Raw genomic sequence first — 48,298 nt, forward strand, 5'->3', positions numbered from 1 at the left:
AAATGGTGCGCTCGGCGGGACTCGAACCCACGCCACAGGCTTCGGAGACCTGTACTCTATCCAGTTGAGCTACGAACGCTTATTGGCATTGAAAAAAAGCAGTGGGCTATTTTAGCAAACTTTTCGTGCAATAAGCAAATCATCAAAATTCCTGCCAAAAACTGCTCGGCAAAGTTGATAGCACATATCAAATAAGCATAGCTTTTTCAGATAATTTCCCCTTATAATAGTATGGAAAATAAATCTATGTAACATTTATCGCATCAATATTGCATCAACGGATACAATCGAGCAATCTAATGGCTCATATTGTCCGTTTTAAAAGTATTACGATAATTTAATTCACCTGTTTGAGAGAACGTGACGAATGAAAAAAGTAGTGATGTTATCAGCGATTACTATGCTAAGTCTTGCGGGTATCGCTGTCAGCCAAGCTGAGGATAAAGCCAGTGCCCCCGCAGCGGCATCAGCTACCGCTAGCGCTTCAAGTACCGCGACAGCCTCAAGTACTGCAACTGCTTCAGCCCCTGCATCCTCTGCCGCTCCGCAAAAAAGGAAGCAGAAAAAGCACCTGAAGACCCACCTCAAGTTGCAAAATTGGTTGCATTATATCCAAATCTAATCGCACGTATTGCCCCCCAAGGTAAAGTTTGTTTTGAAGGTAAAGAGTGTGATATCACTATTGCCGCTGCATTGGGCGCCGCGGATCCTAACAACCCACGTGAAGGCAAAGTGATTTATGAAGGTGTTTGCCATACTTGTCACGCAGCAGGTCTGTTAGGTGCACCAAAATTTGGTGACAAAGGCGCTTGGGGTCCCCGTATCGCTAAAGGTACCGCTACCCTTCACCAACACGCGCTACAAGGCTTTAACGCCATGCCAGCCAAAGGTGGTAACGCTGATTTGCTAGATGTAGAAGTGACCAACGCGGTTGATTATATGGTGTCTCAAGCCAAATAGTCATTTTTAGCCCAGATGAAGCCTATCAACTGATAGGCTTTTTTAATTGTATCATTGATATAATTTAACTTAACTTAGTTCATTCAAATCTTTAAACTGTCCAACCCATCCCCATTAAGGTCTCACCTTTAACCAGAACCTGCATTGCTATGGCAAACTTTGACACTACCATCCCTGCTCTAAAAATCACCCAGCTTACCAAAACCTACCCAAATGGTTTTGCCGCACTCAAAGGCATTGATTTGACTGTACCCCAAGGTGGATTTTTTGCCCTACTCGGTCCCAATGGTGCGGGTAAATCCACCACCATTGGTATTATCAGCTCGCTATTTAAACCCAGCTCAGGCTCGGTAGAAATTTTTGGGGTAGATTTGCTTAAACAGCCTGCCAAAGCCAAGCAGTTTTTAGGCGTGGTGCCGCAAGAATTTAACTTTATGCAGTTTGAAAAAATCGAAGATATTTTGATTGCCCAAGCGGGCTATTTTGGTATACCCGCCAAGGAATCTCGCCCGCGTGCCGAAAAACTCCTTAAAGCATTGGGGCTTTGGGAAAAACGCGACGACAAAGCGCGTATGCTCTCTGGCGGCATGAAACGCCGTTTGATGATTGCGCGTGCTTTAATGCACCGTCCCAAACTGCTGATTTTGGATGAGCCGACTGCAGGGGTGGATATTGAACTGCGCCGCTCGATGTGGGATTTTATGCAGCAAATTAACACGGAAGAAGGTACGACCATTATTTTAACCACCCATTATTTAGAAGAAGCTGAGCAGCTGTGTAAAAACATTGCTATCCTTGACCAGGGTGAAATTCGTATCAATACCGATATGAAAAGTTTGCTTACCAGCCTTGATGTGGAAAGCTTTGTGTTTGATTTGGCGCAACCTTATCTGTCATCAATTGCTTTAACCAATGTGGTAAAAACCAAGCAGCCAGACCCGTTGACCCTTGAAGTCACGCTCAAAAAAGGCGACAGTTTAAATGATGTATTTGCCCAGTTAAATGCTCAAAATATTCAGGTAGCGAGTATGCGTAACAAAGCCAATCGCCTTGAAGAGTTGTTTTTGGGGATTGTTGAAAATAATTTGACTGAAAAATTGGAGAATTAACATGGATTTTCAGCACCAGTTGGTTGCATTTAACACCTTGTTAGTCAAAGAAATCCGCCGAATTCTTCGCATTTGGCCACAGACGCTGTTGCCTCCTGCCATCACCATGAGTTTGTATTTTATCATCTTTGGTAAAATGATTGGCGCTCGGGTTGGCGATATGGGCGGTGTTTCCTACATGCAGTTTATCGTGCCTGGCTTGATTATGATGTCGGTGATTACCAATAGCTACTCCAATGTGGTATCGAGTTTTTTTGCCACCAAGTTTCATGGTAATATCGAAGAGATGCTGGTCAGTCCGATTTCTAAACATACCATTTTACTGGGTTTTATCGCGGGCGGTTTGTTTCGGGGGTTGACCATTGGCGCGATTGTGACGGTACTTGCGTTGTTTTTTACTCAGTTATCACTGGTGCATGCGTTTGTCACGATTTTTACTGTGGTGATGACCTCGGCATTATTTTCGTTGGGCGGTATGATTAATGCGGTATTTGCGCGCTCGTTTGATGATATTTCCATCGTACCCAGTTTTGTGTTGACACCCTTGACATATTTGGGCGGTGTGTTTTATTCACTTAAAGATTTATCGGGATTTTGGCAAAATATATCGCTACTAAACCCCATTGTTTATATGGTCAATGCTTTTCGCTATGGTATTTTGGGTCATTCAGATGTCAATGTATGGTCATCTTTGGTGGCGATTGGGATTTTTACCGCGATATTTTATGGCATTGCGTATTATCTTTTAGCAGATGGCTCACGCGTTCGTTTATAACTTAGTTAAATTAAAAGTTAAATTAAAAAAATATGAAACCACTTGAAACTCACGGTATTTTGGGTCAATCCACCAGCTACCCAAAAACCTACGCCCCCGATATGCTCTACCCTATTCCCCGCGCATTAGGACGAGCAAACCTAGCGCTGCCTGCTGACGCCTTAAGTATCGGCATGGACTGGTGGCAGGTTTTTGAGATGTCTTGGCTGAATTCGCACGGTATTTCACAGGTGGCAATGGCGCGCCTTGCCATCCCTGCCACATCAGACTACATTGTCGAATCAAAATCGCTCAAACTTTATTTTAATAGCCTAAATTTCACTGAATTTGACAATCAACAAGCCGTTAAAGCAACGGTGGAAAAAGACTTATCGGCTTGTCTAAAAACCGATGTGACGATTGAGATTTTTGGGGTGAACATCGCAAATAGCTTACCCATCAGCGCGCCACAGGGTGATTGCATTGATAACGCGTTGGATAGTAGCGATAAAAAAATCGCCATTGTCAGTGATGTCGATCCTTCAAGCTTGACCGTTGCCAATCACGGCGCCTCTAATAGCCAGTTACAAATCTTGCACTCGCATCTACTGCGCTCAAACTGCCCTGTCACCAATCAGCCAGATTGGGGAACACTGGAGATTCAGATAGATAGCCAACCGATTGATCGAGCAGGACTGCTTGAGTATATTTTGAGCTTTCGTCAGCATAATGGCTTTCATGAACAATGCGTTGAGCAGATTTTTAGTGATTTAACCCAAGCTTTTGCGCCAAAAACGCTCATGGTACGCGCATGGTACACACGCCGCGGCGGCATTGATATCAATCCTTGTCGGGTGAGTGATATCAGTTTGTTGCCGCCACCGTCACGGCTCAACCGTCAGTAATAATCGCCAGTAAGCTAGTCGCATTTTTATCAAAAAAAGCGTATGCTATGTTTTTTCAAAATTTTTCTGCCTAAAACTAAGTTTACCTAACAGTTGGCGGCAAGCAATACCCAGAAGGATTACCGCATGCAAGCAGTCGGTCAACTCATGCTCGATATTGAAGGCACAGCGCTTAGCCCAGCAGATGAAGCACTGCTACGCCAACCTGAAGTTGGCGGCGTGATTTTGTTTGGGCGCAATGTAGAAAGCCCTGAGCAAATACGCGAACTGACCGATAGTATGCGTGCCATCAAACCCAATATTTTAATTGCGGTTGACCAAGAAGGTGGACGTGTCGCACGCTTACGCGCCGGTTTTTCGCCGCTACCTGCGATGGGTAAACTCGGTGAAAGGTTTGAGCATGACCCTATCACTGCGCTTGATCTTGCTTATTGCGCGGGCTATTTGATGGCAAGCGAAGTCCTATCGGTTGGGATTGATTTTAGTTTTGCGCCTGTACTTGATATCAATGGGGTGAGCCGCGTGATTGGTGATCGCGCGTTTCACGTACATCCCATCGCAATCACCGCCTTATCTGCTGAATTCATGCGTGGCATGAAGCTTGCCGGCATGGCAACCACGGGCAAGCATTTTCCTGGTCATGGCTCAGTTGCCCCGGATTCTCATGTGGATGATGCCACCGATGAGCGCAGTTATGATGAGATTCGCCAATACGATATGCAGCCATTTATTCGCAATAAGCCGCTACTAGATGCGCTCATGCCCGCTCATGTGGTATTTAGCACAGTTGATAACAAACCTGCGGGGTTTTCATCGATTTGGCTACAACAGATTATTCGTGGCAAACTAGGATTTAATGGGGTATTGTTCTCCGATGACCTATCGATGAAAGCGGCACATGTTGCAGGTGATGCAGGTGACCGTATTGCGGCTGCCTTAACGGCAGGCTGCGATATGGGATTATTGTGTAATGACCGCCCTGCTGCCTTAGTTGCGCTTGAGCGTTTGCAAAAAGAGCCGACACTACTCAATACCGCCAGCCAGCATCGGTTATCTACCATGAAAGGTAATATTAAAGGCTGGCGGGGCTCACTGGCCGACTCTGCCAAAGACTGGTCACATTGGCAAAGCAGTCAGCGTAAAGTGCTAGAAAATTTCTTTGCATGAATTTGCTTAAAACAAGAAAATTTGAAACGAGCAACTTTAAAAAAACAAATTCGAAAAAAAGTACCTTTCAAAAAAAAGCAACGCGGCAACGTTGCTTTTTTTATGGCTACTTTTTCATAGCTATTTTTTTAGCTATATTTTGATTCATCAATTGACATAGCGTAGTTGACCTATCATTTTTTGCAGATGCTCACTACTTAACTGACTCCAGATGTTATAAAAACAGCCATTGTCAAGCACGAGGTAAGCCAGCATTTTACCCTGTGGGTTATTGCCCTCTCGCCCAAGCGTCACATAACTGCCATCGGCATAGTTTTTACGATATGCCCAGCCCTGATACAAGTCACGCTTAGACGTCGTACCGGCATTGGCTACGCCATAAGCACTGCGCAAAGGCCTGCCTTTATAGTTCTTTAAATCATACGCCACCGCAAAGCCACCTGAAAAATTGGCAGCGCGTGATTGCGCAGTTTTGATATTCACTGATGAATGATTAGCAATGGCTAAAATTGGGCAATATTTATAATCGGATTGTCGCCATTGCTGGTGGTAAATTGGGCTAACTTGGCTACTTTTGAGTGATGCATGCGATTGCCAAGGGGATTTTGGCAGCGTTGTAGCGGCTTGAACTGGATTTACAAAACATAAAGCACTGACAGCACAACTAGTGATAGCAAATTGATGACACAGAGATTTGCTTTGGGTAATATTCATTATCTGACTCCGTTTCATTCTATGAGTTGTGAATAGTCAATTCTAGCGCTTGAGACTGGAATATTATGATAATAACCCTAGTATATAAAATAGATAATGGTTCACCATAAAAAGATGTGGCAAAACCGTTGGGTTTTGATAACAAATTTGCAAATAATGAAAATTAAACTGACATAAAAAAAGCCCTTAATTTAATTAATTAAGGACTTTTTTAGAATATGGGGCGAATGATGGGACTCGAACCCACGACAACCGAGATCACAACCCGGGGCTCTACCAACTGAGCTACATCCGCCATAAGGTAGGTTTTACAGACTAGCAAAATGCGCGCCTGACAGGATTCGAACCTGTGACCACCCACTTAGAAGGCGGGTGCTCTATCCAACTGAGCTACAGGCGCATAAAAAAAGCCTGCTCGGCTCTTGATTCATCTTTTCAACTTGGGTAAGTTTAAAGAATGAATGGTCGGAGTGAAAGGATTCGAACCTTCGACCCCCTGGTCCCAAACCAGGTGCACTACCAAGCTGTGCTACACTCCGATTGCCTAACTAGGCTTTAATTGTTACTTCAATATCTTAGCAATAGTGAGCTTAAAGGCTATCATCGCTAAGTGGTGCGTATATTAAAGCAAGTTAGTTAGGCTGTCAACGACTTTTTTCAATATTTTAAAAACAGGTTATGATTGTTAATGCCTATCTTTTGAGTGTGGCGCCAAACGCGAGCATTCGATCTAGGGGTTTTTTAGCTTGTTCGATTAGCTGCGCATCAACAAAAATCTCATGCGGTACGGCGTCAGGCGTGCCTACTTTCTCCAGTGCATGGATGATTTGGTCTAAATCATTCATCGCCATCCACGGGCAGTGCGCACATGAACGACAGGTTGCACCTTCGCCACGCGTCGGCGCTTCGATAAACACCTTATCTGGCGCCGCTTGCTGCATTTTATAAAAAATACCGCGATCCGTGGCGACGATGAACATCTTGTGCGGTAGGGTTTGCGCCGCTTTAATCAGCTGACTGGTGCTACCCACGGCATCTGCCATTTGGGTCATCTCAATCGGTGATTCTGGGTGCACTAGCACCGCCGCATCGGGGTACATCTCTTTCATGGTTTTTAGGCTACGGCTACGGAACTCTTCATGCACGATACAAGCACCATCCCACAGTAGCATATCTGCGCCCACTTTTTGCTGAATATAACGTCCCAAATGCTGGTCAGGTGCCCAAATGATTTTTTCACCTTGGCTGTCTAGATGGTCAATGAGCTCAACCGCGATACTCGATGTCACCACCCAATCTGCCCGCGCTTTAACAGCCGCTGAGGTATTGGCATACACCACCACAGTACGGTCAGGGTGTTGGTCACAAAACGCGCTAAAGTCTTCAATCGGACAACCCAAATCTAGTGAGCAAGTGGCTTCTAGCGTTGGCATTAATACGGTTTTTGCGGGGCTTAGAATTTTAGCAGTCTCGCCCATGAATTTAACGCCTGCAACAATCAGCACATCGGCATCACTATCACGCCCAAACCTTGCCATCTCTAAACTATCCGACACGATACCGCCTGTGGCTTCGGCAATTGCTTGGATTTTTGGGTCAGTGTAATAGTGAGCAATCAACGTGGCATTATGCTGTTGTAACAAATCAGCAATGCGCTGTTTTTTTTCTGCAAATTCGGCATCGTCAATCTGAATATCTTGGGGTATACCGAGCTTATCGAGATGTTGTTTGACAATATCTTTGGCAGACACTGCTACCAATTGCTCATTATTCGCTAATAGAGGATTGGCTAGCTGGGTAGTTGCTTGTGGCGTACTTGATTGTTGCATGAAAAACTCCTTCTCATGAGATGATTTACCCATGTCTATCACAGGTAAGTAGCAATTCATTGATTCTCCTGCTGTTACTATAGCAAACTTTTTTGCGCAAGGTGAATCAATTGCGACTAGTAAATGATATAAGGGTAATTTGGCTAAATTAAATACTGAGACCCATTAAAATCTTATTAAGGCTCAATCATGACGCTTTTGCTTTTACCAAACGTTTTAACAACGCGCGCTCGCTATAGCCGATTAAGCCAATATAGACCAGTAATAAGGTATTGGATAACCAAAAATTCATTTGAAAAGCACTGACGATTATCACGCTAAACAGCATCAGCGTACCCAAAAAGAAAACGATTTTTTTGGTTTGGTAAGGTATCGGATAAAAATGCTGTCCAAGTGCGTACGATACTATCATCATGAGGAAATAAACAAAAAGCGTCACCCACGCCGACACCATAAAGCCATACTGCTTTAAAAACAGCATATGTAGCAAAATAGTCAGTCCCGCCCCAAACCACGAGATGGCTGAGCCAATCCCAGTACGGTCAGTTACCTTATACCAAGTTGATAGGTTGTAATAAATCCCAAAACATAGGTTCGCAATGACGATAATCGGCACGATATTAATCGCTGTCCAATAACTGGGATCGGTGATAAATAACCGTTTGAGCCATGAAATATTGGCAATAATTCCAAGCGCCACCACCGATGCAAATAAAGCAAAGTACTCTGTCATCATGGCATAAGTATGTTTGGCATTGGCATGGTGCATTTGTTTGAATAAAAACGGCTCAATCCCCATCCGATACGCGGTCACAAACAAAGTCATTAACACCGCCAATTTGTAGCAGCCACCGTATGCCCCCGCATCGCCTTTATCAATCATATAATATTGAATGATTTTATCGAAGTTTTCATTCACCATAAATGCCAACCCTGCCAGCATGACCGGATAAGAATAACGAATCATACGTTTGAACAAGGCTTTATCAAAATGTAAGCGTACTTTTTTGATAATCGGAAACAGCATCATAAAAGTAGCGAGACTGGCAACTAAATTGGCAAAAAACGGATACGCCACTTGCTCGGTCAAACCGAAACTTTTGGCAGCCTCAATAGGCACAAAGCGAAATAGCGCAATAACCACCACAGTTTGTATCAAAATCGACACTACCCGCACCACCGAATATTTCACAGGCTGGTTGTGATAACGTAGCCAAGCAAACGGAATGGTACAAATCGCATCAAAAAACGCAATCCAAGCAAACCAGCGCAAAAATTCAGGATGACTGCCATAATCCATCAGAATTGATAACGGATTGCTAAATAGCAACACCATGACCAAAAAACCGCCTGCCAACATGGCAATAAACCAAAACGCCGTGCTAAACACATTTTTTTCGGCGGCGCCTGTTTTATCTTCTCCTGAAAAGCGAAAATAAGATGTTTCAAAACCAAAAGTGAGCACAATATTGATAAAAGCAATCCAGGCATATAGGCTGGTAAAGATAGCAAAGGCTTCTTTATCGATGTAATTGATATACAACGGATTGAGTAAAAAGGTAATGACACGGGGTAAAATCGCACCGATACCATAGATAATGGTTTCACCTAACAGTCGTTTGATATTCACAGGCTATCCAGAGTTAATGTCGCTTGATGAGTTTTAAGGTTGGCTAATAATAGGCTTTTGGCGTTGTAGCGCTAACAAAGCGTGTTGCACTTCTTGCACTTTTTTCTCGGTCAATAAATTGCTGATATTAATCCAAATCCAGTGAAAGCCATACCCGCCGTCCTGCATTTCTATTTTGGCATGTTCAATCGTCCAGTTTTGTACCAAAATGCGATACATAGCAACGGTAATACCCGTGCGATCTGAGCCATGATAACAATGCACGAGCACCTTGTCACCACAAGCTTGGTGCCACAAAATATCATACAAAATTTCAGCAAGTTGCTGCGGCTTGATCGCCCAAGTCATCAATGGGTGATTGATAAAGGTTAGCGGTAAGTTGGCTAAATTTTCTTCGTTATCATCGCGATCAAAAAATCGTAAATTGATAATGGTATTGATGCCGTAGTGCTGGATAATACCGATATCATCGGGCGTCAGCTGCTCACTACGAAACAGCTGCTCATCGATTTGATAAAGATTGGCATGTTGACATCGTAATATTGCCCAAGTAGCGGGACGAAAATGCTGCGCAAATGGCATGTCATTGACCTAGTAGTATGATGAATTTATGCGACATAATAGCCCAAAGTGGACAAAAACGCACCGAAATTTACCTGTAAAAAAACCCAATCAATATTGGGTTTTTTTGGCGTAATTAACAGCAATTCTTAGCTAAAGAAGGTTCACGCTTAAACATCTAGGTAATCTAGGATACCTTTAGCGGCCTCACGACCTTCCCAAATCGCGGTTACCACCAAGTCTGAACCACGTACCATATCGCCACCTGCGAAGATTTTTGGATTCTTAGTTTGGTACTTATAGGTTTGTAATTCAGGCGCAATCACCCGTCCGCTATTATCCATCTCAATGCCTTGGGTGGTAAACCAATCAGCAGGGCTAGTACGGAAACCAAATGCCATAATCACCGCATCGGCTGGCAAGATTTCTTCTGAATTAGGAATAGGCTCTGGGCTACGGCGACCACGGTTATCAGGTTCGCCAAGTTTAGTGGTCACTACTTTAACGCCGGTTACTTTACCGTTTAAACCGATAATTTCAATCGGCTGACGGTTAAATAAAAACTGTACGCCTTCTTCACGCGCGTTACGCACTTCACGGCGTGAGCCTGGCATATTCTCTTCATCACGGCGGTAGGCACAAGTTACAGAAGTTGCACCTTGGCGGATACTGGTACGGTTACAGTCCATCGCGGTATCACCACCGCCAAGGACGACCACTTTTTTACCTTGTAAGTCGATGTACTCTTGTGGGTTCGTTTCCCAACCTTGGCAGCGGTTGACGTTTGCGATTAAAAAATCAAGCGCATCATACACGCCAGATAACTCTTCACCGGCATAACCGCCACGCATATAGGTATAGGTACCCATACCCATAAACACCGCGTCATACTCAGAGAGTAACTCATCAATGGTGACATCTCTACCGATCTCGGTATTTAAACGAAATTCAATGCCCATGCTTTCGAAGACTTCGCGGCGACGACGCATGACATTTTTTTCCATTTTAAATTCTGGAATACCAAAGGTCAGTAGTCCACCAATTTCAGGGCGTTTGTCAAATACCACAGGTTTGACGCCATTACGTACTAATATGTCAGCACAGCCAAGACCCGCAGGACCTGCGCCAATCACCGCGACCTTTTTATCCGTCCAAGTCACACCGCTCATATCTGGACGCCAGCCTAGCGCAAACGCAGTATCGGTGATGTATTTTTCCACATTCCCAATGGTGACCGCCCCAAAGCCGTCATTAAGGGTACAAGCCCCTTCACACAGACGGTCTTGAGGGCATACTCGCCCACAGACTTCTGGCAACGTGTTGGTTTGGTGGCATAAATCTGCCGCTTGGAAAATATGACCTTCGGTAGCCAGTTTTAACCAGTTTGGAATGTAGTTATGAACGGGACATTTCCATTCACAGTAAGGGTTACCACATTCAAGACAGCGGTGCGCTTGGTCAGTCACCTTGTCTTGCTCAAATGGATAGTAAATCTCAACAAACTCGTGAGTACGGGTATTAATGTCTTTTTTTGAAGGGTCGACACGTGCGACGTCTAAAAACTGAAAATCGTTGTGTAATCGTTTTGCCATGCCCCAATGCTCCTAAAGCAATGCTCCTAAGTGAGTGGTATCCAGCGATTCACTGTATACCGACCTGCTTGACAGCGAACTTTTAAAATTTAAGTTAAAGGTAGAGCGCTTGTCACGCGCTACCTTTAGCAATCCAATATCATCAAATTATGCTACACAATCGCTTATTGTGGGTCTGCCATGGTCGTTTTTAGTAGCGAAGTAATGTTCGCGGCTTTTGGTTTGACCAAATAGAACTTACGAACATAATGCTCAAAGTCGTCAAGGATGGTTTGACCCCATTGGCTACCTGTTTTTGCCACGTGTGTTTTGATAATCGACATCAAGTTGATACGGTGATTCTCTGTTTGCTCACTTGAGATACGATGCATATCGATAAGCTCATGGTTACAACGGTCAAAGAAATCGCCATCTAAGTCAAGCACATAAGCAAAACCGCCTGTCATACCAGCACCGAAGTTTAGCCCTGTTTTACCCAAAACCGTCACCACACCACCTGTCATGTATTCACAGCAGTGGTCGCCGGTACCTTCAACCACCGCAAAACAACCTGAATTACGAACCGCAAAACGTTCACCTGCAGTACCTGCCGCATACAGATGACCGCTTGTGGCACCATACAAGCAGGTGTTACCGATGATAGCAGTTTGCTGGCTAGCAAAAGTCGAACCTTTTGGTGGGTAAATCACGATTTCACCCCCTGCCATGCCTTTACCTACGTAGTCGTTGGCATCCCCTTCAAGCTTAATGTTTAAGCCGCCTGCATTCCACACACCTAAACTTTGACCCGCAGTGCCGGTTAAGTGTAAGTTAATTGGCGCGCTTGCCATACCATTATTGCCATGCAGCGCAGCAATCTCCCCTGAGATACGCGCACCGATAGAACGGTCACAGTTGCCAATACGATAGCTAAAGTCACCGCCTTTGGCTGATTTGATGGTATCCATCATATCGATAACCATTTGCTCAGCGAGCAAGCCTTTGTCAAATGGCTCATTGCGCTCAACTTGGCAGGTTTGTGGTCTGCCATCGCCTTTGCTATGGGTAAATAATAAAGGCGCTAAGTTTAGGTGTTGTTGCTTGTTGGTGGTGCCTGACATGACTGATAGTAAGTCGGTGCGACCCACAAGCTCTTCCATTGAACGCACGCCCAATGCCGCCAACCATTCACGGGTTTCTTGTGCCACAAATCTAAAGAAATTAATCAGCATTTCGGCTTCACCGATGAAATGCTCATCGCGCAGTTCTGATTTTTGCGTTGCCACACCCGTTGGGCAGTTGTTTAGGTGACAGATACGCAGGTATTTACAGCCCACCGCAATCATCGGCGTGGTACCAAAACCAAAGCTTTCCGCTCCCAGTATTGCTGCTTTTACTACGTCTAAACCCGTTTTTAAACCACCATCTGTTTGCACGCGTACTTTATGACGTAACCCGTTGACACGAAGCGATTGGTGCGCTTCAGATAAGCCCAATTCCCAAGGCGAACCTGCATAGTGAATTGATGACAAAGGAGACGCTGCGGTACCACCATCATACCCTGAAATGGTAATCAAGTCGGCATACGCTTTTGCCACACCCGTTGCAATGGTACCTACGCCTGGGCGCGACACCAATTTGACTGACACAAGCGCGTTTGGATTGACTTGTTTTAAGTCAAAAATTAGCTGCGCCAAGTCTTCAATCGAATAAATATCATGATGTGGCGGTGGTGAAATCAAGGTCACACCTGGCACTGAGTAACGCAAACGCGCAATTAAGCTATTTACTTTACCACCGGGTAACTGACCGCCTTCACCGGGTTTTGCCCCCTGCGCGATTTTAATCTGCATGACTTCGGCAGAACGCAAGTAAGCCGGTGTGACCCCGAAACGACCTGAGGCGACTTGTTTGATTTTTGAGTTACGAATCGTGCCATAACGCGTGGGATCTTCACCGCCCTCACCCGAGTTTGAACGTCCGCCAATGGTGTTCATCGCGGTTGCAATCGCCTCGTGTGCCTCTGGTGACAAGGCGCCTAATGACATACCTGCTGAGTCAAAGCGTTTTAGGATTTGTTCAATAGGCTCAACGTCATCAACACTGATGGATTTACTGGTATCTAACTGCAACAAATCACGTAACGTCGCTACAGGACGGCTGTTGACAATCGACGCATATTCTTTGTAGTTATCGTAGTCGCCCGTGCGTACCGCTTTATGTAGCGCTTGAATCACATCGGGGTTGAAGGCGTGGTATTCTTTATTAAAGACGAATTTTAACAAGCCGCCTTGGTCAAGCGGTACACGTTTGGTAAAGGCATTTTTTGCCAAGATTTGTTGGTCGATCGCCAAATCTTCAAACGTAGCACCTGAGATACGGCTTTCAACCCCAGTAAAGCAAAGCTCAACCACTTCTTCTGATAAACCCACGGCTTCAAACAATTGCGCGCCGCGGTAAGAAGAAACGGTAGAAATACCCATTTTTGATAGGATTTTTAATAAGCCTTTATCCAAGCTTTTGCGGAAGTTATTTTTGGCGTAAAGCGGATCACCAAGCAAGTCGCCTTTGTCGACCAAGTCTGCAATCACATTGTAAGCCAAGTAGGGATAAACCGCGGTAGCACCAAACCCTAACAAGACCGCTAATTGGTGCGAATCACGTACCAAACCTGTTTCGATGATTAAGTTGGCATCTGCGCGTAAACCCACATTAATCAAGTGATGATGCACCGCACCTGTCACCATAATGGCATTGGCAGGTACTTTACCTTTTTCAATATTGCGGTCAGATAATACAATCAGTACTTTACCTGCACGTACCGCTTGGGCAGCTTGCTCACAGATATGTTTGATGGCATCGTCTAACGCCATTGATTCATCATAATTTAAATCAATGGTTTCAATTTCAAAACCTGGTTTTGTGACGCTGCGTAGTTGCATCATTTTGCTCGATGACAACACAGGCGATGACAACACGATACGGTTGGCATGGTCTGGCGTGGGTTCAAAAATATTTTTTTCGCTACCCAAACAAGTTTCCAATGACATCACAATCGCTTCGCGCAGAGGATCGATTGGTGGATTGGTAACCTGGGCAAATTGTTGACGGAAGAAATCAGCCACGTGACGAACTTGTTTTGACAGTACCGCCATCGGAGTGTCATCGCCCATTGAACCAACGGCTTCTTGACCGTTTTCGGCTGAAGGACGAATGATTTCTGTGCGTTCTTCATTGGTGATATGAAACATTTTTTGCAGCGCTAATAGATTCTCGCCTGTTTCACGTTGCTCGTAAGCTTTTTCTTCTAGCTGTTCATCATCCCGTAGACGTACCGCATTTTCCCGTAACCATAGCCGATATGGGTGGGCTTTTTTCAGCTGGCGACCCACTGCTTTGGTGTCCATGATGTTACCAGTTTCGGTGTCAATCACTAGCATTTGACCGGGTCCGACACGACCTTTAGCAATCACGTCTTCAGGCTGATAATCCCAAGTACCGATTTCTGAAGCCACGGTAATATAGCCATTTTTGGTAGTCACCCACCGTGATGGACGTAAACCATTGCGGTCTAGCATACAAACCGCATAGCGACCATCTTGGATGACTAGACCGGCTGGGCCATCCCACGCTTCCATGTGCTGCGAATAAAACTCATAAAACGCGCGTAAATCCATGTCCATCGTGTCAACATTTTGCCATGCTGGCGGCACAAGGATAGAAAGCGCACGGAATAAATCCATACCCCCTGACACCAGTACCTCAAGCATATTGTCTAAGCTTGATGAGTCAGAGCCCACACGGTTGACGAGTGGCTGTAATTGTTGCAGCTCTGGAATCAAATCGGTGACAAATTTTGGCGTACGAGCGACCGCCCAGTCACGGTTACCATCAATCGTGTTTAATTCACCATTGTGGGCAAGATAGCGAAAAGGCTGGGCTAGTGGCCATCTTGGCAGGGTATTGGTTGAGAAACGTTGGTGGAATACCACAATGTGTGACGCCAAACGTTCGTCTTGTAAATCCAAGAAGAACGCGGGTAAATCGGCAGGCATGACCAAGCCTTTATAGATAACCACTTGTGAGGTCAATGACGTCACATAAAATAATGGGTCATCTTTCAGTTCGATTTCTGCTTTGCGGCGTGCAACGAATAATTTACGGTTAAAGGTTGCCTCGTCCATATTGATTGGGCAATTAACTAAAATTTGTTTAAAGCCTGGGAGTGATTCACGGGCAATGTCACCGACGATACTTAAATCAACCGGCACATCACGCCAGCCAGCGACTAGCAAACCTTGTGCTTCAATCGCTTGGCTTAGTGTATCTTGGCTATGCTGTGCTAATGCTTTATCAAGGTTAACAAATACCGTACCGACGGCAAAAATTTCGTTTAGAGTAAAGCCGTTGTCTGATGCGATTTTTTTAAAGAATACCTTGGGCGTCGCAATCAATAGACCACAACCATCGCCTGTCTTACCATCGGCTGCCACGCCACCGCGGTGGGTCATACAGCTTAAACTATGAATCGCTGTTTGCACTAAGTCATGACTAGCTTCACCATGGGTATGCGCAATCAAACCAAACCCACAGTTGTCTTTGAACACATCGGGTTGGTAAAGATTATGCTGATCTGAATACTGATTTGAAGACATAAGCGTGTTCCCTTAACAAGCTGGTAGCAAAGAAATGGGCATACTATAAATATGTGCAATGTTTGCTATTGAATCATAAAAGATTGGAATAGATAACCGTCATGTTCGTTATCTATATATACCATAAGAAATCAAAATGATACCCTTCGTTATATTAACGAAAAAGGGTAAAAAAATCCACTGTTATTTGAATTCCAAAACTAACCAACCCGTCTAACCTCACTAGTTAGCTTGGGACTTCTGCTTGATTAACTCGCCCATGCTATCCTTTGAGGCATCTTTGGATTTTGGCTTTTCTTCAGCCGGCTTGCTATGGGTTTGTTTGGGTTTAACATCAGCATTATCATTCTTGCTATTGATAACTTTTGGTTCTAAACGGGTGGTATTTGAGTCGTTACTGTTGCTTTCAGCAATCACTTTACCTTCTTGGATAGAAAGGGTCTCTTGCGGATTGACTGACTTTTCAATGCTGGTTTTTGGTGCTACGCGTTTGGGTTCTGCTGCTGTGGGGGTCGCAGCTTGTGGTTGTCGTTCAACTTTGGCTTTTGGCGCAGGCAATAATTTTGGTGTGGCGTTTAGTTTGACTTCCCGCGCAGCTGTCTTACCGACATCACGAAGGGGCGGCGCGACTTCATACTCATCCATTTGTGGGGCATACATTTTAAATTCTTCAGGAAATGCTTTGACCTCTTTTGGTAAATTAAAATTCACTACTTTAGCCGCGCCAACCGCTTCTTGTACTGAGTTAAATACGCCATAGGTGACAACAAAGCGTTTTTGGTTATGGGCATCGACGATACGAAAATAATTAAATTTATCACGATCGTCACGGCTATTTAGGTAATCGGTGACCACTTCGTGCTCCACCACGTTCATGACTTGAACTGTCCATTTACCATTATTGGCCTTGATAAAGCGACTATCCTTAAATTCTTTGGGATAGTTGCGCATATCACGAATGACCGCATCAAATTTGATGGGTCTCACTTCTTTATTGAGCTCTTCAGGTGGTTTTGCCAATAGTAGCGCGGTGGGATCTTGATTTTGATTGGCATTGCTCGCCGCTTTCACCGCACTTTTGGCAGGCTTTACCGCAGAGGCAATCCACACCATGACCGTCAAGCCGCCTGCAATCGCCGCTAAAATCAGCCAAGTGGTCACTTTAAATGCCCATGAACGATACAGCGTAGATAAAGAATGCACCATAAAACAACCTTCTGTCTGAGGTAAGGTTAATGCCCGATATGACGCTTTAACCCATCTATAAAATTTATATCAATTAGCTTTTTCAGTCAAAGCCAGCACGTCTGTCAGTAACGCTGGATCATACGCTGACGTCAATACCGCTTGTCCCAATTTTTCTAGTAATACTAGACGAATTTTGCCGGATTTGACTTTTTTATCATGCCCCATCAAATCCAGTGCCGTATTGACCTCAATGACTGGTGGATGGGTGGGTAAATCAGCACGAGCGATTAAAGAGCTAGCTCTGTCAACATCATCCGCGCTAAGCCAACCTTGTTTTTGTGACAACTGCATCGCTTGAATCATACCTACCGCGACTGCTTCACCATGCAGCCAATTGCCATAACCTTCATGCGTTTCAATCACATGCCCAAAGGTATGACCAAAATTAAGTAGCGCGCGTGTATTGGCTTCAAACTCATCTTGCGCCACAATATCTGCTTTATGCTGGCAAGAAATCAGTACAGCTTGGGCTAACAAATTCAAATCGAGCGCGCGTAACGACGTTATATGGGTTTCAAGCCAAGCCAAAAACGCCACATCGCCGATTAACGCGTATTTGATAATTTCTGCTAACCCTGCTGATAATTCACGCGGTGGCAAGGTTTTTAAGGTGGTCATATCTGCCAAAACAAGACGCGGCTGCCAAAACGCGCCAATCATATTTTTGCCCAAGCGATGATTGATGCCTGTTTTGCCGCCGACGCTAGAATCCACTTGCGATAACAACGTTGTGGGAATTTGGATAAAATTCACACCGCGCATAAAACTTGCTGCCGCAAAACCCACCATATCACCAATGACGCCACCACCAAGGGCAATCAGCGTACAGTCACGGTTAAAGTGATTTTCCATCAACTGATCATAAATACGATCAATGCTTTGCTGGGTTTTATACTGCTCACCATCAGGTAAAATACAAGTCTTAATGAGTTTATCGGCAGGCAAACGTGCGACGAGTTTATCAAGATATAGGGGTGCAACTGTCTCATTGGTGACAACCAATATTTGTTTGCCACCAATATAGTCAGCAAAATCAAAGGTTTCGATGAGATTTTCCCCAATAAAAATGGGATAGTCGTGTGAACGTGTATGGACAATTAACTCACGGCGCATGGCAGTACTCATATCAATGTTATTTTTTGGCATCTAGCAGGTTGTCATCAATTAGTTTGTCATATCGAGAGTGCTACATTTAGACGGTTATATTGGCGTCTTGCAATTGCAGCAAAATGTCATGCACCATTTTTTTTGGGGAACTGTGACCCGTAACAATGGTGATGTCGGCAAGCTGCTGATAAATTGGGTCACGTTTACAAAAAAGTTCGGTTAACTTTTGCTTAGGATTGTCTATTTGTAATAACGGACGGTTGCGGTCACGACAAGTGCGTTCATACTGAATGTCAACTTCTGCTCGCAAATAGATAATTATACCACGTTTTAAAAAATGGTGATTTTCAGCGATAGTAACTGCCCCACCGCCTGTGGCTAGTACGATATGATCGAGCTGGGTTAGTTTATCAAGCACACGTGTTTCGCGTTGACGAAACCCTACTTCACCCTCTTTTTCAAAAATCCAGCTAATACTGGCACCTGAGACGCGTTCTATTTCCTGATCACTGTCATAAAACGTAAACCCAAGTTGCTGCGCCAACAATTTACCAATTGTGGTCTTACCCGCACCCATCGGACCAATCAAAATAATTAACGGCTTAGGTTGATTACACTCCATAAAAAAACCACAAATCACTCTATAATATATTGAAAACATTATACTGTGATTTGTGGCAATGCGCTATAAGACTATTTTGTTATACAACAGCTCTATTAGGGAGTAAATTAATTAACACGGCCCGTGTCATTCACCAATTTTGGGGTCACAAAAATCAATAATTCTTGCTTGTTGTTGGTTTTTGAGGTGCGTTTAAAGAAGCGATCAACATAAGGTAAATCGCCTAAGAAAGGGATTTTAGTCACATCGTTACCTAAGGTATTTTTAAACACGCCACCGAGCACAACCGTTTGACCATCATCGACGACCACATTGGTTTTAATCGAATCTTTAGAAACCGCTGTCGCACCATTGACGATAGTTGGTGAACCATTTTCAATACTCAAATCCATGCCAATACGACCTTCAGGGGTGATATTAGGGGTCACTTCAAGACTCAATGCCGCTTCGATAAAGCTCGTTGAGGTCGCCCCACTGGCAGAGGCTTCTTGATAAGGAATTTGTGTGCCTGACATGATTTTGGCGGTTTGTTTGTCGGCGGTTAGCACTTTTGGACTGGAGATGACTTCACCCTTATTATCCGCTTGCATGGCTGACAATTCTAAATCTAATAGTAAATCTGAAATGCTCAGCAGGCCAAACGCAATTTGTCCTGCAGGGTTAGCTGCACCTAGATTAACACTAAGGTTATCAGGTCGTGTAATAGTGTATGAAGGATAATCAACAGTTTGCCCATTTACGGTCATTGATTGCATACTATATTTCTTAAGATCCCATATGGTCTGCTCAGAACCACCCACTAATAAATTACGATTACTGTGCACGCCTTGCGATAAAATACCCCATTTTACCCCAAGTTCTTTGCTAAAGGTGTCTGTCGCACTCACAATGCGGGCTTCAATCATTACTTGTTTGACAGCGATATCGATTTTACTAATCAAATCACGGATGTTGCTGATGGTTTCAGCGGTGTCTTTAACAATCAAGGTGTTAGTTCGGGTATCGATTGTGACTGTACCTCTGTCTGTTAACAGTGAGGTATTGCCACTAGAGCGATCGGATGTTGCTCTACCTGCTTCAATCAGTGTTCGTACATTTTCTGCTTTGGCATAGTTGAGTCGGATATATTCGGTACGCAGTGGATCTAATACTTTTTTCTCTTGTTGCGCTTTTAACTCATCGGCTTCTTGTTTGGCAAGTTCTGCCGCGGGTGCCACCCAAATTACATTACCATTAACCCGTTTATCCAAATTTTTACTTTTTAGGATAATATCTAAGGCTTGATCCCAAGGCACGTTAATCAGACGCAAGGTAATATTACCACTGACGCTGTCACTGGCAACAATATTGGTATTGGTATGTTGTGCCAACACTTCTAAAATCGTCCGCACGCTGACATCTTGAAACTCTAGTGATAAAGGTGCCCCACTATAGGTACGTTCTTCAATGGTCGGCTCGCGCATACGTTTGGGGGGATCGATATTGATATTTAGCTGATTGCCTGTTTGAAAGGCTTTATAGTCATAATCGCCTGTCATGGCAACGCGAATCACGCCATTGCGTCCTTGGTTGGTTGCGATAACATCACGCACCAAGCCATTACCTACGGTCATTTGTTTTTGCAGGCGACTGGGAATGGTAGCGCCTGTCAGACGAATGACTAACTCATCACCCATGCGCTGCACATCCACAGGGATGCTGTCATTCACCAAATTAATGCTAACATTACCGCCGCCGTTCGAGGTGCCATTAAAATTAATCGCCGCTAGGCCATCATAGTTGTATTGTTGAACAACGGCGGCAGCAGGATTTAATAAAGGATTGACTTTGACTACCATGGTATTGGCGGGTGGGGCGACTTTTGGTGTTTGGGTCACGACGGCAACAGGTGGCGGCGTTTGCACGACCACAGGTGGCGGTGTAGCAATCACAGGCGCAGCTTCAGTCACTACGGCAGCAGGCGTTACCACCGCGGGCTGACTCACAACGGCCGCTGTAGTCACCACAGGTGTAACGATAGCTGGATTGGTAGCTGCTGTGGTTTTCGGCTGCATTGATACTACCAGGCGATTATTAATCACACGTGTACTAAAGGTCGCTTGATTTGACAACTCAATAATCATACGTGTCATACTGTCATTGGTCAGCGTTGTGACATTGTTGACATAGCCTTTGTTATAAGTTTGCATCCGTGATGAAATTTGATTATTCACATTGGGAAAATCCAACACCAGTCGTGTGGGTGAGGCAAGTTCATAAGCCGTCGGCGTCACAGCACTGTTAGCGAAGTCGATATTGAGTTCTGTTAGCACAGCGCTCGGCGTGGTAACCGAGATATTTCTAATGGTATCAGCTGCAAACACACTGCTAGATACTAACATCGCACTCATCGCTACCGCAAGCTTAGACGTTGAAGTTCGAAATGGATAGGCATTAAAATTCATTGAATTATCCCTTTGTTTTATTGACTAACTGCGGCAACAATTGAGTTTGCTTTTTCGACATAGCCGACACGACTGTCTGGTATGATTTCAATTAAGTTAATTTGGGTTGGCGTAATCTCTGCAATACGCCCCTCATTTTTACCCATATAATTACCCACTTTGACACTGGCAATCCCCCCATCTGGGCGTTGCACAAGACCATACACCTCGCCAGATGATGACACCATCGTACCTTTATAGGTAAGCTCATTCAACTCAAATTGTTCAAGTGGCTCTTTGAGTCGGGTCACATCGGGTCTGACCCCTTTCATTTGCTGTACTTGATTGGCTTGCAGCATTAAACTGGGTGGCATAAATGGACTACGCAGCGGTGAAGCGCTGTAATTAAACTCCTGTACCACTTCGGGTGTCGGCGGTGGCTTTACCGGTTGCGCAGGCTGGTTACGGATGTCCTGCATTTGTTGCTCTGCCAAACCAACACGGTCGGTACAGCCAGATAACAGGGCTAATAGGGCTAAGCAAATAGAGAGCGGTTTTTTATTAATTGCCATTATTCGCTTCCTTATTGTCAGGTCCCGCTGAATTTTTTTGATTATCTTTTTGTGCCTTCTTTAATTCTTCTTCAGTTAACTCTTTTGAACGATAAGTTTTAACGTTCAAAACAAGATTGGTTTCTGGTAGCTTGTCTAGGCTAGGACTAGGGTTGGTGACCTCAAAGTCATGCAGGGTAATAATGCGAGGTAATTTAGCTAGACCACTAATGAATGACCCAAATTGGTGATAGTCTCCTAAAGCGGCAATACGAATTGGCTGCTCAATAAAGAATTCTTGGGAGACTTCGGGTTCAACTTTGATATCCTGAAATTTAATGTTACTGCCCACACCAACCATATTTATCCCATCCACTAGGTCAGAAATACGGGTGTCTTTGGGTAATTGATTGAGCAGTTCTTTAAAATCAGACTGCATTTTTGATACTTGCGCCTGATATTCTTTTAGATGACGTGCTTTGGATTCTTTTTGGCGATATTGATCGAGCAAGGTTTGCTGCTCAGCTTCCGCAGCGGCAATCTCATCACGTTTGGTACTAATCGGCAAAAACCAAGTTAAAAAGGCGATAACAGCAACCATAAATAGCAAGACAGTAACCTTAACAGGCACAGGCCAGCTACCATAATTATTTTGGTCTAGGGATTTAAAGCTTTCGGTAAAGGCTTTAACATCAAACGATTTTTTTGCGGTAATGTGAACGGGTTTTTTGACGAGCTTCGGTCTTTTTAGCGGATTGGTTAATTTCACCGTTATTTCTCCTTACTCGCACTTGCCGCAACGCCACTTGCAGCGGTGGCACTGGCGATGTCGGTTTGCTTAACCATGGTTGTTACCACAAAAGTCACGTAATTGGCTTCTGGTAATGTTGCGCTGGTACTGCTAGCACTGATGTTACCAGCAGCAGGTGCGGGTTTGGGTGCTTGATAAGCCACCGCATTGGGCTGCTGTATACTGACCACAGCCGATTTTTCTAACCACTGCGTCCCATCAAGACTGCGCATAAATGTTGAAATCACATTCGGGTTGTCGGCTTGACCGGTAAAGGTGATGGTATCAGCTTCACGCTTCATACTGGTTAAATACATTTGTGCGGGGATAATTCTGGCAATATCTTCCCAAATACGGACAGGGACAGGGCGACGGCCTTGCAAGTCTTGAATCACTTTCATACGCGCAATGATATCATCACGCTGCTGCTCAAGGGTTTGGATTTCTTTTAACGCCTTGTCTAAATTAGCGTTTTCTTGTTTGATGCGTTCATTAGCAAGCTGCTGGTTTTCTAGGGTATTTTTATAGTAACTCCATGCCGCAAAGGCACCAAGTAGTGATAATAATAATACCGCAACCACTAAAGTCATAAACTCACGGTTTCTTTGTTCACGAAGTTCCTGACGCCAAGGAAGTAAGTTAATCTTTGCCATTAATCAAAACTCCGTAACGCCAAGCCACAAGCCGCCATCAAGCTTGGCGCGTCCATAATCAGTAATTCAGTGTTGATATGGTTATTAATCGTCATATTTGAAAATGCATTGGCAATACCTGTGCGAGTACCAAGTTTTTGTTCAACCATGCTCGCTAGACCCGCAATGCTGGCACTACCACCGCCCAACAAAATATACTCTACTTGGCTATTTTGGCTGGATGAAAAATAAAACTGCAGCGAGCGGGTAATTTGCTGCACAATGGCATCTAAAAATGGCAGTAACACATCCGTATAGTAATCATCTGGCAATGACAGGGTGCGCTTATTAATCATCGCCTCCTCGAACGTCAAACCATAACGATTTTGAATACTTTCAGTTAACTGGGCACCGCCAAAAAGCTGTTCACGGCTGTATACAAACTCCCCGTCCTTTGCAATATAAAGCGTGGTTTGGCTGTGCCCGATATCAATAAGGGCTATATGCTGAGGTTGACCTGGCAAGCTATCGACCATCAATTGAAAGGCGCGTTCAACTGCGTAAGACTCCACATCCACAATTTTAGTATCCAGCCCCGCCAAAGCACCCGCGTCGACACGTTGGTCAACGTTTTCAGTGCGAGAGGCAACTAATAATACCTTACACATATCAGGCGTAGCTGAAGGGCCAATCACTTCAAAATCTAAATTAACTTCTGATAAAGGATAGGGAATATATTGGTCAGCATCTAGACGTATAAGGGATTCTCGTTCAAGCTCTGTGAGATCCGCTTCCATCTCAATGATTTTGCTAATAACCGAAGAGCCTGCTACGGCTGTCGCAATATTTTTGCTGGAAAAACCTCTGCTACGAGATAATCTTGCGAGGGCGTCACTGACCGCTTCAATATCTACAATATTTTTATCAACAACAGCACCGCGGGGTAACGGTTCAATGCCGTAATTTCTTAAATGAAATAGACCTTGCTGCCGTGTTATTTCAACCATTTTGATCGCAGTGGTGGTGATATCTACCCCAACGACTAGCTTGTTGTTTTTTGTAAATAACCTCACAAGTTTGTTCCTTGTATACTAAGTTCAGTAACGTGATTTTTACTACGCTACAATACTTTAGAAATTTATTTGATTCAACCTTTAGTTATGACTAATTTATTGGGTGGTTTAAAAACAAGCGAAAAGCAAAATAGATTTTTCACAGAACTCAAATTTTTTTAGGTATAATGGGGCTTTATTTTGCTTTGAGCTAATGACTTTATGACCCAGTCGACTGCTGCTACCTTTACTTGGATGAAATTTTTACTCAATCTCTTGGTTGCAATTTTAGCGTTTCTTTTTATTTTGGTATTAGCTTTCCCCATCGGTTTTTACGGTATGGCGATGTATATATCACCTAGCCTGCCAAGCTTAGATGACCTTAAAAAAGCCAAGCTGTCAATGCCACTACAAATCTATACCGAGGACAACCAATTAATTGGTCAATACGGTAATGATATGTCTTTGCCAGTGAGTTATGAGCAAATTCCCAAAAATATGGTGAATGCTTTTTTAGCGGCCGAAGATTCGTCATTTTTTCAGCACAGTGGTATCAGTATTAAGGGCATTGGGCGCGCACTGACCGAAGCGGTTAGCGACGACGATAGCCAAACAGGTGGGTCGACGATTACCCAACAGGTTGCCAAAAATTATTTTTTATCCTCCGAACGTACCCTTAATCGTAAATTAACGGAGTTATTTTTAGCCCGCAAAATTGAAGAAAAACTGTCCAAACAAGACATCATGACCTTATATGTTAATAAAATCTATTTGGGTCAAGGTGCGTATGGGATTAAAGCTGCCGCTAAGCAATATTATAGTAAATCATTGAATAACCTAACCATTGCAGAAATGGCAATGATTGCCGGTCTGCCAAAAGCGCCATCAAAATACAATCCTGTTGCCAACCCTGAGCGCGCGTTAGAGCGGCGCAACTGGATTTTGGGTCAGATGCTTAAAAATGGCGCAATTAGCCAAGCGCAACACGACGAAGCGGTTGCCGCACCCATTGGACTGCGCCTATACCAAGCTAAACTTGATAAAAACTTACCGTATTTGGCGGAAATGACCCGTGCCTCATTGGTGGAACAATATGGCGAAGCTGTCATCAATTCGGGCTGGCGCGTGAAGCTTACCATTAATAGCGAAGCACAAGAAATTGCAGAAAACGCCATTAAACGCGGTTTATTTGCGTATGATCGCCGCCACGGTTGGCGTGGCGCCCCTGCTAATACAAAAGATAAAGAAAAACCTGGCAAGCTTGCCAATTTCCCGGTTATCCATTCTTTTTATCCGGTTGAAGTCACCAAAGTCTATCCTGGCAATGGCTTTGATGCGGTCATGAAAGACGGTACTCAGATTAAAGTGCCTTGGTCAAACATGCGCTGGGCGACACTGCACTACCGTAATCCAAACTCAGCATTTATCTCCAACAATATCGTCAACCTGCATGATATTGTGTATGTCACATCAAATGCTGACAACAGCAGTTGGAGTTTGGTGCAAATTCCAGCCGTTGAAGGTAGCCTAGTATCGGTCAATCCAGAAACTGGCGCGTTACTTGCGGTCGTTGGTGGCTTTGATTTTAATAAGAGTAAATTTAACCGCGCCATTCAAGGCTATCGTCAGCCAGGATCAACCATCAAGCCATTAGTTTACGCCACTGCCCTAGAAAAAGGCTTTAGCCCAGATACCATGATATCTGATGATCCATTGACCGTCGGTTCCTGGAAACCCAAGAACTCAGATGGGCGCAATTTGGGGATGATTCCACTGCGTAAAGGTTTATACCTATCGCGCAACCTAGTATCGATTCGAGTGCTACGTTCAGCGGGTATCTCTGATACACGTGAGCTACTCAATGAATTTGGGTTGGAAAAAGAACGCATGCCAAACACCTTATCATTGGCACTCGGTTCTGGTGAAGCGACCCCATTACAGATGGCTACGGGCTATGCGACCTTTGCCAACGGCGGTCACCGTATTCAACCTTATTTTATTCAGCAAATTTTTGACTACAACGGTAAGCTGCAATACCAAGCCAACCCAAAACAAGCCTGTGCGGTATGTTTTAACAATGATTTACAGCAAACCAATGAAGATAACTTAACAGCATTCCAAGAACAACAAACTGCTTTGTTAAGTGGTCAAAGTAAAGACATGCAAGCAGGCGATAAAGCGACTGAAAAATCTGATTTATTCAACGCCAACCCACTGGCTAAAACCAACGAAAAAGACAGTTTAAACAAACAAGATAAGAAAAAACTTAGCAAAGAAGAAGCGGCATTAGAAGCCAGCACTCAGCAAATGCTAGCACGCCAAGCGTCCCTTGAAGCGCAACTATATGATGCCGGCCCCGACACTGATAAGCTAAAACCCATGCCTATTCAGTATATTCCAGCGCAGCAAGCGCCCCGTATTCTTTCTTCTAATGTGGCATTCCAAATGGCCAATATCTTACGTGATGTCATCCAGCGCGGTACCGCGGTTAAGGCGCGGGCGTTAGGTCGCTCAGATTTGGGTGGCAAGACAGGTACTACCAATGATGCCAAAGATGCGTGGTTTGCCGGTATCAACCCTAGAATGGTGACGACAGTTTGGGTCGGTTTTGACCAACCCATCGGTATGGGTAAAAAAGAATTTGGTGGCGTGGCGGCGCTACCTATTTGGATGGATTTCACCTCTAAAATGCTCAAAGGTCAACCTGTGGAATGGGTATCAGTGAATAATCGCGCCAAATCCAAAAAACAAGAGCAGGAAACCATTGAGCTTACTGACAATGGTACTAGACGCGTCGATAGCAAGGGCAATGAAATCACCCGTGATGACAGTAAACCCCCGCAAGCGGTTACCCAAAAACGCCCTGAGGAACAAGCATCCGTACCGATGCCAGCGACGGGTAACAATATCAATTACGCTCAATTAAATAACAATAAACCACTGAACCAATGAGTCGTTAATGAACCTTAATAGAAAAGCTCGATCATGAATCGAGCTTTTTTATGATCTTTGATAAGTATTAAGGGGATAAGCACCAAGTTGATAAATAATAATTTTGATTAAACGATTAAAACTCAATCATCCCTTCTCGCAAACTATCAATGGTATCCACCAAATCGCCACGCCATTGGCGAATCATATCGACTGAAATATTGGTACTTGATGGACTTGCCATAACATCAATCACCGGTAATTTGGCATTTTTATTGCTTTCATCACTCTCATTTCCAAGATTCTGTGGCACAGGTTTATAGATAATTTGCTGCCATGCTTTTTCGATGTCGCCCAAATAATCATTAGCTAATAGTTGCTTTAACCGCATGACTTCAGGTGATACTTGGGTTTTGGTTTCCAAGGCATCACTAATTGATTGCAGACTCGGGTTTGGCATAGTTAAATTATAATAGCGCGCTACTTCTTGTAAAAATGCCAAATAGCCGCCGTACAAATGCATGAGCGCACTTTCAATATGTGCTTCCTGTAATTGCCCTTTTGGCGTCTGTTCAGCTTGCTGACAATAAATTCGGCAAAAATACATTTTTTGATTGGTTCTATCTGCTTGATAACGTGCAACACGACCTGCCATATTGTTTCCTTAGACATTTGATACGGATATTTTGATGAAAAAAAAGGCCAGTTGCAAGCACCGGCCTTTTTATGACTGATTAACGATTATTTTGCATCTTGGCTATTAAACTCTTCAGCAAATTTGTCTTCAAATGACATTGACGCAGGCTCCATGTTTTCGGCAAACAAGGTGTCTAATGCTTCTAGCTGCTGATTTTCAGTAGCTTCTGTGGCGGTAGTTTTACCGCTCTCTAGACGCTGGGCATGGTAAGCTAAACCAGTACCTGATGGTACCAAGCGACCGACAACCACGTTTTCTTTTAGACCGCGTAAGTCATCAATCTTGCCAGTAACTGCTGCCGCCGTCAATACGCGCGTTGTTTCTTGGAATGACGCCGCAGAAATAAAGCTTTCAGTTGCCAATGAGGCTTTAGTGATACCGAGCAATAAACGGTCAAACTTGACTGGGAACTTGTTCTCTTCGTCGAGTTTTTTGTTCATGGCGACAATATCAGCGTATTCAGCTTGGTCACCTTTGAAGTAGCTTGAGTCACCGCCATCGGTAACTTCAACTTTACGTAGCATCTGACGAATAATCACTTCAATATGCTTGTCGTTGATTTTTACCCCTTGTAAGCGGTAAACGTCTTGTACTTCATTGACGATGTAATTGGCAAGCTCAGTTTCACCTTTTAAGCGTAAAATATCGTGTGGGTTTTGTGGACCATCGGCAATCACCTCGCCACGCTCAACACGTTCACCCTCAAACACGTTGATTTGACGCCATTTTGGAATCAACTCTTCATGCACTTCGCCATCATCATTGGTAATGATAAAGCGGTTTTTACCTTTGGTATCTTTACCAAAGCTTACTGTACCACTCATTTCCGCCATAATCGCATGATCTTTTGGACGACGCGCTTCAAATAAGTCAGCAACACGCGGTAGACCACCGGTAATATCTTTGGTACCTGATGATTCTTGTGGTACACGACCTAAAATCGAACCTGTTGTTACCTCATCGCCTTCACGCACACGAATAATGGTTTGCTGTGGTAAGAAATACACCACTTCTTTACCCTCTTTGGTATCAAGGATAATCGCAGGACGTAAATCTTTACCTGAGCTTGGGCGGTCTTTGGTCGCCAAGATTTCGTATGAGCTCATGCCCGTTGCTTCATCGATTTTCATGGTGGCGGTTAAGCCATCGGTGATTTCGCTAAAGCGTGCGGTACCTGATACCTCGGTAATAATTGGATGGGTATGCGGATCCCATTTACCAATGGTTTGACCTGGGGTAACCTCAGTGCCATCAGCCACTAAAATTGACGAACCATACGGTGCTTTATAGCGCTCACGCTCACGGCCTAATTCATCGGTAATACTAATTTCTGCAGAGCGAGATACCACTACCAAATGACCATCGGCATGGCTTACAGATTTCAAGTTTTGGAAGCGAACCGTACCGCCTTTATTAACCTGAATACTGTTTTCCACGGCTGCGGCGCTCGCGGCACCCCCCACGTGGAAGGTACGCATGGTTAGCTGAGTACCCGGCTCACCGATTGATTGCGCCGCCATAACACCCACAGACTCACCAATATTGACGCGGTGACCACGTGCTAAGTCACGACCATAACATTGTGAACAGACACCATGTGGCACTTCACAAGTAATCACAGAACGTACCCAAACTTCGTCAATACCATGTTCATCAAGTACTTTTACCCAATGCTCATCCAGCAAGGTACCCGATGGGATGGCTAGTTCGCCTGTTTTATTTGACATCACATCTTTGGCGGTAACTCGGCCCAGCACGCGGTCAGCCAATTGTTCAATGATTTCACCACCCTCAATGTGTGGCTTCATCAAGATACCTTTATCGGTACCACAATCAGGCTGGGTGATAACCAAATCTTGCGCAACGTCAACCAAGCGACGGGTTAAGTAACCTGAGTTTGCAGTTTTTAGTGCCGTATCAGCTAGACCTTTACGGGCACCGTGCGTCGAGATAAAGTACTGTAAAACGCTTAAGCCTTCACGGAAGTTAGCTTTAATTGGGGTTTCAATAATCGAGCCGTCTGGTTTTGCCATCAGACCACGCATACCTGCCAACTGACGAATCTGTGCGGCACTACCACGCGCACCTGAATCCGACATGATATAAATCGAGTTAAACGATTTTTCTTTTTCCGCTTCACCTTGGCTATTGATAACGGTATCTTGTGATAGGTTATCCATCATCGCTTTGGCGATTTGGTCATTGGTACGTGACCAAATATCAATGACTTTGTTATAACGTTCACCCGCGGTCACGAAACCTTGTTCAAACTGGCTTTCAATCTCACGAACTTCCGCATCCGCCGCTTCGATGATTTTGTTTTTGGTAGGTGGAATCAGCATATCTTCCATACCAATGGATACGCCTGACAACGTTGCTTGGGCAAAACCCAAATACATCAATTGGTCAGCAAACATGACGCTGTCTTTCACGCCCATTTTGCGGTAGCAAGAATTGATAAGGCGAGCGATGTTTTTCTTAGTCATCTCTTTATTGACTTCGTCAAAGCTCATACCTTTTGGGGTGATATTCCAAATCAAACAGCGACCGGCAACGGTGTCAACCATTTTGGTAACGCTATTGGCATTACCTTCTTCGTCATACGTGGTTTCTTCAATACGTACTTTAATTTTGGCATTGACGCTTAAATCACCGGTACCTAGCGCGCGATACACTTCTTTCACGTTTGAGAAAGTCATGTTTTCGCCTTTGGCATTGATATGCGAACGGCTGATGTAATATAGCCCCAATACAACGTCTTGTGATGGCGTGATGATTGGCTCACCATTGGCAGGTGACAAGATGTTGTTGGTTGACATCATCAAGGCACGGGCTTCAAGCTGGGCCTCCAAAGTTAACGGTACGTGTACCGCCATTTGGTCACCATCGAAGTCGGCGTTGAACGCGCTACAAACTAGCGGATGTAGCTGAATTGCTTTACCTTCAATCAGTACAGGCTCAAATGCTTGTAAACCCAAACGATGGAGGGTCGGTGCACGGTTTAGTAGCACTGGGTGTTCACGAATCACGCTGGCAAGCATATCCCACACTGCCGGTTCTTCACGCTCAACCATTTTCTTAGCGGCTTTGATAGTGGTCGCAATGCCATTTTGCAAAAGTTTGGCATAAGTAAATGGTTTGAACAGTTCAAGTGCCATTTTTTTTGGCAACCCACATTGGTGTAGACGCAGGTATGGACCCACGGTAATAACCGAACGCCCTGAATAGTCAACACGTTTACCCAGTAAGTTTTGACGGAAACGACCTTGTTTACCTTTAATCATGTCAGCTAAAGATTTCAATGGACGTTTGTTGCTACCCGTAATCGCACGACCGCGGCGACCATTGTCAAGCAGCGCATCCACTGACTCTTGCAGCATACGTTTTTCGTTACGCACGATGATGTCAGGCGCATTGAGCTCCAACAAGCGTTTTAAGCGGTTGTTACGGTTAATGACGCGGCGATATAAGTCATTTAAGTCTGAAGTGGCAAAACGACCCCCTTCAAGCGGTACCAATGGACGCAAATCAGGTGGCAATACAGGTAATACGGTCATTACCATCCATTCTGGCTTGTTGTTTGAATCACGGAATGACTCAAGCAATTTTAGGCGCTTTGACATTTTTTTAAGTTTGGTTTCTGAACCCGTGTTAGGAATTTCTTCACGTAACTGGTCGATTTCCAAATCCACGTCAATATCGCGCAGCAAGTCTTGAACCGCTTCAGCACCCATTTTCGCGGTGAATTCATCACCAAACTCTTCAAGTGCTTTGAAGTAATCTTCATCATCGAGCAACTGGTATTTTTCAAGGCTAGTTAAACCTGGGTCAGTCACTACATAGCTTTCAAAATACAGTACGCGCTCGATATCACGCAAAGTCATATCAAGTAATAGACCAATACGGCTTGGTAATGATTTTAAGAACCAAATATGCGCGACTGGGCTTGCCAGCTCAATGTGACCCATACGCTCGCGGCGTACTTTGGCAGCGGTCACTTCAACACCACATTTTTCACAGATCACGCCTTGGAATTTACGGCGTTTGTATTTACCACACAAGCATTCGTAGTCTTTAACAGGTCCAAAAATTTTGGCACAAAAAAGACCATCACGTTCTGGTTTGAAAGTACGATAGTTGATGGTTTCAGGCTTTTTAACTTCCCCATGCGACCAAGATTTGATGGTGTCAGGTGAGGCAAGAGAAATTTGAATGCTGTCGAACTCTTGGTTACCAGAGTCGGCAGGGCTTTTCATGATGTCTAATAAGTCTTTCAAACTGCTTCTCCATCGATTAAATTGAAGGTCGCTACAGATTGACTTTCAATTTAAGGTTAATTTTTATTCGTTTGTCATTAAAAAGGTAAACTATTGAGCTTGAGTATGGCGACGTTTAAAGCCACCACACTCCGAATCATGACTTAGTTTTTACTTTTGCTATGATCTTTTAACTCAATATTGATACCCAATGACTTAATCTCTTTGGTCAATACGTTGAACGATTCTGGCATACCAGCTGACATGTTCTGTTCACCATCGACGATGTTTTTGTACATGCGGGTACGACCTTCGACGTCATCGGATTTCACCGTCAACATCTCTTGCAATGTATAAGCAGCACCGTAAGCTTCAAGCGCCCACACTTCCATCTCACCGAAGCGCTGACCACCAAACTGGGCTTTACCACCCAATGGCTGCTGGGTAACCAGTGAGTAAGAACCCGTTGAACGTGCGTGCATTTTGTCGTCAACCAAGTGGTTGAGTTTGAGCATGTACATGTAACCTACGGTCACCGGACGATCAAACTGTTGACCGGTACGACCATCAAACAATACTTGCTGACCCGAGGTTGGCATACCCGCTAATTCTAGCAAGCCTTTGATTTGCTGTTCTTTAGCACCATCAAATACTGCGGTACCCATTGGTACGCCCGCACGTAGATTTTTTGACATCGCAATGATTTCGTCATCACTGATGCTGCCTAAGTCCACTTGCTCGCCGCCAATTTGGTTATAGATTTTGTCTAAGAAATCACGTAACTCAGAAACTGCCGCTTGTTGTTTGATCATCTCGTCAATTTTGATACCCAAACCACGTGCTGCGCCGCCTAAGTGAGTTTCTAGAATCTGACCGACGTTCATACGCGATGGTACGCCTAGTGGGTTTAGTACCACATCCACTGGGTTGCCGTTTTCATCGTATGGCATATCTTCAATCGGCATGATACGTGATACCACCCCTTTGTTACCATGACGACCCGCCATTTTGTCACCAGGTTGAATACGACGTTTTACTGCTAAGTACACTTTGACGATTTTTTGCACGCCATGGGTTAAGTCATCACCAGCCGTTAATTTGCGTTTTTTCTCAGTGAATTTTTCATCGATTTCTTTTTGTTTATCGGTTAAAAAGTCACCAATTTGTGATAAACGCTCTGCGGTATCTTCTTGGGTTGGCTGAATATCAAGCAATGTTTCAAGCGACATGTCTTGCATTGACGCTTCACTCAACACTGTACCTGATTTTAAGCCCGCGCCACCACTCACAGTTTGACCGTCAAGCAATGAAATAATGCGACCGCGTGCGGCGTTTTCAAAGATACGCAATTCTTCTTTTAAGTCTTTACGATAGCTATCAAGCTGGGCTTTTTCGATAGCTTGCGCACGGCTGTCTTTTTCTACGCCATCACGGGTAAAGACTTGGACGTCAATCACCGTACCTTTGGTAGAAGAAGGCACTCGCAACGACGTATCTTTAACGTCCGCAGCTTTTTCACCAAAAATTGCACGAAGTAGTTTTTCTTCAGGGGTGAGCTGGGTTTCACCTTTTGGTGTCACTTTACCCACTAAGATATCGCCACCTTGCACTTCCGCACCAATGTAGACGATACCTGCTTCATCTAGATTAGCTAGGGCTGCTTCACCCACGTTTGGAATATCGCCAGTGATTTCTTCTGTACCCAATTTGGTATCACGCGCCACACAGGTTAATTCTTGGATGTGAATGGTGGTAAAACGATCTTCTTTAACCACACGCTCAGATAACAAAATCGAGTCTTCGAAGTTGTAACCGTTCCAAGGCATGAACGCCACACGCATGTTTTGACCCAATGCCAACTCACCCAAATCGGTTGATGGGCCATCTGCCAAGATATCCCCACGCGCAATGACATCACCTTGGTTGACGATAATGCGTTGGTTAATACAGGTGTTTTGGTTTGAACGGGTGTATTTGATTAAGTTGTAGATATCAATGCCCGCTTCGCCCGCTTGCATTTCATCTTCATTCACTTTTACAACGACACGGCTCGCATCCACGTCCATAATGACGCCGCCACGTTTGGCAGTCACACACACACCGGAGTCACGGGCAACGTGACGCTCCATACCTGTACCAACCAGTGGTTTGTCAGAACGTAAAGTGGGTACCGCTTGGCGCTGCATGTTTGAACCCATCAAAGCACGGTTGGCATCGTCATGTTCCAAGAATGGAATCAAACTTGCTGCCACAGACACAACCTGACGCGGTGATACGTCCATGTGGGTCACTTTCTCTGGTGCCATACGCACAAATTCACCATAGTTACGCACAGAGACATAATCTTCTGTCAACTGACCGCTTTCATCAATCGGCGAATCCGCTTGTGCAATCACAGTGCCTACTTCTTCAATCGCTGATAAGTACTCGATTTCATCCGTCACTTTACCGTCAACTACTTTACGATACGGAGTCTCTAAGAAACCAAATTCATTGGTTTTAGCATAGACGGCTAGTGAGTTAATCAGACCGATGTTTGGACCCTCAGGGGTTTCAATCGGACACACACGACCATAATGGGTTTGGTGTACGTCACGGACTTCAAAGCCTGCACGCTCACGTGTTAAACCACCTGGACCTAAGGCAGAAACACGGCGCTTATGGGTGATTTCTGACAATGGGTTATTTTGGTCCATAAACTGTGACAATTGTGATGAACCAAAGAACTCTTTAATGGCGGCTGCCACAGGTTTTGAGTTAATCAAATCTTGTGGTGATAAGTTATCTGTTTCAGCTGAGCTTAAACGCTCTTTAACAGCACGCTCGACACGGACTAAACCGACGCGAAATTGATTTTCTGTCATCTCACCGACTGAACGGACACGGCGGTTACCTAAATGGTCAATATCGTCCACTACCCCACGACCATCACGAATTTCAATCAACATTTTTAATACGTCAATAATATCTTCGTTGGTCAATACACTGCGTTCACGCTGCACATCAGGGTCATTGGTTGGCTCATAGACTCGGCCCAAACGACGGTTGAACTTCATGCGACCGACGTTTGATAAATCATAGCGATCCGCGTTAAAGAACATCGATTCAAACAGTTTTTCAGCCGTATCGAGTGTTGGTGGCTCACCTGGACGCATCACTTTGTAGATTTCAATCAACGCTTCTTCACGGCTCATCGCGGTATCTGCGCGCAGTGTATCGGCGATGTATGAACCATGATCGATATCGTTAGTGAATAAAATATCAAATTCTTTAATACCGTTATTGCTGATTTTGACCAAAGTCTCGTGATCGAGCAATTGGTTAGCGCGTGCAATAACTTCATCATCCACGACGATATCTTGTGCCAAAATACGCTCATACAAGTATTCATCAGGCACAGGTAATTTAGTCATACCGGCTTGTTCGATTTTACGAATCGCGCGCGCGTTGATACGTTTGCCCTGTTCGACAATCACGTCGCCATCCGGTGAAACGATTTCAAACTGCGCCATTTCACCGCGCAAACGGTCAGTGACAAGGTCAATTTCAAACTGCTCATCACCCTTATACACATGGGTTTTTTCATAAAACGCATCTAAAATTTGTTGCGTATTCATGCCAATGGCATGCAAAATCACTGTTGCCAATAATTTACGGCGGCGGTCAATACGAGCAAATACCAAGTCTTTGGCATCAAATTCAAAGTCTAACCATGAACCACGGTAAGGAATAATACGGGCGTTATACAGCACTTTACCACTTGAATGTGATTTGCCTTTGTCATGGTCAAAGAATACGCCTGGTGAACGGTGTAATTGCGATACGATGACACGCTCAGTACCATTAATCACAAAAGTACCGTTTTCAGTCATCAATGGGATTTCACCCATATAGACGCTTTGCTCACGGATATCTTTAATTGCCGCTTTCGCATCTTTATCTTTGACATCTTTGTCTTTGATGACCAAACGGATTTTGACACGTAACGGCGCTGCATAGGTTGAACCACGTAAAATACATTCGCGCACATCAAATTCTGGTGTACCTAGATAGTATTCGACAAATTGTAGCTCGGCATTGCCAGTATGGCTCTCAATAGGGAAAATAGAATTAAAAGCGGCTTGTAAACCAATGTTTTCCCGACCTTTTGGCTTTTTATTTTCTTGCAAAAATTGCTCATACGAGTCAACTTGGATAGCCAATAAGTATGGCACGTCCATGACGGTGGGCAACTTTGCAAAACTTTTACGAATGCGTTTTTTTTCAGTATACGAGTATGCCATTAAAAGTCCTTAAACATTCAAAGCGTTAATGCCTACCCATCTATCAATACTTCAGTGCACTGATACTGCTGTGCACTGATAAAGCCGCAAATCACCACATTTCCTGTTAGGAAATTAAATTTTTTGCGCATTTATTAACGATGGAATCTATTTCTAAAAGATTTGATGACCCAATCCTTACAGTCTTAAGTCACCAACTTACAATCCAACTTCCTAACGGAAATCTTAAAACCTTGCTAAATCAGCGAATAAGTTAATCATCACAGGATGCATAACCTAATCGGCGATATAATATAAAATCGATACAAACAAAAACTGTAGAGACGACAAAAAGCCAAACACCTTTGGGGTATTTAGCTAAAGTTTTTTACGCATTACCAGACTTTCTAACTTGCATGGAACAATTCTGTCCTTGGTGCGTGTGCCATCTTATATTCAATCAGACACGAAAGGTCAAGAGAATGATTATAATAAAAAAAAGCCATTATTGCAAGTGCAATAATGGCTTTTTGAAGGTTAGAGAACTTAAGTGCGAGAATTATTTCAATTCTACTGATGCGCCTGCTTCTTCTAATTTTTTCTTCAATTCTTCAGCTTCAGCTTTCGCTACGCCTTCTTTAACTGTTTGTGGTGCGCCTTCAACTAGGTCTTTAGCTTCTTTTAAGCCCAAGCCAGTAATTTCGCGAACTGCTTTAATAACAGCTACTTTCTTGTCGCCAGCGCCAGTTAATACAACAGTGAAGTCGTCTTTTTCTTCTGCTGCAGGCGCGTCACCGGCAGCTGCAGGTGCTGCTGCTAATGCAGCGGCTGATACGCCAAATTTTTCTTCCATTGCAGAGATAAGATCTACAATTTCCATTACTGATTTTTCAGCGATTGCATCAAGAATTTCTTGGTTAGTTAATGCCATGATGTGTGTTCCTAAATAAGTGAATTTTGTTTAAAAAATGCTAAGCGTAGTTAAGTTTACTTAAATAAATTAAGCGGCTTCGCCTTCGCCTTGCATTTTGTCGCGTAATGCTGCCAAAGTACGAACAAATTTGCCTGCAGCGGCTTCTTTCATCGTACCCATTAAGCGCGCAATCGCTTCGTCGTAAGTTGGTAAGCTTGCTAAACGATCGATATCTTTAGCAGCGATAAACTCGCCTTCAAAAGCTGCACCTTTAATTTCAAACTTATCGTTTGTTTTAGCAAATTCTTTGAACAAACGTGCCGCAGCACCTGGATGTTCAGTTGAGAATGCGATAAGTGTTGGACCTACAAATACGTCATTTAACACAGAGTAGTTAGTGTCTTCTAACGCACGACGTAATAAAGTATTACGCACGATACGCATATCAACACCCGCTGCACGAGCTTCTTTACGCAGTTGGGTCATTTTACCTACTGTTACGCCACGAGCATCGGCAACAACAGCAGAAAGGGCACCTTTGGCAGATTCACTTACTTCAGCAACAATCGCTTGTTTGTCTTGAAGATTTAATGCCATGGGTTGTCTCCATATTATCAGTTTCCTAGTTATGATTAACTTAGGGCACCAATAAACCTAGTTAATATAATAAGTTAAAGTACAACTTATTATCACTCCGATACGGTGGCAGTCAATGGTAAATTAAACTGCCATCCCGTCTGCGTAGGCTGTGAAAAACTTTCACAATTAAACTATTTACGATTTAATTATGATTAAACCAATAGAACCTACGGTCTTAGACAGCACAACCCGTTTGTGCTGAACTAAATTTAAAATATATTAAAAATCTACCATCAAGCGTGATAGCTTAAGCATTACGATAAGGTACTGGATCTAAGTTGATACCAGGGCCCATCGTGCTTGATAGAGTGATTTTCTTGATATAGATACCTTTTGAGGTCGCAGGTTTTGCTTTTTTCAAATCAGCGATTAATGCAGATGCATTTTGCTCGATTTGTTCAGCACTAAAACCTACTTGACCAATCGTGGTATGGATAATACCCGCTTTATCAACACGGTAAGTTGCCTGACCCGCTTTGGTATTTTTAACCGCTTCAGCAACGTTAGGGGTAACTGTACCTACTTTAGGGTTTGGCATTAAGCCACGTGGACCTAAAATTGTACCTAATTGACCAACAACGCGCATTGCATCAGGCGACGCAATCACAACATCAAAGTCCATGTTACCCGCTTTGATGCTTTCTGCTAGGTCTTCAAAACCTACGATATCAGCACCCGCTTCTTTTGCTGCATCAGCTGCTGCACCTTGTGCAAACACGGCAACGCGTTTGGTTTTACCGGTACCTGCAGGCAGGTTGGTAGCACCACGAACCACTTGGTCAGATTTACGTGGGTCAACGCCTAGATTGATAGCAATATCGATTGACTCTTTGAATTTTGCTGGTGGCAATTTATTTAGGATTTCCACAGCTTCAGTCAATGTGTATTGTTTGTTCGCATCATAGCTTTCAGCGATTGCTTTTTGACGTTTAGTTAATTTAGCCATTTACACACCCTCCACGTCAATACCCATTGAGCGAGCCGTACCCGCCAATGTGCGAACCGCAGATTCTAAGTCAGCAGCAGTTAAGTCAGCGTTTTTGGTGTTAGCAATTTCTTCTAACTGTGCGCGGTTGACTTTACCCACTTTAGTTTTGTTCGGTACGCCTGAACCTTTGGCAGCACCTGCAGCTTTGCGAATTAAGAACGCCGCTGGTGGTGACTTCATGATGAAGGTGAACGATTTGTCGTTGTAAACAGTGATTTCAACGGGAACGGGTAGACCTGGTTCCATGCTAGAAGTAGCTGCGTTGAACTCTTTACAGAATGCCATGATGTTCACACCTTTTTGACCCAATGCTGGACCGATAGGTGGTGATGGATTAGCTTTACCAGCTGGCACTTGTAGTTTGATGTAACCATCAATCTTTTTAGCCATGATAGACTCCTGTTATGGGTAATAGCGCTAGATACCCACTCATCGAATGGCTATCTGGCTCCCCGGGTGATATTGTCAATCTTGCAGACAACAGAAAAAATAAAGTGCCATATTATAAGCGAATTTTTACTTAGGTAAAGCAAAAATTGCTAAATTTGGCACTTAGTTACAATTTTAGGGCCAAAAACCCATAAATAAGAAAAGCTAGCAAAAATTAGTTAATTTTTTCTACTTGTTTAAACTCTAGCTCAACCGGGGTTGGACGGTTAAAGACATTGACGGTCAACTGTAAGCGCGATTTTTCGTAATCCACTTTTTCTACCAAGCCTCTAAACTCGGTAAACGGACCATCGATGACCAACACTTCTTCACCTGGCTCAAATAAGGTTTTTGGACGCGGTTTGTTTTCGTTGGTATTTAAACGATTTAAAATGGTATCGGCTTCTTTTGGGGTAATCGGCGCAGGATTTTCTGGCGTACCGCCAATAAAGCCCATCACACGTGGACAGTCTTTAACTAAGTGCCATGTATTGTCGTTCATATCCATTTCAATCAATACGTAACCTGGGAAGAATTTACGCTCAGATTTGCGTTTTTTGCCATCCCGCATTTCGATAACTTCTTCGGTCGGGACGAGTACTTGACCAAACGATTCTTTGTATTCGCTGCGATTGATACGTTCAATCAATGAACGCTGCACTTGTTTTTCAAAGCCTGAAAATGCTTGTACGATATACCAACGCATGGATAATCTTCCTCTAATTCATTGCTAAACACATCGCCTACTATACCAAATATGAGCAATGCAGGTAAAATATTGATATTGCTAGATAGATAAAAACCCACAGATGTGGGTCAAATAAAAGGGTTTGGCTAAATTTTTGCTATTGACCAATGACGTATTGAATCAATTGGCTAAATACGGTATCTAATAACCACACGATAAAGGCTAATATCCCAGCCACTACTGCAACTTGCCAAGTGTATTCAAGGGTTTCTTGTTTGGTCGGCCAAGTCACACGGCGCAATTCAACGCGAGAATCTTGCAACAGTTTTTTAAAAGCACTGCCTTGGTTGGTCAATGCCAGTGCCAATAATGCAGCAATGATTAGTCCAGCAATAACAGCCACTCGCGTCCATAAATTGCTAGCGGGTTGCCAATATGCGGGTAAATATTGATTGACTAAAGTTGCACTGATTAATGCAACAAAAGCAAAAATCCACAGGGCAAAATCTTTAGGGGAGTGTCGTTTGGCAATCTCAATAGCGGCAGGTTGGTGGACAACCACTTTTTCACCAGACATCCTTTTGCCATTGAGCTCTGCTAGTTTGTTCTCTAGCATTTGTTTCATAAGGCTGCCCTGTCTATCATTAAAACGTATTTTATTATTAGAATACAGCGTACACGCTAACCTAACTAAAATGTGGCAGGCGATGAGGGACTCGAACCCCCAACATTCGGTTTTGGAGACCGACGCTCTACCAATTGAACTAATCGCCTATGTTGAGTTTGAGTATTATAGCGAGTTTTTTTTTGAATGCAACACTTTCTATAGTTTTTTGCGATTTTAATATTACCCTATCACTGCTAAGATTTTACGGCGTAAAAGCGCAGCATCCGGCATGGCTTCGCCATCGATTCGTAATATCGAAATGCCTGCACTCAACAGCGCTTTGTCTTTTTTTTCATCTTGCTGCTGACGGCGGCGAGTATTGTGCGTCCAGTCGTCTAATTCAATTGCCAATAGTACGGTTTGCTTGTCTTGATCGACCAGCACATAGTCAACACTCATACGGCAAATACGATTAAACCAAAAGCCTTGGTCAGTATCGTCATCGTCATTTGGCATGATAATACGTGATAGCTGTACTTGCCCAAAAATAATCAGCTCAGGCACGGCTTGCTGCAAGCGATTAAAAAATATCACTTCGGTCGGTGTCATAATCGGCATCGGCTCAAACGGCCATACCGCTAATTCATCTCCCCGAACTGGCTTAATAACCTCTTCACGGCTACTACCACTACTACGAAATGCAAATACTAACAGGATAAACACCACAAACGCTAACACTAAAAAAATTGTCACACTAACCACACACTCATATCTATAGGATAATTACCACAAGGGAGCATTATTCCTCTATTGGGTGATTTTCACAAGCACATAGACAAACAATGCGACACAAAATGTCGCATTGTTTGGGTTGTTTGGCCTTGTTTGCCTAGTTTGGCTTTAAAAGGTTAAATAGGCTTACCAGTAAAGCACCCAGCCACTATTGACATCGACGCGGCTATCGTTATTGAGCTTGTCTTTGAGCGCCAAGGCAGCGACTTTGCCTTTTTCTGGACCTACGACGATACGTACACCTTTGCTAGTTTGGGTGGTTTTGACTTTGTAGCCTGCCGCTTGTAATTTTTGGGTAATTTCACTGGCTTTTTTTTGGTCGGTTGCCAATGCAACTTGTACCCCAAACGTACCTTTGGCATCGGTTTCTTTTACCGTCTGACGCGCCTGCCTTAAATTATCTTGTGCCGCTTGGAATGCTTGTTTTTTCTGGGCTTGTTGTTGAGCTTCTAATTTTTTTTGGGCGATTTCTTGTTGACGTTTTTGCTCTTTTAACTGCTCTTTTAACTGCGCTTCTTGCTTTTTGCGGGCGATTTCTTGCTGTTTTTGCTGCTCTTTTTGCGCGGCTTCTTGTTTTTTACGGGCGACTTCTTGCTGCTGCTGCAGTAGCGCCTGCTGCTTTTTTTGTTCAGCTTCTTGCTTTTTGCGAGCAATCTCATTTTGACGTTGTTGCTCTCGCGCTTGGGCTTGCTGGGTGATACGGTTGACTTGTGCCGCAGTCGGGATGTTAATAGTTTGCCCGACACGTAAGCTGCTGGTGGTATTGAGATTATTGACGCTTGCCAATACGTCGACTGGCACATTGTAGCGACGTGACAACCCTATCAACCCCTCGCCTGCCTTAACCTGATAGGTACCAGGCTTACTAGGGGTTGTTTTTGCCGCGGGCTGCGGCTGTGCGATGACGGGTGCTGTCACTGTGGGCTTTGGCGTAGCTACTTGTTCTTTAGTTTTTGCAGCGCTTTGGCTCTGTGCGGTATTTTGTACGCTATTGGGTACTGCAGCTTGCGTTTGTGGTGGCGCGGCGACCGTGTCAACGGGTCGGGGCTTTACCACAGGTTGGGTAATCGCAGTTACTGAGCTGGCAACCACCGAATTGGTATTGGCGGCATTTTTGTTGGCATACAGTTGATTTTCAGCACGGCTACGCGCTAAAGCTTCCGCTTCAATCCGCTGTTGCTCGGTCATGTATTGTTGGGCTTGTTGTTCTTGCGCAGCGACCCGTTGCTCCCGTTCTTTTTGTTTTTGTGCCAGTAAATTTTTTTCGGTTGCGACATCGGCGGTGAGTGGCTCGTTGCTGATTGCTGTTTGTTTATCTGTCGTGGGTTTAGCGATAACTTGTTGGCTATTGGATGCAGGTTTGGCAGGCGCATTCAAGACTTGGTGCATAGTGGCATATAACAACACGCTACCGCCTAACAATACCGTTGTACCCAATAATGCTTGCTTAGAAAATTTCATGCCAATTACCCTAATTTATGTGTCTTGATAAATGATTTTTTCGACCTATAAAAATCAACGAATTTTGACTAATCATAGCAAAATTCGCGTTAGCAGTTTTCACCATTATTGAGATATTAACTGAAAATTTTGAAAAGTAAAATCATTTGACGCACAAATTCGTTATTCACTGAGTGATTGGCTGGTCAGTACACCGCTGATGGTATAAAAAGAACCACAAACCAAAATTAGGTCATTCTCTTGGCTGTGGTCAATGACCGATTGGGTTGCCAAATTCAAATCCTCAAAAACACATACAGAATTAAAATAGCGTGGTAACAGCTCAGTCAAGCGCTCTTGGCTACTGGCTCTAGGGTGAGATATAACGCCGCTGTGAACACTGTCAATCGGCATCACCGTCTGGGAGAATTGCTGTAGCTGCGCGAGTACACGCTCGATGTCTTTATCAGCGAGCATGGATATCACCAAATGCAATTTGGCGGTTGGATACTGACGTTGGTAAGCATGCACATACGGCGTCAACTGCTTGAGCAAAAACTGCATCCCATGCTCATTATGGGCAACATCAAACACCCATTGGCGATCTGACATCCGTCTGCTGTCAAAACGCCCAGCCAATTTTACCTTCGGTAACGCAGCTTGGATGTGGTTTTGGGTTATGGTTAATGGGCTGGCTAAGAGGGCGGTGATAGCCGTTGCGGTATTGTGCAAAGACAGATTGGGGATGGGCAACGATAAAGTCACCGCGCTATTGCTATATTGCCATGTCACTGCACCGTCAGTATGGCGGTAACCATAATCTTTGCCATACTGCAGCAAATGGGCATGGTGCTGTGCAATCAAGGGCGAGATGGTCGATGGCATATCGGTTTCGCCATACACCAATGTGAGGTTATCACGCAAAATACCGGCTTTTTCTACCGCGATTTTTTCACGGGTGTCGCCGAGCCATTCGACATGGTCGATACCCACATTGGTAATCACCGCAAGGTTTGGCTCGATGACATTGACGACATCGAGGCGACCGCCTAACCCCACCTCCAATACCCAGACATCACAGTGGTTTTGGGCAAAAATCAAAAACGCGGCAAGCGTCGTCATTTCAAAAAATGACAGCGTCAAACCACAATCCACCCTCGCCTGCTCGATTTTGGCAAACGCATCAATCAAAGTTTGGTCATCGACCATTTCTCCATTGATTCTGACACGCTCGTTAAACACCAGTAAATGCGGCGATTGATATAAAGCGGTTTTATAGCCTGCTTGTTGGCAGATCTCGGCAATAGTGGCGGTGGTTGAGCCTTTGCCATTGGTGCCTGCCACAGTAAACACAAAAGCATCGGTTTGCTTTATACCCAATGCTTGAAATACGGGTATCACCCGCTCAAGCCCCATATCAATCGCGGACACATGGATGCCTTGCATGTAGTTTAACCACTCGGTTAACGAGCTTGAAACGCTAGGCGGCAATGGGGATGGTGAGAGTGCGGCGGGTAAGCTTGACTGTTGCATGGATAAAACCGTGATAATAATGAATTAGTGAGCCTGACGAAAATAGGTCATTTTTTTAAGTAAGCGATGAATCGTTTCTTTCATTTGTAAACGATGGACGACTTGATCGACCACACCATGCTCTACCAAAAACTCAGCGCGCTGGAAGGGCTCGCCCAGTACCTCGCGAACGGTTTGTTCAATCACCCGTTTGCCCGCAAAACCAATCATGGCTTTGGGCTCCGCCAAATGGATATCGCCTAACATCGCAAGCGATGCGGTTACACCGCCATACACAGGATTGGTCAGCACCACAATATAAGGAATATTGGCGTGTTTGAGTTTCTCAATCGCTGCGGCAGTACGCGCCATCTGCATGAGGGATAACAAGCCCTCTTGCATACGGGCGCCACCCGATGCAGCAAAACATACCAGCGGGATTTGTTCTTTGAGCGCCGTCTCGGCAGCGAGCACAAATCGATCGCCTACCACAGAGCCCATGGAGCCACCCATAAAAGCAAAATCAAACGCACAGGCAACCACGGGTAGGCGCTGAAGTTTGCCTTTCATGACGATAAGCACTTCGGTTTCGCCCGTCTTGGCTTGCGCTTCGCTCATCCGTGTTGGGTAAGGTTTGCTATCGACAAAGTCTAAGGGATTGCCTGCTTGGTACTGCTGACCCAGCTCGTCATCGACTTGGTCAAAAAACCAGTTCAGACGCGTGCGCGCGGTCATGCTAAGATGTTCATCACACGATGGGCAGACGTAATTATTAAAAATCAGCGCCGTATTGGTGATAATTGAATTACAGTTGGGACATTGAGTCGATGGTTCGGTCTCAACCGCCGTCAGTATTTGCTTGGCACGCGGCTTGATGGTGGGTAATGGGCGTTTTAACCAAGTTTCTTCCAGTGTCTGTCCCATCGGTTGAGGCTTCATATCAGTGCTCATAATAAGTCCCTATTAACAGTGCAATTTAAGAGTGCCATTGAATAGTAGTTGTTTGAGTGTACAAGTACAAACTCATTTTATAATGCGTATGCTAACTGATTTTAGCAATAAATGAAATGATTAACCTCAAATACCTCAAACCATTCTATCACTCAAGACTGTCAATCGCTTCTCTTAGCTCATCCATTTTATCCAAGATGGCTTTTTTGGCATGGGCGATTTTTTGTTCATCGTTGCCCACATCAGCAAAGTTTTTCACCAGCTCACTACCGACAATCACGCCATCCGCATATTGTCCGACTGCTTTAGCCGATGCACCATCACGAATACCAAAGCCAACACACACAGGCAAAGCAGTTTGTGCTTTAATCGCTTGGACGTGTTCGCCCACATCTTGGGCATCCAATGCTTTTGAGCCTGTCACGCCTTTGACCGATACATAATAGATAAAACCACCGCCATGTTTTAGCACTTGTTCACGGCGTTCTGGCAAGGTGGTTGGCGCAAGTAAAAAAATTTCGTTCATACTCGATGCGGCGAGTTTTTGGGTAAAATCGCCCGCTTCTTGCGGCGGTAAATCGACCATCAAAACACCGTCAATCCCTGCATCTTGACATAGGCTGATAAACTTGTCATAACCGATGATTTCAATCGGATTTAGATAGCCCATTACTAGCACTGGCGTGGTGGTATTGGTTTTGCGAAACGCTTTTACCATCTCTATCGCTTGGCGGGTACTGGTGCCACCAGCCAATGCTCGCTCGCCTGCGAGTGCGATGGTCTCACCGTCTGCCATGGGGTCTGAGAATGGCAAGCCGACTTCGATGACGTCTGCTCCGTGGTCAACAAGTTCATGCAGTAAGCTGACGGTAACACTTGGGTTTGGGTCGCCTGCCATCACATAAGGAATTAAAGCTTTCTTGTTTTGCTCTCGCAATGTGTTAAAGGTGGTTTCAATTCGGGTCATAGGTTTTCCTAATATTAGCGTAAATTTATTGGGAAGTTTAAATAGCTTTCCATTTCATTAAAATCTCAGCTTTCGGCTTATAGAATATTTTCAAAGGATTGTCTTTTGCCATTTGCTGTTTATTGTTTATCTGTTGATAAGTGCCACTATTGATTCTCACTTTATATTGATATTTGCACTTTTGTATATGACTATCGCAAGAGTTTGGATTTTCTTTATCATCAAAAAACAAATAATACTGTTTCGTCCCACGATAGTCTTTTATTTGGGTTGTGTATTCATCAGCCATCGCTGTTTTGGTGGGCTCAAAAACAGCATAAAAGCTTTGTTTAAATTCAAATGAACCAAGAAATAATATAATTGCCAAAAATATGATGACCAGAATACCACTTCTAATATCGGCTAAAACACTATCATTCCCTCGTCGAATTTTTTGAAATATAAAATAGGTAGCTACTATTATTGAAAGAAAAACCATACTAGAACTAAGTTGGTATAAAATCTCCCAAATACCTTCGTGAAAATTGGCATAAATACCGATTAAAAAGTAAAAAGCAAAAGCCATATACAAATAATAAATTATTTTGTAGCTATTAGATGGCTGTGTCGTTTCGGTATTATTTATCATCATCCACATTAATTCGTTAAACTTTATCTCTCACAACCCTAAATGTAAAACATAGTGAATTTAAGCCATTCCAATTGGGCAGATTATCAATCAAATCTCAATCCCATCACGTTTCATGACCGTGTGCAAATCCTTATCCCCACGACCCGACAGATTGACAATAATCGACTGGTCTTTGCTCATGGTTTTGGCAAGTTTCAACGCATACGCAATGGCGTGCGAGCTTTCTAGTGCAGGAATAATGCCTTCTTTTTGGGTACATTCACGAAAACCAACCATCGCTTCTTCATCGGTACAAGGTACATACTGCACACGGTCGATATCTTTTAAGAAACTATGTTCAGGACCCACGCCAGGGTAATCAAGCCCTGCTGAAATCGAATGGGTGCCCAAAATCTGCCCATCATCATCCGCCATCAAATACGTGCGGTTGCCGTGTAATACGCCCACTCGACCGACGGTAAGTGGTGCAGCATGGTTGCCTGTCTCGACTCCATCGCCGCCGGCTTCGATACCATACATTTTGACGTCTTTATCATTTAAAAAGTCATAAAACAGTCCGATGGCATTACTACCGCCACCGACACAAGCGACCAACGCATCGGGCAGTTTGCCTGTTTTTTGGTAGTGTTGTAGTTTGGCTTCTTTGCCGATAATGGCTTGAAAGTCACGCACCAGCATGGGGTATGGGTGCGGACCTGCGACAGTGCCAATGACATAATAAGTGCTATCGACATTGGTGACCCAGTCGCGCATGGCTTCATTCATGGCGTCTTTGAGCGTGCGAGTACCCGAGGTGACAGGTACGACTGTCGCCCCAAGCAGACGCATACGATACACGTTCATGGCTTGGCGTTCGACATCATCTGCGCCCATATACACCACGCACTCTAAGCCTAGACGCGCCGCGATGGTGGCAGTTGCTACGCCATGTTGCCCTGCGCCTGTCTCGGCAATGATGCGTTTTTTGCCGACCATTTTGGCAAGCAAGGCTTGACCGATGGTGTTGTTGACTTTGTGAGCGCCTGTGTGGTTTAAGTCTTCACGTTTAAGATAAATCTGCGCGCCTCCGATATCATCACTTAGGCGTTTGGCATGATAAAGTGGCGTTGGTCTGCCGACATAATTGACCAAGTCGTCTTGAAAAGCTTTCCAAAATTCGGGGTTGGCTTTGGCAGTGTTATAGATATGCTCAAGTTGTTCCAGTGCCGCCATCAGGGTTTCAGAGACAAAGCGTCCCCCATGAATGCCAAAATGTCCACTGGCATCTGGGTATTGATTGAAGTCTTTTACTTCAGTTGGGTTTTGAATGTTCATT

The 48,298-nt window shown here is 44.2% G+C and carries 37 protein-coding genes and 5 tRNA genes; 7 read left to right on the top strand and 35 right to left on the bottom strand.

What is annotated here, in order from left to right; translation table 11 throughout:
* Positions 1 to 3: 3 nt before the first annotated feature.
* A tRNA-Arg gene (locus RT143_RS07280) sits at positions 4 to 79 on the bottom strand.
* Between the two features lie 288 nt (positions 80 to 367).
* Here RT143_RS07280 and RT143_RS12310 point away from each other — a divergent pair.
* The 6 genes from RT143_RS12310 to nagZ all read left to right on the top strand — a co-directional run bounded on the left by RT143_RS12310 (position 368) and on the right by nagZ (position 4,895).
* Complete coding sequence (locus RT143_RS12310; RefSeq protein WP_409519700.1) at positions 368 to 622, top strand: hypothetical protein; 255 nt, start codon at positions 368 to 370, stop codon at positions 620 to 622.
* Complete coding sequence (locus RT143_RS12315) at positions 598 to 960, top strand: c-type cytochrome (protein ID WP_409519701.1); 363 nt, start codon at positions 598 to 600, stop codon at positions 958 to 960. Before RT143_RS12310 ends, RT143_RS12315 begins: the two co-directional genes overlap by 25 nt.
* A 149-nt stretch (positions 961 to 1,109) precedes the next feature.
* Positions 1,110 to 2,069 carry an ABC transporter ATP-binding protein gene (locus tag RT143_RS07290; RefSeq protein ID WP_313092147.1) on the top strand — a complete coding sequence of 320 codons (960 nt, stop codon included), beginning with the start codon at positions 1,110 to 1,112 and terminating at the stop codon, positions 2,067 to 2,069.
* A gap of 1 nt (position 2,070) precedes the next feature.
* Entirely contained in the window at positions 2,071 to 2,844 is a 774-nt protein-coding gene (locus RT143_RS07295) for an ABC transporter permease (protein ID WP_076774539.1), read from the top strand.
* Between the two features lie 32 nt (positions 2,845 to 2,876).
* Entirely contained in the window at positions 2,877 to 3,728 is an 852-nt protein-coding gene (queF, locus tag RT143_RS07300; RefSeq protein WP_313092149.1) for an NADPH-dependent 7-cyano-7-deazaguanine reductase QueF, read from the top strand.
* A gap of 126 nt (positions 3,729 to 3,854) precedes the next feature.
* Positions 3,855 to 4,895 (top strand): beta-N-acetylhexosaminidase, encoded by a 1,041-nt coding sequence (nagZ, locus tag RT143_RS07305; RefSeq protein WP_313092150.1) that lies wholly within the window; start codon positions 3,855 to 3,857, stop codon positions 4,893 to 4,895.
* A 147-nt stretch (positions 4,896 to 5,042) separates the two neighbouring features.
* On the opposite strand, the gene RT143_RS07310 is transcribed toward nagZ, so the two are convergent.
* The 17 genes from RT143_RS07310 to RT143_RS07390 form a co-directional block, all read right to left on the bottom strand.
* On the bottom strand, positions 5,043 to 5,609 hold the full coding sequence (locus RT143_RS07310) for a hypothetical protein (RefSeq protein WP_313092152.1): 567 nt from the start codon (positions 5,607 to 5,609) through the stop codon (positions 5,043 to 5,045).
* 219 nt (positions 5,610 to 5,828) lie between these two features.
* Positions 5,829 to 5,904, bottom strand: a tRNA-His gene (locus RT143_RS07315).
* A gap of 31 nt (positions 5,905 to 5,935) precedes the next feature.
* Positions 5,936 to 6,009: transfer RNA gene (locus RT143_RS07320), tRNA-Arg, on the bottom strand.
* Between the two features lie 62 nt (positions 6,010 to 6,071).
* A tRNA-Pro gene (locus tag RT143_RS07325) sits at positions 6,072 to 6,148 on the bottom strand.
* Between the two features lie 153 nt (positions 6,149 to 6,301).
* Positions 6,302 to 7,438, bottom strand: a complete 1,137-nt coding sequence (nadA, locus tag RT143_RS07330) for a quinolinate synthase NadA (RefSeq protein WP_313092154.1) — start codon at positions 7,436 to 7,438, stop codon at positions 6,302 to 6,304.
* Between the two features lie 187 nt (positions 7,439 to 7,625).
* The gene (locus tag RT143_RS07335) at positions 7,626 to 9,068 is read right to left on the bottom strand and encodes a lipopolysaccharide biosynthesis protein (protein WP_313092156.1); all 1,443 of its coding nucleotides are present in this window, start codon (positions 9,066 to 9,068) and stop codon (positions 7,626 to 7,628) included.
* A gap of 33 nt (positions 9,069 to 9,101) precedes the next feature.
* A complete protein-coding gene (locus RT143_RS07340) occupies positions 9,102 to 9,650 on the bottom strand; it encodes a tyrosine-protein phosphatase (protein WP_313092158.1) in 549 nt (182 codons plus the stop codon).
* Between the two features lie 149 nt (positions 9,651 to 9,799).
* Positions 9,800 to 11,221, bottom strand: coding sequence for an FAD-dependent oxidoreductase (locus tag RT143_RS07345; protein WP_313092159.1), 1,422 nt, complete (start codon positions 11,219 to 11,221; stop codon positions 9,800 to 9,802).
* Positions 11,222 to 11,385: 164 nt separating this feature from the next.
* Positions 11,386 to 15,855 carry a glutamate synthase large subunit gene (gene gltB / locus RT143_RS07350; protein ID WP_313092161.1) on the bottom strand — a complete coding sequence of 1,490 codons (4,470 nt, stop codon included), beginning with the start codon at positions 15,853 to 15,855 and terminating at the stop codon, positions 11,386 to 11,388.
* 222 nt (positions 15,856 to 16,077) lie between these two features.
* Positions 16,078 to 17,061, bottom strand: a complete 984-nt coding sequence (locus RT143_RS07355) for a hypothetical protein (RefSeq protein WP_313092163.1) — start codon at positions 17,059 to 17,061, stop codon at positions 16,078 to 16,080.
* A gap of 69 nt (positions 17,062 to 17,130) precedes the next feature.
* Entirely contained in the window at positions 17,131 to 18,228 is a 1,098-nt protein-coding gene (gene aroB / locus RT143_RS07360) for a 3-dehydroquinate synthase (protein WP_313092190.1), read from the bottom strand.
* Between the two features lie 67 nt (positions 18,229 to 18,295).
* Positions 18,296 to 18,832: a shikimate kinase gene (locus tag RT143_RS07365; protein ID WP_160002372.1), complete on the bottom strand. Its 537-nt coding sequence runs from the start codon at positions 18,830 to 18,832 to the stop codon at positions 18,296 to 18,298.
* Positions 18,833 to 18,939: 107 nt separating this feature from the next.
* The gene (pilQ, locus tag RT143_RS07370) at positions 18,940 to 21,276 is read right to left on the bottom strand and encodes a type IV pilus secretin PilQ (protein ID WP_313092165.1); all 2,337 of its coding nucleotides are present in this window, start codon (positions 21,274 to 21,276) and stop codon (positions 18,940 to 18,942) included.
* Between the two features lie 17 nt (positions 21,277 to 21,293).
* Complete coding sequence (locus tag RT143_RS07375) at positions 21,294 to 21,827, bottom strand: pilus assembly protein PilP (RefSeq protein WP_313092167.1); 534 nt, start codon at positions 21,825 to 21,827, stop codon at positions 21,294 to 21,296.
* Entirely contained in the window at positions 21,817 to 22,575 is a 759-nt protein-coding gene (locus RT143_RS07380; RefSeq protein ID WP_409519702.1) for a type IV pilus inner membrane component PilO, read from the bottom strand. Before RT143_RS07380 ends, RT143_RS07375 begins: the two co-directional genes overlap by 11 nt.
* A 2-nt stretch (positions 22,576 to 22,577) precedes the next feature.
* Positions 22,578 to 23,249 carry a PilN domain-containing protein gene (locus RT143_RS07385; RefSeq protein ID WP_313092169.1) on the bottom strand — a complete coding sequence of 224 codons (672 nt, stop codon included), beginning with the start codon at positions 23,247 to 23,249 and terminating at the stop codon, positions 22,578 to 22,580.
* Positions 23,249 to 24,301, bottom strand: a complete 1,053-nt coding sequence (locus tag RT143_RS07390) for a pilus assembly protein PilM (protein ID WP_095356374.1) — start codon at positions 24,299 to 24,301, stop codon at positions 23,249 to 23,251. The genes RT143_RS07385 and RT143_RS07390 overlap by 1 nt, the downstream gene beginning before the upstream one ends.
* Positions 24,302 to 24,502: 201 nt before the next feature.
* Here RT143_RS07390 and RT143_RS07395 point away from each other — a divergent pair, with 201 nt between their 5' ends.
* Entirely contained in the window at positions 24,503 to 27,232 is a 2,730-nt protein-coding gene (locus RT143_RS07395) for a penicillin-binding protein 1A (protein ID WP_313092170.1), read from the top strand.
* Positions 27,233 to 27,347: 115 nt separating this feature from the next.
* On the opposite strand, the gene RT143_RS07400 is transcribed toward RT143_RS07395, so the two are convergent.
* The 17 genes from RT143_RS07400 to trpB all read right to left on the bottom strand — a co-directional run bounded on the left by RT143_RS07400 (position 27,348) and on the right by trpB (position 48,297).
* Positions 27,348 to 27,866, bottom strand: coding sequence for a DUF6586 family protein (locus tag RT143_RS07400; RefSeq protein ID WP_135888360.1), 519 nt, complete (start codon positions 27,864 to 27,866; stop codon positions 27,348 to 27,350).
* 86 nt (positions 27,867 to 27,952) lie between these two features.
* Positions 27,953 to 32,185, bottom strand: coding sequence for a DNA-directed RNA polymerase subunit beta' (rpoC, locus tag RT143_RS07405; RefSeq protein ID WP_313092172.1), 4,233 nt, complete (start codon positions 32,183 to 32,185; stop codon positions 27,953 to 27,955).
* Between the two features lie 143 nt (positions 32,186 to 32,328).
* On the bottom strand, positions 32,329 to 36,447 hold the full coding sequence (gene rpoB / locus RT143_RS07410; RefSeq protein WP_313092173.1) for a DNA-directed RNA polymerase subunit beta: 4,119 nt from the start codon (positions 36,445 to 36,447) through the stop codon (positions 32,329 to 32,331).
* 538 nt (positions 36,448 to 36,985) lie between these two features.
* Positions 36,986 to 37,357 carry a 50S ribosomal protein L7/L12 gene (gene rplL / locus RT143_RS07415; protein WP_007116395.1) on the bottom strand — a complete coding sequence of 124 codons (372 nt, stop codon included), beginning with the start codon at positions 37,355 to 37,357 and terminating at the stop codon, positions 36,986 to 36,988.
* Positions 37,358 to 37,426: 69 nt separating this feature from the next.
* Positions 37,427 to 37,936 carry a 50S ribosomal protein L10 gene (rplJ, locus tag RT143_RS07420; RefSeq protein ID WP_138018878.1) on the bottom strand — a complete coding sequence of 170 codons (510 nt, stop codon included), beginning with the start codon at positions 37,934 to 37,936 and terminating at the stop codon, positions 37,427 to 37,429.
* A gap of 289 nt (positions 37,937 to 38,225) precedes the next feature.
* Entirely contained in the window at positions 38,226 to 38,924 is a 699-nt protein-coding gene (gene rplA / locus RT143_RS07425; RefSeq protein WP_101964677.1) for a 50S ribosomal protein L1, read from the bottom strand.
* Positions 38,925 to 39,356, bottom strand: coding sequence for a 50S ribosomal protein L11 (rplK, locus tag RT143_RS07430; protein ID WP_007116398.1), 432 nt, complete (start codon positions 39,354 to 39,356; stop codon positions 38,925 to 38,927).
* 214 nt (positions 39,357 to 39,570) lie between these two features.
* Entirely contained in the window at positions 39,571 to 40,101 is a 531-nt protein-coding gene (nusG, locus tag RT143_RS07435) for a transcription termination/antitermination protein NusG (RefSeq protein WP_007116399.1), read from the bottom strand.
* 139 nt (positions 40,102 to 40,240) lie between these two features.
* Positions 40,241 to 40,708 carry a preprotein translocase subunit SecE gene (secE, locus tag RT143_RS07440; protein ID WP_313092174.1) on the bottom strand — a complete coding sequence of 156 codons (468 nt, stop codon included), beginning with the start codon at positions 40,706 to 40,708 and terminating at the stop codon, positions 40,241 to 40,243.
* A 73-nt stretch (positions 40,709 to 40,781) separates the two neighbouring features.
* A tRNA-Trp gene (locus RT143_RS07445) sits at positions 40,782 to 40,857 on the bottom strand.
* A gap of 73 nt (positions 40,858 to 40,930) precedes the next feature.
* Complete coding sequence (locus tag RT143_RS07450; RefSeq protein ID WP_227716727.1) at positions 40,931 to 41,443, bottom strand: DUF2726 domain-containing protein; 513 nt, start codon at positions 41,441 to 41,443, stop codon at positions 40,931 to 40,933.
* A gap of 165 nt (positions 41,444 to 41,608) precedes the next feature.
* A complete protein-coding gene (locus RT143_RS07455) occupies positions 41,609 to 42,943 on the bottom strand; it encodes an SPOR and LysM peptidoglycan-binding domain-containing protein (protein ID WP_313092176.1) in 1,335 nt (444 codons plus the stop codon).
* Positions 42,944 to 43,105: 162 nt separating this feature from the next.
* Positions 43,106 to 44,455, bottom strand: a complete 1,350-nt coding sequence (gene folC / locus RT143_RS07460) for a bifunctional tetrahydrofolate synthase/dihydrofolate synthase (protein WP_313092178.1) — start codon at positions 44,453 to 44,455, stop codon at positions 43,106 to 43,108.
* Between the two features lie 24 nt (positions 44,456 to 44,479).
* Positions 44,480 to 45,385, bottom strand: a complete 906-nt coding sequence (gene accD / locus RT143_RS07465) for an acetyl-CoA carboxylase, carboxyltransferase subunit beta (RefSeq protein WP_313092180.1) — start codon at positions 45,383 to 45,385, stop codon at positions 44,480 to 44,482.
* A 148-nt stretch (positions 45,386 to 45,533) separates the two neighbouring features.
* Positions 45,534 to 46,352, bottom strand: a complete 819-nt coding sequence (gene trpA / locus RT143_RS07470) for a tryptophan synthase subunit alpha (RefSeq protein ID WP_219330890.1) — start codon at positions 46,350 to 46,352, stop codon at positions 45,534 to 45,536.
* A gap of 37 nt (positions 46,353 to 46,389) precedes the next feature.
* A complete protein-coding gene (locus RT143_RS07475; protein ID WP_313092182.1) occupies positions 46,390 to 46,980 on the bottom strand; it encodes a hypothetical protein in 591 nt (196 codons plus the stop codon).
* Positions 46,981 to 47,070: 90 nt separating this feature from the next.
* Complete coding sequence (trpB, locus tag RT143_RS07480) at positions 47,071 to 48,297, bottom strand: tryptophan synthase subunit beta (RefSeq protein WP_313015918.1); 1,227 nt, start codon at positions 48,295 to 48,297, stop codon at positions 47,071 to 47,073.
* Position 48,298 lies beyond the last annotated feature (1 nt).

Origin of the sequence: Moraxella sp. CTOTU48268 (assembly GCF_032069585.1) — a bacterium.
GTDB classification, from domain to species: domain Bacteria; phylum Pseudomonadota; class Gammaproteobacteria; order Pseudomonadales; family Moraxellaceae; genus Faucicola; species Faucicola cinerea.

Bases quoted from the DNA above. Each gene is read 5' to 3' on its own strand.
- trpB (WP_313015918.1), bottom strand. From the start codon at position 48,297: ATGAACATTCAAAACCCAACTGAAGTAAAAGACTTCAATCAATACCCA.
- rplL (WP_007116395.1), bottom strand. From the start codon at position 37,357: ATGGCATTAACTAACCAAGAAATTCTTGATGCAATCGCTGAAAAATCA.
- RT143_RS07375 (WP_313092167.1), bottom strand. From the start codon at position 21,827: ATGGCAATTAATAAAAAACCGCTCTCTATTTGCTTAGCCCTATTAGCC.
- rplA (WP_101964677.1), bottom strand. From the start codon at position 38,924: ATGGCTAAATTAACTAAACGTCAAAAAGCAATCGCTGAAAGCTATGAT.
- RT143_RS07365 (WP_160002372.1), bottom strand. From the start codon at position 18,832: ATGGAGTGTAATCAACCTAAGCCGTTAATTATTTTGATTGGTCCGATG.
- rplK (WP_007116398.1), bottom strand. From the start codon at position 39,356: ATGGCTAAAAAGATTGATGGTTACATCAAACTACAAGTGCCAGCTGGT.
- nadA (WP_313092154.1), bottom strand. From the start codon at position 7,438: ATGCAACAATCAAGTACGCCACAAGCAACTACCCAGCTAGCCAATCCT.
- RT143_RS07355 (WP_313092163.1), bottom strand. From the start codon at position 17,061: ATGGTGCATTCTTTATCTACGCTGTATCGTTCATGGGCATTTAAAGTG.
- RT143_RS07345 (WP_313092159.1), bottom strand. From the start codon at position 11,221: ATGGCAAAACGATTACACAACGATTTTCAGTTTTTAGACGTCGCACGT.
- trpA (WP_219330890.1), bottom strand. From the start codon at position 46,352: ATGACCCGAATTGAAACCACCTTTAACACATTGCGAGAGCAAAACAAG.
- nusG (WP_007116399.1), bottom strand. From the start codon at position 40,101: ATGCGTTGGTATATCGTACAAGCATTTTCAGGCTTTGAAAAACAAGTG.
- pilQ (WP_313092165.1), bottom strand. From the start codon at position 21,276: ATGAATTTTAATGCCTATCCATTTCGAACTTCAACGTCTAAGCTTGCG.
- RT143_RS07295 (WP_076774539.1), top strand. From the start codon at position 2,071: ATGGATTTTCAGCACCAGTTGGTTGCATTTAACACCTTGTTAGTCAAA.
- rplJ (WP_138018878.1), bottom strand. From the start codon at position 37,936: ATGGCATTAAATCTTCAAGACAAACAAGCGATTGTTGCTGAAGTAAGT.
- nagZ (WP_313092150.1), top strand. From the start codon at position 3,855: ATGCAAGCAGTCGGTCAACTCATGCTCGATATTGAAGGCACAGCGCTT.
- RT143_RS12310 (WP_409519700.1), top strand. From the start codon at position 368: ATGAAAAAAGTAGTGATGTTATCAGCGATTACTATGCTAAGTCTTGCG.
- secE (WP_313092174.1), bottom strand. From the start codon at position 40,708: ATGAAACAAATGCTAGAGAACAAACTAGCAGAGCTCAATGGCAAAAGG.
- RT143_RS07310 (WP_313092152.1), bottom strand. From the start codon at position 5,609: ATGAATATTACCCAAAGCAAATCTCTGTGTCATCAATTTGCTATCACT.
- RT143_RS07385 (WP_313092169.1), bottom strand. From the start codon at position 23,249: ATGGCAAAGATTAACTTACTTCCTTGGCGTCAGGAACTTCGTGAACAA.
- rpoB (WP_313092173.1), bottom strand. From the start codon at position 36,447: ATGGCATACTCGTATACTGAAAAAAAACGCATTCGTAAAAGTTTTGCA.
- queF (WP_313092149.1), top strand. From the start codon at position 2,877: ATGAAACCACTTGAAACTCACGGTATTTTGGGTCAATCCACCAGCTAC.
- RT143_RS07475 (WP_313092182.1), bottom strand. From the start codon at position 46,980: ATGATAAATAATACCGAAACGACACAGCCATCTAATAGCTACAAAATA.
- folC (WP_313092178.1), bottom strand. From the start codon at position 44,455: ATGCAACAGTCAAGCTTACCCGCCGCACTCTCACCATCCCCATTGCCG.
- aroB (WP_313092190.1), bottom strand. From the start codon at position 18,228: ATGAGTACTGCCATGCGCCGTGAGTTAATTGTCCATACACGTTCACAC.
- RT143_RS07340 (WP_313092158.1), bottom strand. From the start codon at position 9,650: ATGCCATTTGCGCAGCATTTTCGTCCCGCTACTTGGGCAATATTACGA.
- gltB (WP_313092161.1), bottom strand. From the start codon at position 15,855: ATGTCTTCAAATCAGTATTCAGATCAGCATAATCTTTACCAACCCGAT.
- accD (WP_313092180.1), bottom strand. From the start codon at position 45,385: ATGAGCACTGATATGAAGCCTCAACCGATGGGACAGACACTGGAAGAA.
- RT143_RS07395 (WP_313092170.1), top strand. From the start codon at position 24,503: ATGACCCAGTCGACTGCTGCTACCTTTACTTGGATGAAATTTTTACTC.
- RT143_RS07400 (WP_135888360.1), bottom strand. From the start codon at position 27,866: ATGGCAGGTCGTGTTGCACGTTATCAAGCAGATAGAACCAATCAAAAA.
- RT143_RS07290 (WP_313092147.1), top strand. From the start codon at position 1,110: ATGGCAAACTTTGACACTACCATCCCTGCTCTAAAAATCACCCAGCTT.
- RT143_RS07455 (WP_313092176.1), bottom strand. From the start codon at position 42,943: ATGAAATTTTCTAAGCAAGCATTATTGGGTACAACGGTATTGTTAGGC.